We start from the raw sequence: 42,373 nt of genomic DNA, 5'->3' as shown, positions 1-42,373 counted from the left end.
GGACTCGACGTTTTGAGCAAATCCCGAACCGACCCCCTACCGCCCACAGAACAGGAGGCCACGCCGGCGGCACTAACTGCTTGAACCCGAAGTCGAAGAATCACACGACGACGTCGTACACCACGTCCCTGGACTTGACCTGCTGCTTCACGCATTGCGCTTCACGCCTCCGCGACGGGTGGCCTGCTCCTGGTCGGCGATCCACGCCTGAACGTCTGACCGGCGGTATCGAATGCGACCTCTGGGACCCAGCGAGAAGCTGGGCGGCCCCTTGTCCGCCGTTGGTCCCACGCCGTCGAAAAGGCCAAAGGTGGCGGCGTGCTTAGTGGCCTCTACACCCCCCAGGACATTGACAGCCTCATCGCCAGCAACGTCCAGCGGTACAGGACAGCGAAAGGGCTATCCCAGGCGGAACTGGCCACCGCTATGAGCCACGACGGCTATCACATCCACCAACAGACAATTCAAAAGATCGAAAAAGGCAGCCGGCCGCTGAAATACAGCGAAGCAGTCAGAATCTGCAACGTCTTGGGGATCAGCCCTCTCCACCTTGCCGACGGCGGTGAGCGGACGGCGGCGAACGCGGTCTTCATGTCAAGCTCGGATGCGTTTGAGAAGAAGCAGGCCGCGCTGCGCGATTTTGCCGACCGTCTTGTGCCGCTGCTTCTTCACCTAGCGCTCACCCTCGGATTTCAAAGAAGCGGAGACGAACGTTCGCAGCCTGATGCCTATCTTCTCGAGCAGGCGAACTTCTGGCTCAACTACAACTGGGGCAAGGGACTCAACGTCGCCATCATGGAAAAGCTGCGCGAAGATCGATGGCTGTCGACCATTCGTCCCGAGATAGATGCACCCACGTACAGAGAGATCCTGGAGCGGGCGATTGAAGATGTAAAGGCCATCAAGCCCGGTGATCCAGCCCCGTGGGAGAGCAACGATGCCTCAGAGACGTAACCGGCGAAGCGGCATCGAGGACCGTTGGACGAAAACAGTCCGAACCGAGCACGGCAACAGCCAGTCCGTTCCCAGCGCTAATCGTGGCAAGGGGAAGCGCTGGCGGGCCAGGTATGTCGATGAGGAAGGTCGCGAACACGCGAAGGGCTTCGCCCGTAAGACAGATGCCCAGAAGTGGCTCGACTCCGATGTCACCGCCAAGTTCGCCACCGGAACCTACGTCGCGCCGTCCGCTGGACGGGTCACGGTAGCGAACGTTTACCAGTCGTGGTCCGTTGCCCAAGCACATATCTCGGTCAAGACCGCGGCCTCACGCCGTAGTGCGTGGAGCAGTCGTGTGGAGCCGCAATGGGGCGACACGTTGGTTGTTGACGTACGCCCTGCGGCCATCCGCGCTTGGGTAGCGGCGATGGTCGCAGAGGGTGCGGGTACACCGATTGTCGAGAACGCCTTTGGCGTCCTCCGTCAGGTGCTGGGTGCGGCGGTAGAGGATCGGCGCATCCCGCGCAATCCGTGTGATGGCGTGCGCCTTCCCAAACGCAAGCATTCCGACCGTGGCTACCTCAGCCATGAACAGGTCGCCGCTCTCGCTTCCGCAGTAGAGCGACAGGGTGAAGTTGTCCGATTCCTCGCTTACACAGGCTTGCGGTGGGGCGAGATGGCCGCTCTCCGAGTGCAGGACTTCGACATGCTGCGCCGCCGCGTGAGCGTGTCGCGTTCCGTCACGGAATCCGGCGGGCTGGTAGTGGAGCACCCCTAAGACATGGGAGCGGCGGTCAGTGCCCTTCCCTGCCGTGTTGTGCGACGAACTGTCCGCGTTGATGGTCGGCAAGGGCCGCGACGATCTGGTTTTCACCGATCAGCGCGGCGGCGTCCTTCGGAACTCCAACTGGCGGGCGAGGGTGTTCCGGCCGGCGGTAGCGGAGTGCCAGGTGGCGGATGAGACGTTTCCGAGGATCACGCCACACGACCTGCGCAACGCCGCTGGTTGATGCGACCGCCCGAGGAGGTCGATCACTTCGACTCGTTCAACATATGGATTCACGGCATCACCGAGGACATGGTTGCGAGCGAACCCCGCTGGAAACACGCCCTGCCCAACATCATCGACTTCATCGGCGATGATGTGGTGGTCGCCCACAACGCCGGGTTCGACATCGGCGTCATCCGGTACGCCTGCGCGGTGGACAACATCGAATGGCCGGAGATGCGGTTCCTCTGCACGATGGTTCTCGCACGCCGGGCGCTATCGCTTCCCTCCTACCGGTTGCCATTTGTCCTTGACGCGCTAGGCGGTTCCCTCGACGACCACCATGACCCTCTGGCGGACGCTCTTGCCGTGGTGGATATTGTCCGTGGACTCGCACGCAGGAACGCTGTCGATAACCTGGAGGCGCTGGCCGATTCGGTCGGCGTATGCGTCGGACAGATGACCAGCGGCATCTATCTGGGCAGCGTGGCGACCTGGGGAAGCGGCTCGCGGCTCGTTCGACCTGAGTTGAATCCGAATGCTGACCCTGACGGCTACCTCTACGGCCGCGTTGTGGTGTTCACCGGCACGCTTATGTCGATGAATCGACAATTCGCCTGGTGCGAGTGCGCACGCGTCGGCGCAATCGCCGAATACCAAACCACGAAGCGAACCAACGTGCTTGTCATTGCTGACATCAACCCCGCAGTGCTGCGACCCGGCTCGACTCTAACCGCGAAGGCGCGGAAGGCGTTCGAACTGCAAGACAAAGGTCAAGACATCGAAGTGATGACCGAGGACGACTTTATTCGAAGCCTCGACGGGAACCCCTTATACGGCGGCGCGCGTCGGCCCGGAAGCCGGCCGAGTGGCTAGCAGTGGCCCGGGAACTGACAATGAATGAGGAAACGATCCGGCGTATCGGCGCAGGCTTGGCGCTCGGCTGGCTGCTAGCCGCAGCAATCATCGGGGTGTCTCCCTTGGTCACGGGATTGTTGCGACTGGTTCGGGTGTTTGCGGCGGAACAAGCGGGGCCGATCCGACCTGTTCATCGGTGGCGGCAGCTAGTTGTGCTGCGGTGGGTATGGGGCGGGTGTAGGCGGTGTCGATTTCGGCGCGTTTCGTTTCGTCACCCATCGGGAGGGTCTGGTTGGGTATCAGGATGGCGGTGATGTTTCCGCGCCGCTCAATAACATTGGCGGGATTGTTGAGTTGCGCTTTAGTGTAGTTGTGAACGTGCTTTTTCCCCAACTTGGAGTTTTCCAGCGCTATCGCGTAGCCGGGGGCGCTGGTTTTGTCGGGCCAGTCTGACCAGCCGTCGTATTCGTTGGCCACCATGGTCACATCATTGGCGATGGTGAGGGGGATACCGTTTTTGCCGTAGCGCTGGTTTTCGGCGAAGGTTGCGCCAGCCAGCAACACATGCACTCCGGGCGGCAAAGTGTGTTGGGACAGAAACATTGAAATGACTTGTGTGCCAAGGCTGAACCCCATGAGGGTGGCGCCGCTTTTAATGACACCGGCTTGGACGAGAGCCCAAATTTGGTCGACGCCATCCTGGTTGTGCAGGCCGTCTGCTTTGTACGCCACTTTTTGGCAGGGGCATTGTGTGCCGCCGAACTGTGCTTGGGTGACGTTGACGGACCAGGCCACTCCATCGCCGTCGAAAGGTTCCAGCGTGAATGTGTCGGCGTGGGCTGTTGTGACCGAAAACAGTAGTGCCGCAAGAGCTGCCGCGAAAGATTTAATCATATCTTCAGCAGTTTCCTTATGTCGGAGCGCATGTCAGACCATCCTAGACCCTCTCCATCGACCCCGTTGCGTAACTTCTCCTGACTGGCGTAGCACATGGTGATCGAATTGAATTCCGGTGTGGTGTATACACGTTGGGCCTCTGCGACCAAAGCACACCCTGACCAAACCCCAACCCGGCGCACCGCTCAGGCAACCTGACCTGGGCGGTGCTTTTTTGGCCTCTGGCTGCCCGCCTGCGGGCCTGGCGGGCCGGGGGCGGTGGCCTCGTCGCGCCGTCAGAACCTTCTGCGCCACAGCCCCGCCCACGTGGGCACCTTCGATGGCTTGGCTTCCGGCGCTGGCGGCTGCTCGCCGTGCGCGACGGCCGGGTGATCCAGCCGCCGGTCGCTGTCGAGTGCTGGCGCGGTATTGCGGGACCGCTGCTTACGCTGCAACAGCAGCTCGCGGGCCAGCGCGGCCAGCAGCGCCAGGCAAAGCAACCCGGCCACCGCCACCACGATGATGTTCGTCACCTGGCTGGCTCACCCCCGGCCCTGGATAAGTGAGGCCGGGAGCGGGCCAGGCCGCTTCGCGCGGGATACCCCATGCACTCGCAGCGGTGGGCGGCATACCAAGTGTACGGCGAACGGGCACCGACTACGGGGAAAGGATAAGTAAGCCCCGTGGCCGGTGCCGTCGACCGCGCCCGATCAAACTCACACCCGCTGTGCGACTTTCACCTGTTCCCGGTAGGGACAGTCGCCCGTGTGGTCGGCGGACTGCATCTGACCCGCCACCTCGTAGAACACCGCACGGCACAGCGGCCACGGGCACTTGGCAAGGGGTACCGGGCTTTTGGTGGTCATCCTTCGCGTTCCCGCTGACGCAGGATAGACAGGCCGCGCATCATCGCATACGACACCGGGGCACCCGGTGGCAATTGGCGCGTTGGCTGTGTAGCGGCCCGGTCCATGTCATCCTGGTAGGCGGCGCGGACCTCGGTTTCCACGGCTTTCAGGTGTGCTTTCATCAATTCGGTTGTCCCTTCGTGGGTTTGGAGAAGCTGCGCTTCGATGGTCGAAAGGTCTTCCGCCAGCGCATGTTCGCGGCTGATTGTCCAGTGGCAGCTTTCATCATCCCAAGACCCGTAGTATTGCTTCAGACCGGCATAAGCCATGCGCGCCAGCAGGGTTAGCACCTCGCGGGCCATATGGGGGTCTGCCATCGTGTCATCGAGCGCGCTGCTGATCCGGTCACCACTGCCCATAAGACGCAGGGCCAGGACGCGCACGGGGTAATCATGGCTTTCCAGCGCGGCCACCACGCACGGCCTTGTTTCGATGTTCACCATCTCGCCCGCATCCTTTCCAGCGCAGCCTGTTTCGGCGTCATATCCCACTCGCCGCGAATCCGATAGAGTTCAACGATGGCCTGGCGTCCGGTGAGTCTTGGCTTGGGCCAGCGCATTGCAAGTGTCTCTAGTTGCCGGTGTTTCGCAGACATGCTGCGCGTGCCCGGCAGGCCACCGTCCGCCCACTGGCGGACCAGGCGTATCGGCGCGTCATCCGAGATACGGGCCAGCCGTTGCAACGTCGAAAGTTCCTCCCGCTCAGCGGTTGACAGGCGGACTCCGCTGAAACGCTCCTTTTCCATCAAGTCAACGATCCGCATTCTCTGACGGCGGTTGACCTCGGTCATGGTTTCACCTCGGGTTGGTAGTCACCCGAAAACCCGGCCCCGCCCGGCGCTTTCGCGGTGTGCGCGGCGCGGAATGTGGTGGTGGCGCTGTGCCCCCAGCCACGGCCGGAACTGCTGTCGGCCCACGGTCCTGGCGCATCCATGTCCGGCCATCCACCGTCGGGTGCGGTGCAATCGGAGCCGTCGATGAACGATCCACCGTCACTTGCCATTGCAATCCTCCACAACTCTCAGGCACGCTGGTTCCAACGCGCGCAACACATCCCGCAAAGCGTCCACTGCCTCAGTGCGGTAATCAGTCGAAAACCGTTGGTTATCAATAAGCTCGGCGGCGCAGCCGGCCAGTGTGACTAGCGCCGGGTTCGCGGCCTTCGCCTCGTCGGGCAGAGACTCCAGGAGGTCATCGACCATCCTGCGGTAGAAACCCTTAACATGAAAAGCCAACGGGTGCAAATGGTATCGCTTCTCGGGACCGTCGGTGTACAGCAAGTCATGAGAGCAGTCAGCGAAAACCTGCTGCGCCCCCAGTCGCACCGATTCGGGGCGGGCCTCGTTGTCCATCACTGCGCACGCCACCCGCGCCCATTCCAGGATGTCGCTGCGCTGCGCTATCACCCGCTCACTCATCGCGGCCACCCCTGCCGACGCGCAACTGGGCACTCAGTTCAACTAGCACACTGCGGTTCAGGCCCGGCGCGGCGCTCCCACGCTCGGAGTGGAACTGCACTTCCTTGTACCGGTCGACGTTCACCGCCGCCGCGAGTGGCCTGGTCGGCGTCCATTCCTCCGGCCGAAAGACACTGAGGTCACGGCGCACACCGTCGGTGCAGAGCCACGCTGTCGGCCAAGGCAATTCAGGCCCGCGAGAACGCATCTTCGACATCAGACACCACCCCGAACAACAACAGGACGGCGGTTGATCTTGCCTGTCCGCTTGGCGGCGTCGTCGGGCAGGTTCAGTTGCCTGGCCAGCCGCCGGATCGACTCGCGGTGCGCGCGTAGCTCGGCGTACACCGGGTGCATAATCGCTTGTCCCCGTGAGCCTTTCACCGTTGCGGAAACGTGCTTCGACACCGTAGTGAGGCGTCCCAATTCGTCGGTGGCACAGCACACTTCACGCAGCAACTCGTATTCCGTTGGCGTCAAGTCGTACCGGCCGACCACATCGCGCCACAAGGCGCGGCCTCGCGGGCCAACCTCCTTCGGTGGGCGCTTCGGCATCGCTTCCATAGCGGCCATCATACGCCCCGAAACCCGTTGCAATACACCAACGTTCGCCGGGTTTGCCCAGGCCAGGACGAATGTTTGCTGGGAACCGGCCGAAAACTACCGGTTGCGATTTTTCCCGATGCCTGAGCATCGGGGTGGTCAGTTGCATAAAAAACGGCGATCTGGTGCTGGCCACGGCAGGCCGCGTCGGGTAAGTCCGGTGAGTTTAGCAGCGACCTGGATTCGCGTTTTCGCTTCAAACGACCCGGCCAGGTTGCCGCATCGACAGCCTGGCAGGTCGCATACTTGCCACCATGACCGACGTAATCGGAACGCTCGCAGTGTCCTGATGGAGCTTAGGCTAGGGTCGGCTACCGAAGGGAAGTCGTGACCGCACCTTTGCCACCGCCGGGCTGGTATCGGGACCCGGCAGGCCAGCCTGGCTGGCGCTGGTTCGACGGCAATGACTGGACGAATTTACGCTCAAATTCCGTGGATCAGCCAGCGCCCGCCAAGTCCGCAAGTCCCCTCCGGACGTTGGCGCGATGGTACGTGCGCGTCGTATTCCTAATCCCACTATTCGTAGTGGTCGGCGTCAATATCGTATTGATCTTGACGCTTATCTACGTCGCCGTGCCGGTATTCCTGGCAAATCTGTTCTACCGGCTTGCACTGCAGTGGGGATTCCAGCCGCACTTTACATGGGGGTGCGCGGGGGCTGTGATGGCTGCGCCCATCGTCGCATTTCTGCTCGGCCCCGTCGCCATGTGGCGACGGGTGAACCGAGTTAGTTTCCGGTCGGTTTGGAGCCAGGAGTACGCACAAGGGATATTCCTGACCACGGGCAGCGTGTCTGGCATCTTAGGAGTGGGACTTCTGGCCGAGGCGATGCAAATGACGGAGCGGTGGGATAGGTTGGAGCACATTTTCAGCCAAGCCCTCCCGTTCGGCATACTGCTTGCCGTGCTTCTTGGCGTCCAGGCACCGAACGCACTGCAACCTTACCTCCGAGTATTCGGCGTGGTCGCGATTATCGTGTTGGTTGCTGGGGCCTATGCGCCTCCGGGGAAGCGGACAGAGCCCTATCTAAGCGTTCTTGGAACCGCTATCGGCTTGTTGGCCGTCAGCGTGATTGTCGCGCTTACCGTCACTTGGACAACGAATCGGCCGGCAATTTTTCGTCTCACTTCCAGCCAGGACATTTGGACCCTAAACCTGATGGATCGACTTCTTGGTCTGCCGGTGGGGAAAGTATTTTCCGCTCTCGTTGGGTGGCTACGTTCACTCGTTGGGTGGCTGCGTTCACTCGTTGAGTCGGTGCGTTCGCCGTCGAAGCTGTCCGGTCGCGCCGTTTTTCTCGTGCTTGCTTTTCTGTGGATTGGCGGCGGGGTGGTATCTTATTTGCCCCATCGCCACATAACCCTAACCAGCGCCTTTACGATGTGGAATGTGGGCTTCGCGCTATCGGTGCTTTATGCGCTCGCGATCGAGACTTGGCGCGTCAAAACTACTATGAGAGCATCGTTCACTTCGACTGACCCGCCCTCGGGGGCGGGTACTGGTCGACCATCTGGCTAACTCGTTTGCGCTCTGGGACAGTTTGGACAGAACCCCGAATCCTTGCGAGGCTTCGGACCATTGGACATATCGGACAGTTTGGACAGAACCCGACCGTGAGCGGGTTTATGTCCAATATGTCCAAACTGTCCGATATGTCCAATGGTCAGTAGACTTTCACGACCGGACCACCTTGTATCGCGGCGACGGTTGTCGGCCTGGGCGGTTCTCTTTGGGTGTCTCGATCTTGATTAGGTAGCCATGATCTATCAGTCGCGCCAGCGGCGAAGCCATCTCGGCTTTCGTCGGGAACCGTGACCGGGCTTCCCGGTGTATGTCACGCTCCGAAAGTTCGTCAACGTCTAGGCGTTCGATACGGTCCAACAGATAGGCGGCTTCGGCGGAAACCTGATCGGCACCCATCTCAGCGAAAGCGTTGACAGCACACGCTTTGAAATATCGTCCGATGCGGTAGGCCGCTTGGATTGTTGCCGACGTGACCGGCTTGTCGTATCCCTCGTGGCCGTGGGTGGCCAGGTGCAGTATGCCCGCGATTCTGGTGACTGCCCCAACGAATTTCGATCCCCAGTCGGCCATCGTCGCCATCTCACCGTCACCGGCGAGTGTCGGTTCTATCTCTGCGGCTATCGCCGTGATCCTTTTTTTACCGTCGTCGGTGACTGTGAGAATCATCGGGTCGCTGGCCCATTCGATCATTCCGGTGATCAGGTTGGCGATTGTCTTGTCGTAGGCGTCGATCACGGCTTGGGCGGGGTCGGCGGGTTCTACGTTGCGACGGCCCACTTTTGACACCGGATAGGCGTAAAGGAACCGTGCCAGTAGGCCGCGCCCCCGGAACTCGCGTTGGGAGGCTATCTCCGACAGCACTATTGGTTGGGTCATCAAGCCGAGCGTCAACGCGGGCCTCGGAATATGTTCCGGCGCACGGTCTTTGCGGTCAACCCTCAACATGTCACCGGAATGCCCTTTCAGCCACAGATCCATGTTGGGCTTCTTGGAGTAGCGACCGGCGATGATGTCGAAAATTCCGCCTTCGGCTGAGATGATGGCGAGGCGTCCACCCTGGTCGGCTAGCAACGTCGCGGCCGCCTCGGGTGTGATGTCGTCGGCCAGTATCCGCGTAATAGCCGGTACGTCAACGGAATTGGCGAACGCGGTCGCGGCCAGCAGTTCCTCCTGGGCTTTGTTGCGGTCGGCGTCCGTTGCGTCGTGGTCGACCAGCATTCCCGCTAAGACGTTGCGTTGTTTGTCGACAGCTTTCATCGCTGCCTCTTTAAGTGCTTGCGCCTCGACGCGTTTGGCTTCGCTGCCTTTGGCCAGATGAATTTCGACGCCGATCAGCGGTGTCACCATGAACCGTTGCACCGCCGATTTTCGTTCACCCGATATGGCGATGGTGTTGGTATACAGGTGGAGTGGTTCCTGCCAGGCTCCGCGTATCTGGATCATGGCGTAACCTCCGGTGCAGGCCGAGAGCGCCGACAGCGCCGAAACCCCGGCCATCGCCGGATCGGTTTGTGTCGCCTCCGCTATGGCTCCCACCATGTCCGCAATCGGTGGTGGTAAAGCGTCGGTGGGGAACGCGGGTATCGGAACTCTGGCCGTCAACGGCACCGGGGGTTCCGGTGTCTCGTCCGGTGTAGGTATGTCGTCCATTGGCTGAACGCCGTCGGCGTTGATCATGCGGCGCCCCTTCGTGTTTGGGCTAGGTGCTTGGCGGCGGCCCTTAAATCGCCGCCGTGTTCCAGCACGGCGTATGCGCGGAACCTCGTGTACCCGTGCGGGTCTGACTGTTCGGTAACGTCGAACGGCGTGTTGGGGCTGTAGACGAACAGGCAGCCGTGCCTGATCGTGGCCGACCATTCCGACGTGTGGGTGGGGTGGCACCACTTCGCGCCGTCTGCGTTCGGTTCGCGGCTGGTCGACGTCCAACGGTGCGGGGTGAGAACGTCGGACCAGGTGTGTTCGGCGCAGAAAGCATCCGCTATCGACTCACCGTGGTAGTCGCCGCGCAATTGTGTGTGTTGTGTGTGTTGTGTGTTTTGTGTTTCGGGCCTGAGGAGTCGGACCAGCCAGGGCGGCGGGGCAGCGACCGGCGCGTCAACCCGCACGTAAGGCTTGCCGGTGTCGGGATGAATGGACGGCGGCAACACCACATAGCCCGCCGACGTTTTAATGTCGATTCCCGGCCCCAGGTTGGCCGCTGACAGCTTGCCGGGCGGGCGGCGGTAGAACCGGTGCCACCCGCCGTCGCCGCGCCCGGTGAGCGTCGTGAGCGTGTCGGGCAGTGCCCCGTATCTGTGCCGAAGTGCGGCAAGCGATTCCAGTCCGTTCTTGCGCGGGTCAAGGTCGAGCACGAACATCGACTCCGGTACCCGCCCGCCGATGTTGCATCCGGCATACCGGCCCGACCACCATGCGATGACCGCTTCGATATCGGTGCTGGCGTCCAAAACTCCGTGACCGTTTAGCCCGCATTCGCCTTTGCATGTCTCCCGCTCGCGGCTGCCTTTCGGGTGCGGGTTGCCGATGGCCGGTGCTTTGCCGCGCAGCGGAAACACCGCCCATCCGTGCATGGCGTATTCGATGGCGTGGGTGCCGGGGTCGGTGGCTTCGATGATGCTGGCCTGAAACTCGCGCAGCGCCAGTGCTTCGGCGGTCAGCTCGATTCGCCGCGTGCTAGGATCGCTCACTAGATCACCCTCCGGTTTCGGGTGGTTGGTGTTGGTTGGTTTGGTGTGATGATGTGCCCCCGGTTTGTTGCGCCGAGGGCCATCGTCGTTTTAGCTACTCACACTTAGGCCACCAACCTCCGCGATGACCCGCTCAAGACCGTTTTTAGCGTCCAACAAATCGTCTAGGAAAGCTTTCTTAATTGCGCTGCGCGCCTCGGGGAACCGATCATCCGCCAGGCTGTCCAGCAGCAATTCGATGTTGGCGCGGATCTGCGGCACGGCATCGCGGAAGTCATCAGTGAGGGGCGGTTGCTTTGATTGCGGTTGCGGTTCAACGGTTTCCGGGTCAACGGTTTCCGAGTTGTCGGATGATTCCGGTTCCGGTTCAACGGTTTCCGGCTCCGACTTGTTGTGCTTGCGCGGCTGCGTCGTGCCGTTGAGGCTGACCACATTCTCAGGTAGTGGACAACCCTGTCCACCCTGTTCCAGTTCGCACTGATCGTTTTGCACAGTGCCTTTGGACACGCCCAGCACATCAGCAACAAGCCGCTGTGACAGTTGTTTACCGGACATCAGCGCCACCAATGATTTACGTTCCGCCCTGTTAACGGGCTGGATCTGTGCGGCGTCTTTGAACCATGCGGGCCATGAAACACCCAGTGCCTTATGGATTTCTCCGCGTGCCGCCTGCTCGATCAGGTCGAGCAGGACTTCGCTACGGTCCACCAAGGTTCCGGCGGTGGTGGTGACTTTCGCCCTGGCGGCGCGAACTTTTTTGTCGAGTGCTTTCGCTTCCTTCTCCGAAAGTGGCGCAACCAGTTCACCGTCCACGGTTTCTACGGTGTCCAGTTCGGTTGTGTTGGTGTCGTTGGTGGTCACAAGTGTTATTCCCTATCAGTTTTCGTTGTTTTTGTTTGGGGGTTTGGTTGGGGTCATGCTGTTTTCTCCCGCTGGGCAAGCCATTTCATCACGGCAGATCGTTTCCATACGCGGCGTCTGCCGAGTTTGAATGATGGCGGGCCGTCGCCGGTGAATGCCCAATAACGCCACGTCGACGCTTTGGTGCCGGTTATGTCTTCCAATTCTTTCGCGTTCATATATTCGCTGGCCATCGGCTCCATTCCTACTTTCGCCGTATATTCCAAGGTGGCTAATACCATCCTGACCAGCGGAGCTGGTGGTGTCAAGCAAAACAGCGTATTATGCCAGATGTGAATAAAGAGAAGTTAGCCGCAGCCGAATTACGGAACACGCTTAAGCGGCTGCGAACCGATCGCGGCTGGTCAATGGCCGAGATGGCGGAACTGTTGACCGCCAAAGGTTTAACGGCATACCAGACCACGATAACCAAAATCGAGGCCGGCAACCGGGCCGTCCAGATCGACGAATTGGTTGCTTACGCAGACATTTTCGAGTGCAGCGTGGACACTCTGCTGGGGCACACCACCACTGCGGCGGGTGACAAGTCGGTTGCGGTGTCGGCGCTGGTCAACTTGGCCTTGGCCGCGCTATGGGGGACACAAGACACCGCAGCAAGGCTGAGCCGTGCGATCGCCAATGTCGACGGTTACACACTGACCAGGCACGAGAAAAATTTGCGCACCGGCTGCGTCAACGCACTTGACGCGATGGACGACGTGATAACGGCAGTCGACAACACCACCACCCAGAACGCAATCAGCTTCATTCTGGAGCAGAACCGACCGGAGAGCCTGAAATGACAACACGAGGCAGGCGCGCGGGCGTCGAGGATCGCTGGACTAAATCGGTTCGCGACGATGACGGCAACACCAAGACGGTGCCCAGCTCGGAGCATGGCCGTGGGCTGCGCTGGCGGGCACGCTACGTGGACGACGATGGCCGTCAGCACTCAAAAGCATTCGAGCGCAAGGCCGATGCTCAGGCATGGCTGAACGAGATTAATTCCGAGTTCATCACCGGCACCTATGTCACACCGGCAGCCGGCCGGGTGACGGTGGCGTCGGTGTACGCATCATGGTCGCCATCGCAAGGGCACATCTCGGCCAAGACGGCAGCCACCCGGCGAAGCGCATGGGGCAGCCGAGTGCAGCCGCGCTGGGCCGATGTTGCGGTGGTCGATGTGAAGACATCAGCCGTCAAGGCATGGGTGGCCAAGATGGTCGCCGAAGGTGTCGGCATCGCTGGTATCGAGAACGTGTTCGGCCTGCTGCGCCAGGTGCTCGGTGCCGCCGTCGAGGACCGGCGCATTCCCCGGAACCCTTGTGACGGTGTAAAATTGCCGAACCGCCAGCATGCCGACCGGGGTTATCTGTCGCATGCTCAGGTGGCCGCGCTGGCGAAAACTGTTGATCGGCACAGCGAGGTCGTCCGGCTCTTGAGCTACACCGGCTTGCGGTGGGGTGAGATGGCCGCGCTGCGGGTGTGCGATTTCGACATGCTGCGCCGCCGGGTCAACGTGTCCCGCTCGGTCACCGAGTCCGGTGGTCTGGTGTGGAGCAGCCCGAAGACTCACGAGCGCCGGTCGGTGCCGTTCCCGGCGGCGCTGGCCGACGAGCTGGCCGCGTCGATGGTCGGCAAGGCCCGCGACGAGCTGGTGTTCACCGACATGCGCGGCGGGGTACTGCGTAACTCCAATTGGCGGGCACGGGTGTTCGAGCCAGCGGTGCGTCGGTGCCAGCAGGACGACGACACGTTTCCGACGATCACGCCGCACGACCTGCGCCACACGGCGGCATCGCTGGCGGTGTCGGCGGGTGCCAACGTGAAAGCGTTGCAACGGATGTTGGGCCACGCCAAGGCCAGCATGACGTTGGACACCTACGCGGACCTGTTTGATGACGATCTGGACGGCGTTGCTGCGAGCTTGGACGCGGCCATCGCGAAAGCGTCCGCAGCGGCCATCGCGGCGGGCTCGGGCCGATTTCTTGCTCCCCCGCTGCTCCCCGGCGGGTCTCATGGACCCTCGTCAGCTAAGTCTGATTAGGCCGCTGACTGGCGTTTCATGTGTGGAGCTAAGGGGATTCGAACCCCTGACCTACTCGATGCGAACGAGTCGCGCTACCAACTGCGCCATAGCCCCTGATCGCTAGCAGGCTACCAGTCAGGACGTCCGTCGCCGAACCGTTACTGCCCGGCGGCTCGCGGCAGGTCCCGGTGCCAGCCGTAATCGCGCGCGTAGGGCTCGTAGTCGAGATGCTCGAAGATCGGATCCTCGTCGTCGATCTCCAGGACGACGGCCCCCGGGCGCCGCAGTCGCGACGGGACCACGTCGAACTCGCGGTCGTAGGTGTTCTCCACGCCCAGCCGCGACCGCGCCATCCGCTGCATGCGGCGACGATGCACGCGCTCCTCAATCCGGGTCTGGCGGCGCAGATATCCCAGGTAGAGCACGGTCACCGCTGCGGTGGTGCTGCAGAACCACCATGCCGTTGGGGTCAGCAGGAACGCTGTCGCCGCCGATCCGACCAACGTCAGCGCCATGACCAACAGCACCCGCTTGCGCGCCGCGTACTTGCGGGCGATGACGGCAGCGGCGGTTTCCGGATCGTATCGATGCCGCCGCGAGAACGCGTGAGTGCCGGTCGCGGGCGGTTCCTCGGCGACCGGTATCCCCGAGGTGTCGTCGACGTATTCGTATTGATCGCCCTCGTCATCGCCCTCGTCCGGGTCCTCGGAGTCCTCGGTCTGGAACTCGGCGTCGGCGTCCTCGTCAACGGCGGTCTCGACCTCGGCCACCGGCTCGGGTTCCTCGTCGGCCGCGGACAGCGCGGCGGCGTCTGTCTCGACCACCTCGTCGTCCAGACTCTCCGGCTCGGTCTCCTCGACCACCGCGGCAGCGACCGTGACGACTGTGACGCCCGTGCCGCGCGATAGCGGCATTTCCTCGGTGTCGCCCGAGTCGAGGTCGTCCAGGTCCTCGTGTTCGTCCTGCTCAGGCTGCCAGTCAGGGTCACTACGATGCCCTGCGGCGGGTCCCCCGCGCTTGATCAGCCTTGCGGCCGCATCGCTGTTGAGCACGCGGGTCGCCAAGGCGACATCGCTGGTGCGCCGCACGGCGTCGCGCTTACTGATCAACATCGGGACCAACACGAACAGCCAGAGCACCACGAGCGATATCCACAACAACGATTGCGGGATGCTTGGCATGGTGACCTGCTCCTTTCCCTGCCAGGCTAGGCCGGCAGCCGGCGCATCCGGTCGAGGCGCGCCCAGGACAATTACACACCTGTAATTTGCCTATGACAAGCACCACCAGTCACAAATGTCACATTTGCAACACCATCAAGCCCAGGTGGCGTGCCCGTCGCGCACCAGAGCCGACGTCACCGACCCGTAGACCTCTTCGGCCGTCAGACCCACCAACAGGTGATCCCGCCAGTCCCCGTCGACTTGGAGGTAACGCCGCAGCAGCCCCTCCTCGCGGAACCCGACCTTTGCCAGCACAGCCCGGCTCGCCGCATTCTCCGGTCGCACGGTGGCTTCCACGCGATGCAACATCACCGGACCGAAGCAGTGATCCAGGCCCAGCGCCAACGCTCCGGTGGCAACGCCGCCACCGGTGACCGAGCTGGACACCCAGTAGCCGATCCATGCCGACCGCAATGCCCCGTGAGTGACGTTGCCGATCGTCAGCTGTCCACAAAACTGGCCGCCCAGTTCGATCACATACGGCAGCATGCGACCCTTGCGAGCTTCCGACCGCAGACTCGAACATAGCGCTGGCCAAGACGAAATCGTATGCCGCGCAGTCCAATCAGTCTCGGTGCTGGGCTCCCAAGGCTCCAGGTGGGCACGGTCGGCCACCCGGGCGCGGCTCCACTGCGCGGCGTCGCGCATGCGCACCGGCCGCAGCCGGATCACACCGGCGGAAACCCGCAGCGGTCCCACGACCATCGGCCAACCGGGATGCTGGGAGCTGGTGCGCCACGGGTTCACGAGCGGAGTCCAACGTATCGCTCAGCCACGCTGAGCCAGGAACGCGACGTCGACGATCTCGCCAATGCGGATCTGCTCGGCCTCACGGGAAATCACAACCAGACAGTTTGCCTCGGCCAGCGTTGCCAGCAAGTGCGACGAGGCGCCGGGCGCACCGCCCAGCGGCTGCACGAGGTATTCACCGGTGTCCTGATCGCGCATGAGCTGTCCGCGCAGAAAGCCCTTGCGGCCGGAAACCGATGTAATCGGTGACAGCGTGCGCGCCTGCACAATCCGGCGCATCGGCTGCCGCTTACCCAGCGACAACCGGATCAGCGGTCGGACCATCACCTCGAAGACCACCAACGCACTGACCGGATTCGCCGGCAACAGAAACGTCGGGACACCCTCGCGGCCCAGTTGCCCGAAACCCTGCACGGATCCGGGATGCATTGCGACCCTGGTGACTTCCATCTCGCCGAGCCCGGAGAGCACCGAGCGCACGGCCTCGGCTGCTGCGCCGCCGACCGCGCCGGCGATCACCACGATCTCGGCACGGTTGATCTGACCCTCGACGACTTCACCGAGCTCTTTCGGGTCGTTGCTGACGATGCCGACCCGGTTCACCTCTGCGCCCGCGTCCCGGCCGGCGGCCGCCAGGGCATAGGAGTTGACGTCGTAGACCTGTCCGTTGCCCGGGGTGCGCGAGATATCAACCAGCTCACCACCGACGGCGAGCACCGACAGCCGCGGGCGCGGATGAACCAAAACCCGGTCGCGGCCCACCGCGGCAAGCAGCCCGACTTGCGCCGCACCGATGATCGTCCCCGCCCGCACCGCGACATCGCCGGGCTGGACATCGTCGCCGGTGCGGCGCACGTAGGCACCCGATCGCACGCCGCGCAGCACCCGCACCCGCGACTGCCCGCCGTCGGTCCATCGCAACGGCAAGACCGCATCGGCCAGTGTCGGCAGCGGGGCACCGGTGTGCACGCGCACGGCCTGCCCCGGCTGCAGCCTGCTGGGTGTACGCGTGCCGGCTTCGATGTCGCCCATCACCGGCAGCGTCACTCCGCCGGGCCCATCGGGCGATTCCTCCGCCTCGCCCGGGACTGCGCGCAGATGCTCGTCGCCGGTTTGGGCGCTGGACCCCTCGGCCGCACCGACGCCGAGCACGTCGACACTGCGGACCGCATAGCCGTCGATGGCGGCCTGGTCGAAACCGGGCAGCGGACGCTCGGTCACGACTTCTTCGGCGCACATCAGCCCCTGCGCCTCGGCAATGGCAACGCGAACGGGTCTCGGCGCCACCGCAGCGGCCGACACTCGCGCTTGTTGCTCCTCCACCGAACGCACAGCGCGCCTTTCTGCCGTCAACCCGTATCGGCACAACCGGACGGCGAAGACCGATCGGACTGCCGCTAGTCTTCGGCCAGACCCAATCGAGTCACCAGCCACCGCCGCAATTCCGGGCCGTAATCGTCACGGTCCAGTGCAAAGTCAACCGCAGCCTTCAGGTAGCCGCCGGGATTTCCCAAGTCGTGTCGGGAACCATGGTGCACGACAACGTGTACCGGGTGACCTTCGCGGATCAGCAACGCGATTGCATCGGTGAGCTGCATTTCACCGCCGGCGCCCCGATCGATGCGCTGTAACGCGTCAAAGATGGCGCGGTCGAGGACATATCGGCCGGCCGCCGCGTACATCGACGGAGCGTCTTCCCGCCGCGGCTTTTCCACCATGCCGTTGACCTTCAGCACGTCCTTGTTGGCACCGGGCACCGGCTCGACGTCGAAAACCCCGTAGGCGCTTATCTCTTCGGGAGAAACCTCGATCGCACACAACACGGTGCCGCCGTACTCGGCGCGCACCTTCGACATCGTCTCCAGCACGCCGGTCGGCAGCACCAAGTCGTCGGGCAGCAACACCGATACCGCGTCTTCGTCGGCCGACAGCACCGGCTCCACGCAGCTGATGGCATGTCCCAGCCCAAGTGGCTCGGCCTGCACGACGGACTCCACTTTGATCAGTCCCGGCGCGCGCCGCACCTTCGCCAGTATGGCCTTCTTGCCCCGCGCCTCCAGCGTGCCTTCGAGCACCAGGTCTTCGACGAAGTGCGCGACGACGCCGTCCTTGCCCTCGGAGGTGATGATCACCAGTCGCTCGGCTCCGGCCTCGGCCGCTTCGGCGGCCACCAACTCGATGCCGGGCGTGTCGACCACCGGCAACAGTTCCTTGGGCACGGTTTTGGTCGCGGGGAGAAAACGCGTGCCCAAACCGGCGGCGGGAACGATCGCGGTTCGCGGAACCGGAACCTGTGAGGTCGACATCGTGCAAACCATAATCGCAGCAGATTCTCCCGGCCCGTGTGGCGGGGTAAAAGCCGGGGCTGTAATCGTTGTCCGTATGGCAACCGCGGGCAAGGCCGCATTGCGGGAACGGCTGCTGGCAGCCCGCCGCTCGGTCGCGGACGACGTCAGGGCCGGCGAGGCGCGGTCGTTGACCGAACACCTCGATGCCGCGGTGAGCAGCGGCAGCACGGTGTGCGCGTACGTGCCGGTAGGCGCCGAGCCGGGTTCGCTCGAGATGCTGGATGTGTTGCTGCGACGGGCCGGCCGGGTGTTGCTGCCGGTTGCGCGTACCGCGGCCGACGACTCGCCGGTGGCCCTGCAATGGAGTGAATACCGACCGGGACGACTGGTGGTCGCGCGGTTCGGGCTGCTCGAACCGGCCGAGCCGTGGCTGCCGGCGACGACCGTGGCCGAGGCGAGCGTCGTGCTGGTTCCCGCGCTCGCCGTCGACCGCACCGGCGTGCGGCTGGGGCGGGGCCGCGGTTTCTACGACCGCACCCTGGTGCACCGCGATCCGCGGGCACGCCTGGTTGCCGTGATCCGCGATCAGGAGTTGGTCGACGAGTTACCGCAGGAGCCGCACGACGTGCCGATGACGCATGCGCTGACCCCCGGACGCGGCCTGATCGAGGTGGGCGCGGCCGCCGGTTAGCGACCCGCGCTCAGCAGCCTCGCAGCACCTGCCGCATGGCGTCTTTCTCTCGGCCCGACACCCACAGCTGGTAATCCGTCTTCACCTCGACCTGGCGGGCGACAAACGCGCACCGAAATGCCACGTTGGGCGGCAGCCAGGAGGCGGCGTCGCGAAACGCCTTGTCGAAGTTGACCCGACCGTCAACGGCCAGCAGGTTGCGCGGGTCATTGGCGAAGTCGAGGCGGCGTTGGTCGTCCCACGACCGCGCGCCCTTGTACCAGGCGTCCGACAGCGCCACCACATGGTCGATCTGCACGGCAGAAGAGGTGCCCGGGCCGCGCTCGAACACGATGGTCGCTCCGGTGTAGGGGTCGTGCAGGATGCCGCGCTGGGCAAAGCAGGTTCCCGGCCGCACCTGCAGGTCGGCCAGGTCGCGGCGCAGGATGTCGTCCCGGGTGTTGCAGCCGTTGTGGCCGAACTCCACGTTGACGTCGTCGCTCCAGGGCTCGCCGAATCGAACGCGGTTGAAGTCCTCGAAACGATCCCACCCCTTGACGGGCAGTGCCTCGAGCTCGCGCCGGGCCACGTCGTAGGCGGGTGTCGCCGGTTGGGTGGAGCCGGCGGATGACGCGGCGGTTTCCTGGCTTCGCACGTCGCGGACGTAGATCCACCCGACGGCGGCGGCGATCGCGAGGATGATCAGCAGCGCCAGGGTGTCCCTCCACCGGCTGTAGCTTCTCAGATGGGGTGTCATATCACTCGGCTCTGGCCTGCGGCGGTACGAGCTGTCTCACGTGGTGTTTGTCGCATCTCGAATGGATTTCGCGCTCTCGGCGTTGTGACCCGCATGGAGTCGAAATGAAGTTGAAACTTCTTCGCCTTTGCGCTGCGACGCTAGGCGCTGCTGCGGCGATTGTGTCTTCTGCTGCGGTTGCCAGCGCTGATCCGCCAGACCCGCACAAGCCGGACCTCACGAAGAGCTACTGCCCGGGTGGGCAATGGGGTTTTGGCAGTTTGGGAGTGTGCGACGGCGAGAAGTACCCCGACGGGTCCTACTGGCACCAGTGGATGAAGACATACATCGGCGGACCGAAATGGTATTACGATTGCGTCGGCGACAGCGGCAACAATACTTTCCCGGCACCGCCACCGCCTGGTGGCTGCGACGGGGCAATTCCGCCCGCGCCGCCTGCCCCGCCCGCAACCTGACCCCAACTGTCGATGGCAGCGAGCTGAGCACGACGCCAATTGACCGGTCACCGCGCCGGGCGGGAATGACACGGGCCACATAGCGGTTCTAGCACTTGAGACTGTAGAGTGCTAACCGTTTAGACCATCACGGAGGTTTGTGTGCCGACTTATAGCTACGCGTGCACCGAGTGCGACAACCGCTTCGATGTTGTCCAGGCCTTCACCGACGATGCGCTGACCACATGCGAGCAGTGCTCCGGTCGGCTGCGCAAACTGTTCGGCTCCGTCGGCGTGGTGTTCAAGGGCAGCGGTTTCTACCGCACCGACAGCCGTGAGTCCGCGAAGAGTTCGACCAACGGATCGGCCAAGTCGAGCTCGTCTTCGAGCACCGACGGGTCGAGCGGCAGCGACAAATCCGGCTCATCGGAAAAGTCGAGTAGCTCTGGCGACAAGTCTGCCTCGGCAAGCTCGAATGCCTCGAAGTCGGCGGCGGCAGCCGCAAGCTAGCCGGTTATCCACAAGCTGCTCGCCGGCGGCCGCGCCGAATACCCGGCCGCACTTACCGTTGCGGCGTGGGGGATTCCCTGAAATCGCTGAATCCATCGCTGCCGACTCGTATCTCGCAGTGGTTGCGCCCCGACTGGTCGCGGACCCTGCTCGCCCGGCGAATCGCCGCGGCCGGACTCGTCGTCCTTGCCGGCGTTGCGGCACTGCGGCCCAACCCCGACGGTGAGCGAACCCAGGTGGTGGTGGCGGCCCACGATCTCAGCCCCGGCGCAGCGCTGACCGCTGACGATCTCCGACTCGAAAAACGTTTAGTGCCAACGATTCCCGACGGGGCACAATCCGATATCGACACGGTTGTCGGGTCAACGTTGGCCGGGCCGGCTCGGCGCGGTGAAGTGCTGACCGACGTCCGGCTGCTGGGCCGCCGACTGGCCGAGTCGGCCGCGGGGCCAGACGCCCGGATCGTGCCCGTACATCCGGTGGACAGCGCGCTGATGGACCTGGTCCGGCCCGGCGATGTCGTCGACGTCGTCGCGGCGTCGGAGGCCAGCAGCCAATCGACCGCGAAGGTCGCCAGCGTCATAGCCACGGGGGCGATCGTGGTCCTGGTCTCGGCGAAGCAGAAGGGTCAAAGCGCGACAAGCGACCGGGTGGTGCTGGTGGCGCTGCCGGTCGCCGCAGCCAACGCCGTGGCCGGCGCCGCGTTGACGCAGACCATGACCCTCACCCTGCGTTAAGCGCGGGCGAAGCGTGTTTCAGGCGGCCGCCTGGACGCTGGCACAGTATTTGCATTTGTGCGCGGCCTCGGGGATGTCGGAGCAGCATTCCGCGCATGCCTTCGTCGTCGGCTCGTCGCCGAACACGGTGACCCCACGGCGCTTCTGGATGTGCTTGTAGGGCAACACGATCACGAGGTAGATGGTGGTCATGAAGACAATAAAGTAGACGATTGCCCCGATGAACGCTCCCATGTCGACGAAAGTCTCCTTGTTGCCTGCATCGCCGAGCTGCCAGCCCAAACCGAAGGTGGTATGGGGCTGGGCCGCCGCCACCAACGGATTGATGACACTGTCGGTAAAGGCCTTGACCAAGTTGGAAAAGGCCAAGGCCACAACCAACCCGACAGCGACGGTGATCACGTCGCCCCGCATCACGAAATCCCTGAATCCTTTAAGCACGAAAGCCACCTCCATCGCCACGAATTACTAGGGCGACGCGAGATCGCCCGGAAAAACCGTATGTCCATATGACGGAGATTGCGCGCTTTGCAGCGAATTGGTCATGCAAGGGTATTCATGCCGTGACATCGGCGAGTTGCGGTTTAACCGTGGTGCGGGGGTACGTTCTCCCTCAGCCACTGCTCGCGATCGTCCCCGTCCCCGTAGTCCGGTTCCTCCTCGGTCCGCTCCACGGACCGCATCGTCACCGGACGGTCGTGATCACGCTCGTCGGGCGACTCAAATGGATGGTCGTCGCCGCCTCGCCCGGTCATGCCGGTATCAAATCTCCAGGCTCGAGAGTTGGCCGATTATCCCGGCCGCCAGCGGATTCAACGTGGCCATGCCGTCGCGTACCGCGTACCGCGAACCGGCCAGGTTGACCACCAAGGTGCTGCCGGAGATCCCGGCCAAACCACGAGACAAGCCGGCGTCCATGATGCCCGCGGCCAACCCGGACGCGCGGATGGCTTCGGAGATGCCCAGCAGTTCGCGATCGAGAATGTCCAAGGTGGCTTCCGGGGTAACGTCGCGCGGCGTCACGCCGGTGCCGCCGACCGATACCACCAGATCCACTCCCCCGATCACCGCGGTGTTCAGCGCGTTGCGGATCTCGACTTCGTCGGCGGCGACGGCCACCACGCCGTCGACAACGAACCCCGCCTCGGTGAGCAGCTCGGTGACCAAAGGCCCGCTGTGGTCCTCATCGCCGTGCGCGGTCCGATCGTCGACGACGACGACGAGTGCCCTGCCGACCAACTCGGGGTTCTGTTCCATGGTTGCAACCGTATATCTGTGGTCCGACCACGGCGCAGCCACTCTCATCACTGCTGCGCCTTGCCCAAAGTGACCTGCACGGTCTTGTTGTCGCCCGATGGGTCCTTGAACGTAAGCGTCACTTTATCGCCCGGCGCCTTGGATCGCACGGCGGCGACCAACGCGTCGGCGCTGTTGACCGTTCGGTCGTCGACCTTGGTCACCACGACTCCGCTGGGCAAGCCGGCGGCTGCCGCCGCTCCATTCGGTACCACCTCGACGACCTTGGCGCCGGGTGTGCCCTTGTCGTTGGTGACCTGAACGCCCAGTGACGCATGCGATGCCGTTCCGGTCTTGATCAACTCGTCGGCGATGCGCTTGGCCTGATCGACCGGAATCGCGAAGCCGAGTCCGATCGAACCGCTCTGTGCGTCGGGCGACTCGCCGCCCAGCGTGGCAATCGCAGAGTTGACGCCGACCAACTGTCCGCTCATGTTGACCAGCGCGCCGCCGGAGTTACCGGGGTTGATCGCGGCGTCGGTCTGAATCGCATCCAGAACGGTGTTCTGGTTACCGGTCTCGCCGGTCGTCGACACCGGCCGATTGAGCGCGCTGACGATGCCGGTGGTAACCGTGCCTTCCAGGCCCAGCGGAGACCCGACCGCCATCACCGGCTGGCCGACCCGCAAGTTCGCTGACGACCCAATGCTGATCGGCGTCAATCCCTTGATGCCTTGCACCCGAACGACTGCGATGTCGGTGGTGGGATCTGCGCCCACCACGGTGAATTCGGCATGGCGCCCGTCGGAGAAGGTCACCGTGGTCTTCGGTGTCGCAGGGCCGTGTTCGTTGTTTGGCTCCCCGGGATCCGGCTCCCCGGGGCCGCCCGGCTCCGGGCGGGGGCTGCGCTCGCGCGGTGCAGGGGGATGACCGGGATTGGCCGCAGTGGCGACGACGTGGTTGTTGGTCAGGATCAGCCCGTCCGAAGACAAGATGATGCCGGAGCCCTCCTCGGACTGACGCCCGAGATCGGTCTCGAGCATGACCACACTGGGCACCACCTTCGCGGCGACCTGTTCGACAGTGCCTACCGGCGCGTTCGCGGCGGGCATGCTCGGAGTCGCACCACCGAGGACCGACCCGTCGCTGGCGATCGGAAGCTGTCCGCTGTGCTCGATCACCGATGCCGCCGCACCGCCGATGCCGGCCGATACGACCGCAATCGCCAATGCGCCGACGGCCAATCCTCCTGCGCGCGAACGCTTTCGCGGCACGCCCAGTTGGGGTGGCGGCGGGCTGCCGGCCGGGCCGGCCTGGCCGCCACCGAATGAACCGTACGGCTGCCGGTACTGCGGCTGCTGCCCGTAGCGCCAGTCATAGTGCTGAGGATATGTTTGCTGCTGCCCATGGCCGGAATAGCCTGGGGCCCCATGCTGATCGGAGCCCGGGTGGTACCCGGGCTGCTGCGGCGGTGGCGAATACCGCGGGTGATTCGTCATGTCGCTAGGTCGCTCTTTCCTTGAACGGTCGGTTCAGACTCAACAGTCACTGGATCACTACCCTGCCTGCGTTGTCTGAGAATCGACTGAAATAACGTTCGCCGGACGTAATGAGTTCCCCGGATTTGACGATGCGTTAACATCCGCCGCAATTTCCTCAGGGGTCGGGAACTCCGAAGTCGGAATCGGCCGTCCGGGCAGCAACACATAGATCGAGGTGCCCGGCGGCTCGCCACCCGGAACGGTGTCTTCGACGCGCAGCGCGCCGCCGTGATTGAGCACGACCTGTTTCACGATCGCCAGCCCAAGACCCGAGCCGGGCATCGCTCGCGCGCTGGTCGAGCGGAAGAACCGCTCGAACACCAACGCACGCTCGGCCGTCGGAATCCCCGGCCCGTGGTCGGACACCACCAACTCGGCGTGCGTAGGGTTCAGCTGCCGGAGGCTGATACCGACGGTCTCCCCTGACGGACTCCACTTGGCGGCATTGTCCATCAGATTCAGCACCGCGCGCGACAGGCCAGCGGAGTCGCCGTAGACCTGCCAGGGCGTCACGTTTACATCGAACTCAATGTCGTTGCGGCGCCGACGGACTCGTTCCAGGCTACGGTCGATGACCTCGACGATGTCGACCGGCTCCTGCACCACTTCGCCGGCGTCGTCTCGGGTGAGATCCACCAAATCGCCTACCAGCGTGGACAATTCTTCAATTTGCGCGATCACATCGGTACGCAGGTCGGCCATTTCCTGTTCGGGTATTGGCGGCGCGCCCGGCTCCGTTGACGCCATCAGCAGTTCGACGTTGGTGCGCAACGATGTCAGCGGGGTGCGCAGTTCGTGACCGGCATCGGCGACCAGCCGGGTCTGGCGTTCCCGAGATTCGGCCAACGCTCGCAGCATCAGGTTGAACGCCTCGGTCAGCCGGGCCAGCTCGTCGCTCCCGAACACCGGGATGGGCCGCAGATCGTCGGTGCGCGCCACCCGCTCAGCGGCCTCGGTCAGCCGGGCCACCGGGCGTAGCCCGGCCTGGGTGACCATTCCACCGGCAACCGCGGCCACCGCGACGCCGACCCCACCGACGATCAACAGCACCCAACGCAGCTTCGTCATCACCGCGTCGGTCGGCGCCAGGCTCTTGGAGATCAGCAGCGAGCTACCGTTCGGCAGGTGAACCGCCAGCACCCGCTGGCCGGACGCCGTGCGCCGCGACATGAACAGGTCACCGCGGATGACCGCCTTCTCCGGCGCTCCGACCGGCAGCGTCTGACCCTCCTGGTTAGCGGTGAAGATCGAGCGGCCGGGATTCACCAGCATCGCGTTGACATCCGAATATGCGGTGCCCTCAATGGCTTTCGCGGGATCGGCCGCCAACGACCCGCTGGCGATCAATAGCTGAGCCCTGCTTTGCAGCTGGTTGTCGATGTCCTTGTAGAGCGCCGCGGAGATCACCGCGTACACGGCGACGGCCATCAGCACGACCACCATCGCCACCATCGACATCGCCAGCAGCATGACCCGCCAGCGCAGCGACAACGAGGTGCTGGCTCGCAGCTGCGCTCGACCTCGCCGGTGGAACGGTGTCTTCAGGGGCATCAGGGCGGTGTTTCGCGAAGCACGTAACCCACTCCTCGCACGGTGTGGATCAATCGTGGCTCGCCATTTGCTTCAGTCTTGCGACGCAGGTACCCGACGTACACTTCCAGCGCGTTGCCCGAGGTGGGAAAGTCGAAGCCCCACACCTCCTCGAGAATCCGGCTGCGGGTCAATACCCGTCGCGGATTGGCGATCAACATCTCCAGCAGAGCGAACTCGGTGCGGGTGAGGCTGATCTGGCGTTGCCCACGCGTGACTTCGCGGGTCACCGAATCGAGGGTGAGGTCCGCGAACGTCATGGCCACGGCTTCGCCCGAGTCATCGATCTTGGTTCGGCGCAGCAGGGCCCGCAGCCGGGCCAGCAACTCTTCGAGCGCGAACGGCTTGGGCAGATAGTCGTCGGCGCCGGCGTCGAGGCCGGCAACGCGCTCGGAGACCGTGTCGCGGGCGGTCAGCACCAGGATTGGCAGGTCGTCCCCGGTGCTGCGTAGCTGACGGCATACCTCCAGTCCGTCCAGCCGCGGCATCATCACGTCGAGGACGAGCCCGTCGGGCCGGTCGGCCGCGATCATCTCGAGCGCCTCGACGCCGTCCTCCGCCAATGCCACCGAGTAGCCATTGAAGGAAAGCGATCGGCGCAGTGACTCACGCACCGCTCGATCGTCGTCAACGATAAGAATTCGCACGGCCACCAGTTTCATCCAATCGCCTGAGAGCGCGCTGAGAGGCGCAGGGGCTAATTGCCCAGCTCTTCAGCGGGCTGCGGCGCGGCCCGCGTCGTTGCTGGGCGGCAAGGCTCATGGCGAAAAAGTTAGCGGCGATCCAAGTCAATCAGTCCGAGGCGCGCCGCCTTGAGCAACCGGCGCGGCACCTTGTGCTTCTGGCCGGCCACCGTCACGCCGACGAGTTCGGGCTTGTCAGCCTTCCACCGCGCGCGCCGACTCCGGGTGTTCGCGCGCGACATCCTGCGCTTTGGCACAGCCATAATCGGGCCTTACTACTGGTAGGGGGGTCGCCGGTCGAGCAGCCTCGACAGCGAAGTTAGCGCCAATAATAGTCGGTGAGCTGCTGCCGACAAAAATCGGCACCCATCGCGTCGGCGCCCAGGGGAGAGCATCCTTGACGTGACACCCACGGTACCCGCTAACCTACCGGTTGGTTGGCAACGTCGGGATGTCGGCTGGAGGGAGGACGACTGGCATGCCGTCCGCGGTCCGGATTGGGAACTGCTCGGGGTTCTACGGCGACCGGCACTCCGCGATGCGCGAGATGCTCACCGGCGGCGATCTGGATTACCTCACCGGTGACTACCTGGCCGAACTAACCATGCTGATTCTCGGCCGCGACCGGATGAAGCACCCCGACCGCGGCTACGCCAAGACCTTCCTGACCCAACTCGAGGAGTGTCTGGGGCTGGCACACGACCGCGGGGTACGTATCGTCGCCAACGCCGGTGGCCTGAACCCCGCCGGCCTCGCTGACGCGGTACGCGCCTTGGCTCAGCGCTTGGGCGTGCCGGTCCGGGTCGCTCACGTCGCCGGTGACGACCTCGCGCCCCGCGCCGAGGAACTGGGGCTGGGCACACCCCTGACGGCCAACGCCTATCTGGGCGCCTGGGGCATCGTCGACTGCCTCAACAGTGGCGCCGAAATCGTCGTGACCGGCCGGGTGACCGACGCGTCGGTGACCGTCGGGCCGGCGGCCGCGCACTTCGGCTGGGGCCGCACCGACTATCACCAGCTCGCCGGCGCCGTGGTCGCCGGGCACGTCACCGAATGCGGCATTCAGGCCACCGGCGGAAATTTCTCGTTTTTCACAGAAATCCCCGATCTGACCTATGCCGGTTTCCCGCTCGCCGAGATCCACGCCGACGGCTCCGCGGTGATCACCAAGCACCCGGGCACCGGCGGGCTGGTCAGCGTCGACACCGTGACAGCGCAACTGCTCTATGAGGTCACCGGCGCCCGCTACGCCAACCCGGACGTCACCGCCAGGATGGACACCATCGAACTGTCCCCCGACGGCGCCGACCGGGTCCGGATCAGCGGGGTGGCCGGCGAACCACCGCCGCCCACGCTGAAGGTCTCACTCAACAGCATCGGCGGCTTCCGCAACGCGATGACGTTCGTGCTGACCGGCCTGGACATCGACGAGAAGGCCGCGTTGGTGCGTCGCCAACTGGATGCTTTGCTCATTGACAAGCCCGCCGTCAAACCCGCGGAGTTGGAGTGGACGCTGGCCCGCACCGACCACGCGGACGCCGACACCGAAGAGGCGGCCAGCGCTTTGCTTCGCTGCGTGGTCCGCGACCCGGACCCGGCGAATGTCGGACGCCAGTTTTCTTCGGCCGCAGTGGAATTGGCACTGGCCAGCTATCCGGGCTTTACCGTCACCGCGCCGCCCGGCGACGGCCAGGTGTACGGGGTGTACACGCCGGGCTTTGTCGACGCCGCCAAGGTGCCGCACACCGCTGTACACGCCGATGGCAGCAGCGTCGAGATTCCTTGTGCCACGGATACTCTCGAGTTGGTGCCGGCCGATCCGCCGCCGCTGCCCGAGCCGCTGCCGGCCGGGCCGACCCGGCGCGTGCCGCTGGGCCGGATCGCCGGGGCCCGCAGCGGCGACAAGGGCGGCTCGGCCAATGTCGGCGTCTGGGTGCGCACCGAGGAGCAGTGGCGCTGGCTGGCCAACACACTGACCGTCGAGCTGCTCAAGGAGTTGCTGCCCGAGACGGCCGATCTTCCGGTCACCCGCCATCTGCTGCCCAACCTGCGCGCGGTCAACTTCGTCGTCGACGACATCCTCGGCCAGGGCGTCGCATACCAGGCGCGATTCGACCCACAGGCCAAGGGGCTGGGTGAATGGCTGCGTAGCCGCCACGTCGACATTCCGGAAAGGCTGTTGTGAACATCTGGGACACCCCCGAGCGCGATCAGCTCCGCAAGACCACGCGCTCATTCGCCGAGCGCGAGATCCTTCCGCACGTCGACGAGTGGGAGCGCATCGGTGAGTTGCCGCGCGAGCTGCACCGCCGTGCCGGGCAAGCCGGACTGCTCGGCGCGAACTTTCCCGAGGCGGTCGGCGGTGGCGGGGGTGACGGTGCCGACGCGGTGATCATCTGCGAAGAGCTACATCAGGCCGGCGTGCCCGGCGGCGTGTTCGCGTCGCTGCTCACCTGCGGCATCGCGGTGCCGCACATGATCGCGTCCGGCGATGCCCGGCTGATCGACAAGTTCGTCCGCCCGACGTTGACCGGTGAGCTGATCGGCGCACTGGCCATCACCGAGCCCGGCGGCGGCTCCGACGTCGGCCACTTGCGGACCGCCGCGGTCCGTGACGGCGACCACTACATCGTCAACGGCGCCAAGACCTACATCACCTCGGGGGTACGGGCCGACTACGTCGTCACCGCGGTGCGCACGGGTGGCCCTGGTGCGGCCGGGGTTTCGTTGTTGGCGGTCGAGAAAGGCACGCCCGGCTTCGAGGTCACCCGCAAGCTGGACAAGATGGGTTGGCGGTCCTCGGACACCGCCGAGCTGTCCTACACCGATGCGCGGGTACCCGCGGCCAACCTCGTCGGCGTCGAGAACACCGGCTTTGCCCAGATCGCCCAAGCTTTCGTCTCCGAGCGGATCGCGCTTGCCACGCAAGCGTATTCGAGCGCACAGCGGTGCCTGGACATCACCGCACAGTGGTGCCGCGACCGGGAGACATTCGGCCGTCCGCTGATATCCCGGCAGTCGGTGCAGAACACGCTCGCCGAGATGGCCCGTCGCATCGATGTCGCCCGCGTCTACTCGCACAACGTGGTCGAGCGGCAACTGGCCGGCGAGACCAACCTCATCGCGCAGGTGTGTTTCGCGAAGAACACCGCCGTCGAGGCGGGCGAGTGGGTGGCCAACCAGGCCGTCCAGCTGTTCGGCGGGATGGGTTACATGGCCGAATCCGAAATCGAACGCCAATACCGGGACATGCGAATCCTCGGTATCGGCGGCGGCACCACCGAAATCCTCACCGCACTCGCCGCCAAACTCCTTGGGTATCAATCGTGATTGCACCGCCTCCTCCTCATCGCTCCGCTCTGCATCGTCGGCGGTGGTCATGACCGTGCTCCGATCCACGCTCGACCCGAAGGCCGCCGCATACACCGACGCCGCGTCGGCCGCAACCTCACGGCTCGAGGAAATCGACGCCGAATTCGCCAAAGCGCTCGGCGGCGGCGGTCCCAAGTACGTCGAGCGGCACCACGCGCGCGGCAAGCTGACGGCGCGGGAACGCATCGAGCTGCTCGTGGATCCAGACTCGCCGTTTCTGGAACTGAGCCCGCTGGCGGCCTATGGCAGCGCCTTCCAGATCGGCGCCAGTACGGTCACCGGAATCGGCGTCGTCGAAGGTGTCGAATGCATGATCGTTGCCAACGACCCCACCGTCAAAGGCGGCACCAGCAATCCGTGGACCCTGAAGAAGATCTTGCGGGCCAACCAGATCGCCTTCGAGAACCGGCTTCCCGTGCTATCGCTGGTGGAATCCGGCGGCGCAGATCTACCCACGCAGAAGGAAATCTTCATCCCGGGTGGACGGATGTTCCGCGACCTGACCCGGCTGTCGGCTGCTGGGATTCCCACTATCGCTTTGGTGTTCGGTAACTCCACCGCTGGAGGCGCCTATGTGCCCGGGATGTCCGACCACGTCGTGATGATCAAAGAGCGCTCGAAGGTCTTCCTGGCCGGCCCGCCGCTGGTGAAGATGGCCACCGGCGAGGAGTCCGACGACGAGTCGCTGGGTGGTGCCGAAATGCACACCCGCATATCGGGTTTGGGTGACTACTTCGCCGTGGACGAACTCGACGCGATCCGCATCGGGCGTCGCATCGTTGCACGGCTCAACTGGGTCAAACAGGGGCCGGCACCGGGACCGGTGAGCGCGCCGCTGTTCGACGCCGAAGAACTGATCGGCATCGTTCCCTCCGATTTGCGTATCCCGTTCGACCCGCGGGATGTGATCGCCCGCATCGTCGACGGCTCCGAATTCGATGAATTCAAAGCGATGTATGGCTCGTCGCTCGTCACCGGCTGGGCCCGGTTGCACGGCTACCCGCTGGGGATCCTGGCCAACGCCCGCGGCGTGCTCTTCAGCGAGGAATCGCAAAAGGCCACCCAATTCATCCAGCTGGCCAACCGGTCCAACACGCCACTGTTGTTCTTGCACAACACCACCGGATACATGGTGGGCAAGGACTATGAGGAGGGCGGCATGATCAAACACGGATCGATGATGATCAACGCCGTCTCCAACTCCACGGTGCCACACATCTCGCTGCTGATAGGCGCGTCGTACGGCGCCGGCCACTACGGCATGTGCGGGCGGGCCTACGACCCGCGATTCCTGTTCGCCTGGCCCAGCGCCAAGGCCGCCGTGATGGGCGGCGCCCAGCTGGCCGGGGTGTTGTCGATCGTGAGCCGGGCCGCCGCCGAGGCGCGCGGTCAACAGGTCGACGAGGAAGCCGATGCCGCGATGCGGGCCGCCGTCGAAGGCCAGATCGAGGCCGAGTCGCTACCGATGGTGCTGTCCGGGATGCTCTACGACGACGGGGTGATCGACCCGCGCGACACCCGCACCGTACTGGGAATGTGTTTGTCCGCCATCGCCAATGGCCCGATCAAGGGGACGTCGAACTTCGGCGTCTTCCGAATGTGACGTTCATGGGAATCACGCGAGTTCTGGTTGCCAACCGCGGCGAGATCGCCCGGCGGGTGTTCGCCACGTGCCGCCGGCTGGGACTGGGCACCGTCGCCGTCTACACCGATCCCGACGCCGGGTCGCCGCACGTCGCCGAGGCCGACGCCCGGGTCCGGCTGCCGCGGACCAACGACTATCTCAACGCCGAGGCGATTATCGCTGCGGCCCGAGCGGCCGGTGCCGACGCGGTGCACCCCGGCTATGGATTCCTCTCGGAGAACGCGGAATTCGCGGCCGCGGTGCAAAGCGCGGGCCTGGTCTGGGTCGGTCCGCCGGTGGACGCGGTGCGGGCAATGGGCTCCAAGATCGAATCGAAGAAGATGATGGCCGCCGCCGGCGTGCCGGTGCTCGACGAACTCGACCCCGACACGGTCACCGAAGGCCAGCTGCCGGTGCTGGTCAAGGCGTCCGCGGGCGGTGGCGGTCGCGGAATGCGGGTGGTACGCGAATTATCATCTCTGCCTGGTGAAGTCGCCGCGGCGCGGCGTGAAGCGCAGTCCGCATTCGGCGATCCGACGGTCTTCTGCGAGCGCTACCTGCCCACCGGCCACCACGTGGAGGTGCAGGTGATGGCCGATACCCACGGCACCGTGTGGGCGGTCGGCGAACGGGAATGCTCGATTCAGCGCCGCCACCAAAAGATCATCGAAGAAGCGCCGTCGCCGTTGGTCGAGCGCACACCGGGCATGCGGGCCAAGCTGTTCGACGCGGCCCGGCTCGCCGCCGGCGCCATCGGCTACACCGGCGCCGGGACGGTGGAATTCCTCGCCGACGACAATGGCGAGTTCTACTTCCTCGAAATGAACACCCGGCTGCAGGTCGAGCACCCGGTCACCGAGGAGACCACCGGCCTCGATCTCGTCGAGCTGCAGCTCGCGGTGGCTGACGGCGGCCGGCTGGGCGCCGGACCCCCTGCGGCTCAGGGGCATTCGATCGAAGCCCGCCTCTACGCCGAAGATCCCGCGCGCGGCTGGCAGCCGCAGGCCGGCGTGGTCGACACGTTCGACGTGCCGGCCGTTCGATCCGAGTTCTCGTCGCTGGGACGGCGGACCGGCATTCGGCTGGATTCGGGCATCGACCCCAAATCTGCCAGCGGGTTCGCGGTGTCGATTCATTACGACCCGATGCTCGCCAAGGTGATCTCGTACGCACCGACCCGCCGGCAATCGGCGTTAGTGCTTGCCGACGCGCTGGCCAGAGCGCACCTGCACGGCTTGCGCACCAACCGCGAGCTGCTGGTCAACGTGCTGCGCCATCCGGCCTTCCTCGACGGCGCCACCGACACCGCGTTCTTCGACACCCACGGCTTGGCGGAGCTGTCCGCTCCGCTGGCCGACGCCGCCACCATCCGACTGTCGGCGATCGCCGCGGCGCTCGCCGACGCCGCGCACAACCGCACCACCGCCACCGTCCTAGGCTCGATCCCCAGCGGTTGGCGCAACCTTGCGTCGGGATATCAGGTCAAGATCTACCGCGATGACGCCGACAGCGAGCACACAATCCAATACCGAATCACCAGAACGGGATTGATCCTGGCCGACGACGAGCCGGCGCAGCTGGTCGCGGCGACCCCAGACGAAGTCGCGTTAGCCGACGGAAGCGGGGTGGCTCGCAGTTTCGCGGTCGCGCGCTACGGCCAAGACATCTATGTCGATTCGGCGCGCGGCCCCGTGCACCTGGTCGCGCTGCCGCGCTTCCCCGAGCCGGGCTCGGCCATCGAGAAGGGCTCGCTGGTAGCACCCATGCCCGGCAACGTCATCCGGCTCGGCGCCGCGATCGGCGATGCCGTCACGGCCGGCCAGCCGCTGATCTGGCTGGAAGCAATGAAGATGGAGCACACCATCACCGCCCCGACCGACGGTGTGCTCGCCGAGCTCAACGTGAACACCGGCCACCAAGTCGAAGTGGGCGCCGTCCTGGCAAGGGTGGAGTCGCCCGAAAGCGCTCGAGAAGGAGATTCGCAATGATCGACACCAGCTTTATCGAAAACGAGGAGCGCCAGGCGCTGCGCAAGTCCGTGTCCGCGTGGGCGTCCAACTACGGCAGCGAGTACTACCTGAAGAAGGCCCGTGCGCATGAGCATACCGACGAACTATGGCAGGAGGCAGGCAAACTCGGCTTCCTCGGCGTGAATCTCCCGGAGGAGTACGGCGGTGGCGGAGCCGGGATGTACGAGCTGTCGCTGGTGATGGAGGAGATGGCGGCCGCGGGCAGCGCGCTGTTGCTGATGGTGGTGTCGCCCGCCATCAACGGCACGATCATCAGCAAGTTCGGCACCGACGAGCAGAAGAAGCGCTGGATTCCCGGCATCGCCGACGGCTCGCTGACGATGGCATTCGCGATCACCGAGCCGGACGCCGGATCGAACTCGCACAAGATCACCACCACCGCGCGTCGCGACGGCGCCGACTGGATCCTCAAGGGCCAGAAGGTTTACATCTCCGGCATCGACCAGGCCCAGGCCGTGCTAGTCGTCGCCCGCAGCGAAGAGGCCAAGACCGGCAAGCTGCGACCGGCGCTGTTCGTGGTGCCCACCGATGCGCGCGGCTTCAGCTACACCCCAATCGAAATGGAGCTGATCAGCCCTGAGCGGCAGTTCCAGGTCTTTCTCGACGATGTGCGGTTGCCCGCGGATGCGCTTGTCGGGGCCGAAGATGCCGCGATCGCACAGCTTTTCGCCGGCTTGAACCCCGAGCGCATCATGGGCGCGGCCAGCTCCGTCGGCATGGGACGGTTCGCTCTCGACCGAGCCGCGGACTACGTCAAGACCCGTCAGGTGTGGGGAACGCCGATCGGTGCGCACCAGGGTCTGTCACATCCGTTGGCGCAGTGCCATATTGAGGTCGAACTCGCCAAGCTGATGATGCAGAAAGCCGCGACACTTTACGACAGCGGCGACGACATGCGCGCGGCCGAGGCCGCCAACATGGCCAAATACGCTGCCGCCGAGGCAGCTACGCGCTCGGTGGACCAGGCCGTGCAGTCCATGGGTGGCAACGGTCTGACCAAGGAATACGGCGTTGCCGCCATGCTGGCGTCGGCCCGGCTGGGTCGTATCGCGCCGGTGAGCCGAGAGATGGTGCTCAACTTCGTAGCGCAGACGTCGCTGGGCCTGCCCCGGTCGTACTGATGGACAGGTTGGTCGAATACACCGTTGACGGACACGTCGCGCGGCTGACGCTGAACTCGCCGCACAACCGCAACGCGCTGTCCGCCACTCTGGTCAACCAGTTGCACCAAGGCCTGCGCGACGCGGCCGCCGATCCCGCGGTGCGGGCCGTGGTGCTCGGCCACACCGGGAACACTTTCTGCGCGGGCGCCGACCTGTCGGAAGGGTCGGCGTCGACGGGTGCCGATCCGGCCGAGATGGCCGCCGAACGGGCCAGGGAGATGGCCGCGCTGCTACAGGCGATCGTCGAGTCGCCGCTGCCGGTGATCGTCGCCGTCGACGGCCATGTCCGCGCCGGCGGCATGGGCCTGGTCGGTGCATGCGACATCGCGGTGGCCGGTCCGCGCAGCACCTTCGCGTTGACCGAGGCCCGGATCGGAGTCGCGCCGGCGATCATCTCGCTGACCTTGCTGCCGAAGATGTCCGCCCGCGCCGCCGCCCGCTACTACCTGACCGGCGAGACGTTCGACGCCGCCACCGCCGCGGCGATCGGGCTGATCACGATCGCGGCCGACGACGCCGATGCCGCGGTGGCGTCGCTCGTCGCCGATATCGGACGGGCCTCACCGCAGGGGTTGGCCGCATCCAAGGCACTGACCACTGCCGCCATCCTGGACGGCTTTGACCGCGACGCCGAGCGGCTCAGCACCGAGTCGGCGCGACTGTTCGTCTCCGACGAGGCTCGCGAGGGCATGCTCGCTTTCCTGCAGAAACGCCCTGCGTGGTGGGCCACGCAAGACAGTAGCGACACAGTTTAGCCAAGTTCCTTGCAGCAAATTCTGATCGACGTACGCTCGTAGGTGATGATCAAGAAGCCACAACGGGGCGTGGCAGATGAGCGGAACGCGCCGACGCGTGCCGCAGATACCGACCGCATCCAGGTCGCACAGTTGCTCACTGACGCCGCCGCTCAGGGTCGCCTGCAGATGAGCGACTACGAAGACCGACTCGCCAAGGCATACGCGGCGAAGACCTACGACGAGTTGGATAGCCTGCGGTCCGACCTGCTGGGGTCGTCGGTAGGCGCCCCGGGCGGCGGCGCGGGCAAACCGGCCCCGTCGATGCTGCTGCTGGCCATCATGAGCGCGTTCGAGCGGCGCGGCCGGTGGAACGTGCCGAAGAAGTTGACGACATTCGCGCTGTGGGGCGGCGGCGTCATCGACCTCCGCTACGCCGACTTCACCTCCACCGAGGTCGAGATCCACGCAACTTCGATCATGGGCGGACAGACCATCCTGCTGCCCCCCGAAGTCAACGTCGAGATCAAGGGCCACGGCGTGATGGGCGGGTTCGACCACAGCGTTGCCGGCGCCGGCACCCCCGGCGCGCCGACCGTCAAAATTCGCGGTTTCGCACTGTGGGGCGGCGTCGGCATCAAGCGAAAGAACCGCAAGACCCAGTGATAGGTCCGCAAAACCCCCTGGTCAAGGGCGCTATTAGTGAATCGTGGGCACCGGGTCTTACGCGATACTTGACCGATGGCGGACAAGGTGTGGCTGAAGCCTGAGGAGTTGATGCAGGCGGCCAACGACATGGCAAACCACGGCGAGTCATTGCTCGCTGCGCACCAGTCCTCCCACGGCGAAGCCAGTGGCGCGCACTCGGGATGGGTGGGCTCGTCGGCGGGCGCCCTGTCCGGACTGCTGGACAGCTGGGAGACGGCCACCGCTGACCATGTCGGCCGCATCGGCAACCATTCGTGCGGCATGCACTTCACTGCCGCGGACTTCGCACTCAACGAGCAGCAGAACAAACAGAGGCTGGACGAAGTGGGTAGAGCCGCGAGCGGCGGAAGCCCACACATGCAATGACGTTGTCGCTGGCCGATATCGACCGGTGGAATCCAGGAGCGATTACCACGGTCTTTCAGGCCGCAATCAGCCGTGCGCACGGCACCCGGACTGCGTCCGCCTCGATCGGTCAAACCATGGGGTTCCTCGACTGGGGCGGCGATAGCGCCGACGCGGCCAACGCCGCGACCCATCGCACAATGCTCACCCTCGACGACCATGCGGCCGCTTGCGAGGCCGTCGGGCGCGCTGCCGAAAAGGCCGCCGGAGAGGTGGAGGGGCTGAAGACGCGGCTCGCGCAGATTCGCGAAACCGCCAACCACTATCACCTGAGTATCAATAACCAGACTGGGACGGTCAGCCTGCCGGAGAATCTGTCGTCCTACTCCACGGCCGACCAAAACGAGATCGAGGCCGCGTGGCTTCGCGTCGCCCAGGCAGTGATGCAGCTGTTGTCCGACGCCCTGACGGCCGACGAGGATCTGGCCGCGGCCATCCGCGGCGCCGACGGCGCCCTGTCACCGGACCAAGTCAACGCCGAAACGTCGCACGAGCCACCGAAAATGCCGCAGGTGCCGCCGAAGGGGACCGCACCCGCCGACGTCACCAAGTGGTGGCACTCGTTGACGCCCGCGCAGCAGGACAGCGTCAAACAGTGGTTCCCCGATTCGATTCGCAACCTCGACGGTATTCCCACCAACATTCGAAGCGAACTGAATCTACCTGTGCTGCAAAGCGAAATCGCTCGGTTCCAAAACGGCTGGCTCGACGGAAGCGGTGTCTGGCACACCGATCCCGCAAAGCTGGCCGATCTCACGGCGCTCAGCAACACGCTGGCCGCCCACCCCGGCACCAGCCTGATCGAGCTGGACACCACCAGCAATCCCAACAAGGTGCTGGCCATCGTAGGAGTCGGCGACGTCGACAACGCCGAACGCGTCGGGGTCACGGTGGGTGGGCTCAACACTCGGGTCAGCTCCGGCGTCGACTCCATGGTCCGGGAAGCCCAAGCACAGCGCAGCGAGGCAGCCAGCCTACGCCAGAAGGCAGGCATCGCGAACTACGACGCAGTCGCATCGATCGCCTACCTCGGCTATGACGCGCCGGACAGCCTGGTGGGCGTCACTCACGACTACCTGGCGCACGACGCCGCCGGCCCCCTCAACAACTTCTACAAAGGGCTGGCCGCCACCACCAACGTTCCCGACCAGCACATCACCGCCTTTGGGCATTCCTACGGGTCCCTGGTCACCAGCCTGGCCCTACAGCAGGGCGCGCCAGTTAGCGATGTCGTCCTCTACGGTTCGCCAGGCACCGAGCTGACCAACGTGTCGCAATTAGGTGTTCAACCGGGCCACGCTTACTACATGATCGGCGTCAATGATCACGTCTCTGACATCATCCCCGAATTCGGCGCCTTTGGCCCTGCTCCGCAGGACGTGCCGGGTTTCACCCAGCTGTCGGTCAACAGCGGAACCGGCCCGGGTGACAACCAGTGGCATGAGCGTGCTTGGGGCCATTCGGAATACGCGCGCGATGGGAATAACGGTCAGCTTCGCATGAGCGGCTACAACATGGCCTCGGTGCTGGCCGGGCTGCCCAACGACCTCGTCGCGCCACCCGTGCTGCCACCGCCGACAATCCCGAGCGGACCCGGGCCGTTTGGTTTACCGATTCCGAATCCGGAGTATCACCCGTGAGGCGAATAGCGGGTTTGCTCGCCGTGGCGGCGGTAGCACTGTCCTGCATGTTGAGTGGGTGCGGCGCGCCCGATCGGAAGACGGCAGCCGATCAGTTGAAACAGGCGATCAAGGAAATGCCCGGCGTCCAAGACGCGACTGTGAACTACACCAACGGTTTTGAGCAGGGCGCCACGGTCAACATCTACGTCTACCTGCCTGAAGCGCCCCCGAAGCAGATCGAGGACGTCGTCGCGCGCATCAACACGGTGCGCGGCGACGCCTTCAAGGCGTTCGAGCAGACCGCGGACTTCGCGGTGACAACCAGCCGGACCGTGCTGGTCAAGCGTGGCGCCGATCTCGACCCGGCCGGGATCGCCGCCGACGCAGAAGGCCTGCGACGGCTGACGGCTGCAGTCGACGCCGCCGAGGTGAGCATTTTCCGTAACAAGTCCACCGCGGATCTCAAACTAAATGGGGTCACGACATCGGCCGATGACGTATTCGCCGCGGTACGAACGGGATTCGGCGACAATGCACACGTGACCCTGGATTTGCAGCCAGCTTCGAATATCGATCAGCACCCGTGGAGAGTGGCGTTTCCGTTCACTGCCGCAGACCAGCAGCGGGTCGATCAGCAGATCGCGGCCATGCCGGTATCAGTCTTTACGGTCACCGTCGGTCCGCAGGGCACGATCACTGAGCTAAACGTCGGCCTTCACAACCGCGACACCGCCTACCAAGACCTCGTCTCGGTCATCGGGATCACCGGAGCCGGACCCGCGCACGCGCTCAATCTGAGTTGGCGGTGGGAGGGGGCACGCGCCGACACATCCCCGAATTTCAGCGGCGCTGTTGACGTCGGGGCCTGTAACTACATCCCGAACTCCTTGACCGAACAACATCCGGAAACGTATTTGACGCCCGATGCTCTCGCGTTACAGCAGCGGTTGCGCAAGCAGTTCGACACCTGCCCGAAGTAACCCGCTACCGACGACGGCGGGCTCGCAGATAGTCGCCCACCACGGCCGCGCCCAGCCCGTCGAGATCGGGAACCACAACCCGACCCTCGACCCGGCGCGCGACCTGATCGATGAAACGGGCCAGTCCGGGATCGCTGCCCAACCGGAATATCGTCACCTGAGCGCCCAGCCGCGCCATGTCATCGAAGCCGCGCACGGTGTGAGCGATGGTCCGCGGATGCGGCGGATAGTCGAAAAACACCGAAGACCCGTCGCCGTCAACATCTTCCAGATGCGCGGTCGGCTCGCCGTCCGTGACCACCAGCAGCACAGGCTGGGCGCTGGGGTGCCGACGCAAATGCCGGCCGGCCAAGGCCAGCGCGTGATGCAGGTTGGTGCCCTGCTCGTACACTCCTTCCAGGCCCATCAGCTCCGCTGTGCTGATCGTTCGCGCGTAACGGCCAAACGCGATGATCTGCAATGCATCCGAACGAAACCGAGTGCGCACCAAGTGGTCGAGCGCCAGCGCGGTTCGCTTCATCGGCAGCCAGCGGTTTTCCATCACCATCGAGAACGAGGTGTCGACCAACAGCGCCACCGCGGCCTGGGTCCGGGTCTCGGTCTCGGAAACCTCAACATCGTCGACGGTGATGCGAATGGCCGGGCTCGGGCCCGCAATTCCTTCGAGGGGAGCGGTGCCGGACTGCCGGAGTACCGCGTTGGTCAGCGTCCGCGTGACGTTCCACGGCTCGGTGTCGCCGAACTGCCAGGGCCGGGTCGCGCCGGTCAGCTCGCCCGCGGCGCCGGCCCGCCGGTGATCGCGTTCGCCGCGACGGCCGGAAAGTTGTTGTGCCACATCACGCAACGCCGTTTCGCCGAGCCTGCGCATCGCCTTGGGCGACAACCGCCACTGGCCGTCCGAGCTGCGGTCCAGGAAGCCCTGATTGACCAGCGCACGCTCGAGCTCGGCGAGGGTCTGCGCGTCGATGGCCGCCTCATCGCCGAGCTGGCGTGCCAGCGCGTCGAGGTCGACATCGTCCATGGTCGCACCGGGATAACTCTGCGACAGCTGCTCGGCCAGCTGCTCCAGCTCGCCGATATCGGCCAGCGCCTGGGCGCCCTCGCCCATGCCCAGCGGGTTGTCGCCGGAGAACTGCGAGGACCCCGTCCAATCCTCGCCCGGACGCAACGCCTGCAAGTTGGCATCCAACCGGCCCAATGCCTGTTGCAGCGCGGGTGATCCGAAAGCCTGCTGTGCCAACGCCTCCAGCTCGGCACGCTGGTCGGGACTCAAGCTGTTGAGGAACCGCTGCGCGGCAGCGGCTCTTTTGGCCAACGAGTCGATGAGCTCATCAACATTGCGCGGGTTCTCTGGGAAGAACTCGCCGTGCTTGTCCATGAAGTCTTGGAAATCTTGGGGGGAGTCTTGTCCTCTTGCGTGCTTGTCCAACAAGTCGTTCAGGTCGTCGAGCATCTCGCCAACGCGCTGGCGGTCCTCATCGGTGGCGCCCTCCAGCGCCTGCTTCATCCCGGAGAAGCGCTGATCGAGCATCTCCCGCCCGAGCAGATCCTTGATCTGCTCGTACTTTTCGCGGGCCTCGCTGCTGCGCCAGTCATAGTCGGAAAGCTCCTGCACGGCTTTGGCCGGCGACGGCGAGAGCGCGTCGAGTTGCAGTTCGCCGAACCGCGCGTCGTCATCCAACGCGCGGGCCAGTGCCTTGCGCTCGGCCAGCACCGCCTCGTCGAGAAGCTTCTTGATCTCCTGCAGAGTTCCGTCTAGGTTGTTATGGCGCAACAGCTCTCGTCGTCTGCGATTGGCCTCGGCGGCCAGCCGGTCGGCCCCGGGCATGTTCTTGGTGCCCCGGCGCAGCAATTCGGACAGCGCCCGGCGCGGCGAGGTGCCCGCCATGACGTCCTGCCCGATCTGCTCGAGGGCCTCGCGCAGGTCCACCGGCGGAGCCAGCGGGTCGGGCCCGCCGGTGTACGCCGAATACTTCGTTGAATGAAACGAGGAGTGCCTCTCAGCCATAGACGGTCTCGCCTTCCCCGGACACCTTGTCGACACGTTTGGCCAAATACAATGCCTCCAAAGCCAATTCCAGAGCCGCGGCGCGTTCACCTTCGGATTCCGCGCCCAGCCGCTTGGCCACCGCCTCGACCACAGGCAGATCCGGCAGCGCTGCCAGCACATCCTTTGCCGAGACGCGCTCCCCCGTCGTCACCGCGGAACCGCCCTCGACGGCGACTACCAACGGACCGACATCGAGACCACCGAGAGCTCTGGATGCCGTGTCGGCGGTGGCGCGGCGCAACAGGTGTTCGAGAACGGCCTGCTCGCGTCCTTCTTCCCCGGACTCGAATTCCAATTTGCCACGCAGCACGTCGATTACGGTGCCCAGGTCGACCACCCGGGCCACCGGATCCGTCTCACCCAGTATCGCGCCGCGATGCCGCGCCGCGGCCGCAACCGTCTCGGCGGCCGCGATCGCAAAGCGCGCCGACACCCCGGATCGCTGATCGACCGAGTTGGATTCCCGTAGGTAGCGAGCGAATCGGGCGATCACCTGGATCAGATGCTCGGGAACCTGGGCGCTCAGGTGCGCCTCCTGGAGGATCACTCCCACCTCGGCGTCGAGCTCCAGCGGGTAGTGGGTTCGGATCTCGGCGCCGAACCGGTCTTTGAGCGGGGTGATGATGCGACCGCGATTGGTGTAGTCCTCGGGGTTGGCGCTGGCGACCACCAACACATCCAGCGGCAGGCGCAGCGTGTAACCGCGGACCTGGATGTCGCGCTCCTCCATCACGTTGAGCATCGACACCTGGATGCGCTCGGCCAGGTCGGGCAACTCGTTGACCGCGACGATGCCGCGGTGCGCCCGCGGGATCAGGCCGTACGCGATGGTCTCGGGGTCACCCAGGCTGCGGCCCTCGGCGACCTTGATCGGGTCGATGTCGCCGACCAGGTCGGCGACGCTGGTGTCCGGGGTGGCCAGCTTCTCGGTATAGCGCTCGCTACGGTGCTTCCACGCCACCGGCAGATCGTCACCGAGCGTGGCGGCCCGCCGGATCGACTCGGGGGTGATCGGCGAGTAGGGATGCTCACCGAGTTCGGCGCCCCCGATCACCGGCGTCCACTCGTCGAGCAGGCCGACCAATGCCCGCAGCAATCGGGTCTTGCCCTGACCGCGCTCGCCGAGGAGCACGAAGTCGTGGCCCGCGATCAGCGCCCGCTCCAGCTGCGGCAACACGGTGTCGTCGAAACCCAGGATTCCCGGCCAGATCTCGTCACCTTCGGCCAGTCCGGTCAGCAGGTTTTCCCGGATTTCTTGTTTGACTCCCCGTTCACGATGCCCGGCGGCACGCAGTTCGCCGACGGTGCGGGGCAGGTTGTTCGGTGCGGTCACCTCTCCAAACTACGACGGCCACGCAAATCCGGCATCGCTCCCCGTCGCCTTCGGAGCGGGAAAGGCCGGGCAATCGCGTGGATTTCCCGGCCTTCCATAGGTGCGAGGACCGTCAGCTCATCGTGACGGTGGCCTTCTCGTCACCTTCCTTCCAGGTGATGGTGCCGT

47 protein-coding genes, 1 tRNA gene and 1 pseudogene are annotated in these 42,373 nt (G+C 64.8%); 21 read left to right on the top strand and 28 right to left on the bottom strand.

Translation table 11 applies throughout. The features are described 5' to 3' along the window. Positions 1 to 318 precede the first annotated feature (318 nt). The 4 genes from VKI00_RS25705 to VKI00_RS25690 are packed head-to-tail and all read left to right on the top strand — an operon-like array spanning position 319 to position 2,800. Positions 319 to 954, top strand: coding sequence for a helix-turn-helix transcriptional regulator (locus VKI00_RS25705; protein ID WP_324443314.1), 636 nt, complete (start codon positions 319 to 321; stop codon positions 952 to 954). Further along, on the top strand, positions 938 to 1,714 hold the full coding sequence (locus VKI00_RS25700) for a hypothetical protein (RefSeq protein ID WP_324443313.1): 777 nt from the start codon (positions 938 to 940) through the stop codon (positions 1,712 to 1,714). Before VKI00_RS25705 ends, VKI00_RS25700 begins: the two co-directional genes overlap by 17 nt. Positions 1,715 to 1,733: 19 nt before the next feature. Further along, positions 1,734 to 1,946 carry a hypothetical protein gene (locus VKI00_RS25695; protein ID WP_324443312.1) on the top strand — a complete coding sequence of 71 codons (213 nt, stop codon included), beginning with the start codon at positions 1,734 to 1,736 and terminating at the stop codon, positions 1,944 to 1,946. Then, on the top strand, positions 1,946 to 2,800 hold the full coding sequence (locus VKI00_RS25690; protein ID WP_324443311.1) for an exonuclease domain-containing protein: 855 nt from the start codon (positions 1,946 to 1,948) through the stop codon (positions 2,798 to 2,800). The genes VKI00_RS25695 and VKI00_RS25690 overlap by 1 nt, the downstream gene beginning before the upstream one ends. Before the next feature lie 108 nt (positions 2,801 to 2,908). Here the strand turns inward: VKI00_RS25690 and VKI00_RS25685 are convergent, their stop codons facing one another. From VKI00_RS25685 to VKI00_RS25645, 9 genes are all read right to left on the bottom strand, one after another. Beyond that, positions 2,909 to 3,676: a PE-PPE domain-containing protein gene (locus tag VKI00_RS25685; RefSeq protein ID WP_324443310.1), complete on the bottom strand. Its 768-nt coding sequence runs from the start codon at positions 3,674 to 3,676 to the stop codon at positions 2,909 to 2,911. Between the two features lie 278 nt (positions 3,677 to 3,954). Continuing rightward, positions 3,955 to 4,191 carry a hypothetical protein gene (locus VKI00_RS25680; protein WP_324443309.1) on the bottom strand — a complete coding sequence of 79 codons (237 nt, stop codon included), beginning with the start codon at positions 4,189 to 4,191 and terminating at the stop codon, positions 3,955 to 3,957. 183 nt (positions 4,192 to 4,374) lie between these two features. Further along, on the bottom strand, positions 4,375 to 4,524 hold the full coding sequence (locus VKI00_RS25675; protein WP_324443308.1) for a hypothetical protein: 150 nt from the start codon (positions 4,522 to 4,524) through the stop codon (positions 4,375 to 4,377). Further along, complete coding sequence (locus VKI00_RS25670; RefSeq protein WP_324443307.1) at positions 4,521 to 5,009, bottom strand: hypothetical protein; 489 nt, start codon at positions 5,007 to 5,009, stop codon at positions 4,521 to 4,523. The genes VKI00_RS25675 and VKI00_RS25670 overlap by 4 nt, the downstream gene beginning before the upstream one ends. Continuing rightward, entirely contained in the window at positions 5,003 to 5,356 is a 354-nt protein-coding gene (locus VKI00_RS25665; protein WP_324443306.1) for a hypothetical protein, read from the bottom strand. The genes VKI00_RS25670 and VKI00_RS25665 overlap by 7 nt, the downstream gene beginning before the upstream one ends. Next, positions 5,353 to 5,568, bottom strand: a complete 216-nt coding sequence (locus VKI00_RS25660) for a hypothetical protein (protein ID WP_324443305.1) — start codon at positions 5,566 to 5,568, stop codon at positions 5,353 to 5,355. The genes VKI00_RS25665 and VKI00_RS25660 overlap by 4 nt, the downstream gene beginning before the upstream one ends. After that, entirely contained in the window at positions 5,558 to 5,983 is a 426-nt protein-coding gene (locus VKI00_RS25655; RefSeq protein ID WP_324443304.1) for a hypothetical protein, read from the bottom strand. Before VKI00_RS25655 ends, VKI00_RS25660 begins: the two co-directional genes overlap by 11 nt. Further along, on the bottom strand, positions 5,976 to 6,230 hold the full coding sequence (locus tag VKI00_RS25650; protein ID WP_324443303.1) for a hypothetical protein: 255 nt from the start codon (positions 6,228 to 6,230) through the stop codon (positions 5,976 to 5,978). The genes VKI00_RS25655 and VKI00_RS25650 overlap by 8 nt, the downstream gene beginning before the upstream one ends. An 8-nt stretch (positions 6,231 to 6,238) precedes the next feature. Beyond that, positions 6,239 to 6,586 carry a hypothetical protein gene (locus tag VKI00_RS25645; protein WP_324443302.1) on the bottom strand — a complete coding sequence of 116 codons (348 nt, stop codon included), beginning with the start codon at positions 6,584 to 6,586 and terminating at the stop codon, positions 6,239 to 6,241. Positions 6,587 to 6,952: 366 nt separating this feature from the next. Here VKI00_RS25645 and VKI00_RS33890 point away from each other — a divergent pair. Beyond that, positions 6,953 to 7,057: pseudogene (locus VKI00_RS33890) on the top strand (DUF2510 domain-containing protein); the annotation flags it as partial. A gap of 120 nt (positions 7,058 to 7,177) precedes the next feature. Beyond that, positions 7,178 to 8,143: a hypothetical protein gene (locus VKI00_RS25640; RefSeq protein ID WP_324443301.1), complete on the top strand. Its 966-nt coding sequence runs from the start codon at positions 7,178 to 7,180 to the stop codon at positions 8,141 to 8,143. Between the two features lie 156 nt (positions 8,144 to 8,299). Here the strand turns inward: VKI00_RS25640 and VKI00_RS25635 are convergent, their stop codons facing one another. The 4 genes from VKI00_RS25635 to VKI00_RS25620 all read right to left on the bottom strand — a co-directional run bounded on the left by VKI00_RS25635 (position 8,300) and on the right by VKI00_RS25620 (position 12,005). After that, positions 8,300 to 9,826, bottom strand: a complete 1,527-nt coding sequence (locus VKI00_RS25635) for a YfjI family protein (protein ID WP_324443300.1) — start codon at positions 9,824 to 9,826, stop codon at positions 8,300 to 8,302. Beyond that, positions 9,823 to 10,836 carry a bifunctional DNA primase/polymerase gene (locus VKI00_RS25630; RefSeq protein ID WP_324443299.1) on the bottom strand — a complete coding sequence of 338 codons (1,014 nt, stop codon included), beginning with the start codon at positions 10,834 to 10,836 and terminating at the stop codon, positions 9,823 to 9,825. The genes VKI00_RS25635 and VKI00_RS25630 overlap by 4 nt, the downstream gene beginning before the upstream one ends. A gap of 90 nt (positions 10,837 to 10,926) precedes the next feature. Next, a complete protein-coding gene (locus VKI00_RS25625; RefSeq protein WP_324443298.1) occupies positions 10,927 to 11,697 on the bottom strand; it encodes a hypothetical protein in 771 nt (256 codons plus the stop codon). A 53-nt stretch (positions 11,698 to 11,750) separates the two neighbouring features. Next, positions 11,751 to 12,005, bottom strand: a complete 255-nt coding sequence (locus VKI00_RS25620) for a helix-turn-helix domain-containing protein (protein ID WP_324443297.1) — start codon at positions 12,003 to 12,005, stop codon at positions 11,751 to 11,753. Positions 12,006 to 12,029: 24 nt separating this feature from the next. Here VKI00_RS25620 and VKI00_RS25615 point away from each other — a divergent pair, with 24 nt between their 5' ends. Then, positions 12,030 to 12,539 carry a helix-turn-helix transcriptional regulator gene (locus VKI00_RS25615; RefSeq protein ID WP_324443296.1) on the top strand — a complete coding sequence of 170 codons (510 nt, stop codon included), beginning with the start codon at positions 12,030 to 12,032 and terminating at the stop codon, positions 12,537 to 12,539. Further along, positions 12,536 to 13,783, top strand: coding sequence for a site-specific integrase (locus VKI00_RS25610; protein ID WP_324443295.1), 1,248 nt, complete (start codon positions 12,536 to 12,538; stop codon positions 13,781 to 13,783). The genes VKI00_RS25615 and VKI00_RS25610 overlap by 4 nt, the downstream gene beginning before the upstream one ends. 23 nt (positions 13,784 to 13,806) lie before the next feature. Here the strand turns inward: VKI00_RS25610 and VKI00_RS25605 are convergent. The 5 genes from VKI00_RS25605 to VKI00_RS25585 form a co-directional block, all read right to left on the bottom strand. Continuing rightward, positions 13,807 to 13,879, bottom strand: a tRNA-Ala gene (locus tag VKI00_RS25605). A 44-nt stretch (positions 13,880 to 13,923) separates the two neighbouring features. Further along, on the bottom strand, positions 13,924 to 14,946 hold the full coding sequence (glpR, locus tag VKI00_RS25600) for a gephyrin-like molybdotransferase receptor GlpR (protein WP_324443294.1): 1,023 nt from the start codon (positions 14,944 to 14,946) through the stop codon (positions 13,924 to 13,926). Positions 14,947 to 15,081: 135 nt separating this feature from the next. Then, positions 15,082 to 15,693 (bottom strand): GNAT family N-acetyltransferase, encoded by a 612-nt coding sequence (locus tag VKI00_RS25595; protein ID WP_414687289.1) that lies wholly within the window; start codon positions 15,691 to 15,693, stop codon positions 15,082 to 15,084. A gap of 63 nt (positions 15,694 to 15,756) precedes the next feature. Beyond that, complete coding sequence (gene glp / locus VKI00_RS25590) at positions 15,757 to 17,070, bottom strand: gephyrin-like molybdotransferase Glp (RefSeq protein WP_324443292.1); 1,314 nt, start codon at positions 17,068 to 17,070, stop codon at positions 15,757 to 15,759. Positions 17,071 to 17,135: 65 nt separating this feature from the next. Further along, entirely contained in the window at positions 17,136 to 18,044 is a 909-nt protein-coding gene (locus tag VKI00_RS25585; RefSeq protein WP_324443291.1) for a UTP--glucose-1-phosphate uridylyltransferase, read from the bottom strand. Between the two features lie 76 nt (positions 18,045 to 18,120). Here VKI00_RS25585 and VKI00_RS25580 point away from each other — a divergent pair, with 76 nt between their 5' ends. After that, positions 18,121 to 18,717, top strand: coding sequence for a 5-formyltetrahydrofolate cyclo-ligase (locus VKI00_RS25580; RefSeq protein ID WP_324443290.1), 597 nt, complete (start codon positions 18,121 to 18,123; stop codon positions 18,715 to 18,717). Between the two features lie 10 nt (positions 18,718 to 18,727). Here the strand turns inward: VKI00_RS25580 and VKI00_RS25575 are convergent, their stop codons facing one another. Beyond that, on the bottom strand, positions 18,728 to 19,453 hold the full coding sequence (locus VKI00_RS25575; RefSeq protein ID WP_324443289.1) for an HNH endonuclease family protein: 726 nt from the start codon (positions 19,451 to 19,453) through the stop codon (positions 18,728 to 18,730). A gap of 596 nt (positions 19,454 to 20,049) precedes the next feature. Between VKI00_RS25575 and VKI00_RS25565 the strand changes: the two genes are divergently transcribed. Continuing rightward, the gene (locus VKI00_RS25565; protein ID WP_324443287.1) at positions 20,050 to 20,397 is read left to right on the top strand and encodes an FmdB family zinc ribbon protein; all 348 of its coding nucleotides are present in this window, start codon (positions 20,050 to 20,052) and stop codon (positions 20,395 to 20,397) included. Positions 20,398 to 20,462: 65 nt separating this feature from the next. Continuing rightward, the gene (locus VKI00_RS25560; RefSeq protein WP_324443286.1) at positions 20,463 to 21,134 is read left to right on the top strand and encodes an SAF domain-containing protein; all 672 of its coding nucleotides are present in this window, start codon (positions 20,463 to 20,465) and stop codon (positions 21,132 to 21,134) included. A gap of 18 nt (positions 21,135 to 21,152) precedes the next feature. On the opposite strand, the gene VKI00_RS25555 is transcribed toward VKI00_RS25560, so the two are convergent. The 7 genes from VKI00_RS25555 to rpmF form a co-directional block, all read right to left on the bottom strand. Further along, positions 21,153 to 21,575 carry an MscL family protein gene (locus tag VKI00_RS25555; RefSeq protein WP_324443317.1) on the bottom strand — a complete coding sequence of 141 codons (423 nt, stop codon included), beginning with the start codon at positions 21,573 to 21,575 and terminating at the stop codon, positions 21,153 to 21,155. Between the two features lie 143 nt (positions 21,576 to 21,718). Further along, positions 21,719 to 21,889, bottom strand: coding sequence for a hypothetical protein (locus VKI00_RS25550; protein ID WP_324443285.1), 171 nt, complete (start codon positions 21,887 to 21,889; stop codon positions 21,719 to 21,721). A 7-nt stretch (positions 21,890 to 21,896) separates the two neighbouring features. Further along, positions 21,897 to 22,439, bottom strand: a complete 543-nt coding sequence (locus VKI00_RS25545; RefSeq protein ID WP_324443284.1) for a MogA/MoaB family molybdenum cofactor biosynthesis protein — start codon at positions 22,437 to 22,439, stop codon at positions 21,897 to 21,899. Continuing rightward, on the bottom strand, positions 22,439 to 23,869 hold the full coding sequence (locus tag VKI00_RS25540) for a S1C family serine protease (protein ID WP_324443283.1): 1,431 nt from the start codon (positions 23,867 to 23,869) through the stop codon (positions 22,439 to 22,441). The genes VKI00_RS25545 and VKI00_RS25540 overlap by 1 nt, the downstream gene beginning before the upstream one ends. 57 nt (positions 23,870 to 23,926) lie before the next feature. Then, positions 23,927 to 25,462 carry a HAMP domain-containing sensor histidine kinase gene (locus tag VKI00_RS25535; protein ID WP_324443282.1) on the bottom strand — a complete coding sequence of 512 codons (1,536 nt, stop codon included), beginning with the start codon at positions 25,460 to 25,462 and terminating at the stop codon, positions 23,927 to 23,929. Further along, positions 25,462 to 26,148, bottom strand: a complete 687-nt coding sequence (locus VKI00_RS25530) for a response regulator transcription factor (protein WP_324443316.1) — start codon at positions 26,146 to 26,148, stop codon at positions 25,462 to 25,464. The genes VKI00_RS25535 and VKI00_RS25530 overlap by 1 nt, the downstream gene beginning before the upstream one ends. 125 nt (positions 26,149 to 26,273) lie before the next feature. Then, the gene (gene rpmF / locus VKI00_RS25525) at positions 26,274 to 26,447 is read right to left on the bottom strand and encodes a 50S ribosomal protein L32 (protein WP_324443281.1); all 174 of its coding nucleotides are present in this window, start codon (positions 26,445 to 26,447) and stop codon (positions 26,274 to 26,276) included. Positions 26,448 to 26,662: 215 nt separating this feature from the next. Here rpmF and VKI00_RS25520 point away from each other — a divergent pair, with 215 nt between their 5' ends. From VKI00_RS25520 to VKI00_RS25475, 10 genes are all read left to right on the top strand, one after another. Beyond that, positions 26,663 to 28,369, top strand: coding sequence for an acyclic terpene utilization AtuA family protein (locus VKI00_RS25520; RefSeq protein ID WP_324443280.1), 1,707 nt, complete (start codon positions 26,663 to 26,665; stop codon positions 28,367 to 28,369). Beyond that, positions 28,366 to 29,514: an acyl-CoA dehydrogenase family protein gene (locus VKI00_RS25515; RefSeq protein WP_324443279.1), complete on the top strand. Its 1,149-nt coding sequence runs from the start codon at positions 28,366 to 28,368 to the stop codon at positions 29,512 to 29,514. Before VKI00_RS25520 ends, VKI00_RS25515 begins: the two co-directional genes overlap by 4 nt. Positions 29,515 to 29,569: 55 nt before the next feature. Beyond that, positions 29,570 to 31,159: an acyl-CoA carboxylase subunit beta gene (locus tag VKI00_RS25510; protein WP_324443315.1), complete on the top strand. Its 1,590-nt coding sequence runs from the start codon at positions 29,570 to 29,572 to the stop codon at positions 31,157 to 31,159. Positions 31,160 to 31,164: 5 nt separating this feature from the next. Next, positions 31,165 to 33,168, top strand: a complete 2,004-nt coding sequence (locus VKI00_RS25505) for a biotin carboxylase N-terminal domain-containing protein (protein ID WP_324443278.1) — start codon at positions 31,165 to 31,167, stop codon at positions 33,166 to 33,168. Then, on the top strand, positions 33,165 to 34,331 hold the full coding sequence (locus VKI00_RS25500) for an acyl-CoA dehydrogenase family protein (protein WP_324443277.1): 1,167 nt from the start codon (positions 33,165 to 33,167) through the stop codon (positions 34,329 to 34,331). The genes VKI00_RS25505 and VKI00_RS25500 overlap by 4 nt, the downstream gene beginning before the upstream one ends. Further along, a complete protein-coding gene (locus tag VKI00_RS25495; RefSeq protein ID WP_324443276.1) occupies positions 34,331 to 35,128 on the top strand; it encodes an enoyl-CoA hydratase family protein in 798 nt (265 codons plus the stop codon). The genes VKI00_RS25500 and VKI00_RS25495 overlap by 1 nt, the downstream gene beginning before the upstream one ends. Positions 35,129 to 35,173: 45 nt before the next feature. Further along, positions 35,174 to 35,773, top strand: coding sequence for a DUF1707 domain-containing protein (locus VKI00_RS25490; RefSeq protein WP_324443275.1), 600 nt, complete (start codon positions 35,174 to 35,176; stop codon positions 35,771 to 35,773). A 75-nt stretch (positions 35,774 to 35,848) separates the two neighbouring features. Further along, positions 35,849 to 36,181 carry a hypothetical protein gene (locus VKI00_RS25485; RefSeq protein WP_324443274.1) on the top strand — a complete coding sequence of 111 codons (333 nt, stop codon included), beginning with the start codon at positions 35,849 to 35,851 and terminating at the stop codon, positions 36,179 to 36,181. Further along, entirely contained in the window at positions 36,178 to 37,860 is a 1,683-nt protein-coding gene (locus VKI00_RS25480) for an alpha/beta hydrolase (protein WP_324443273.1), read from the top strand. The genes VKI00_RS25485 and VKI00_RS25480 overlap by 4 nt, the downstream gene beginning before the upstream one ends. Beyond that, positions 37,857 to 38,822, top strand: a complete 966-nt coding sequence (locus tag VKI00_RS25475; RefSeq protein ID WP_324443272.1) for a heavy metal-associated domain-containing protein — start codon at positions 37,857 to 37,859, stop codon at positions 38,820 to 38,822. Before VKI00_RS25480 ends, VKI00_RS25475 begins: the two co-directional genes overlap by 4 nt. A 4-nt stretch (positions 38,823 to 38,826) precedes the next feature. Here VKI00_RS25475 and VKI00_RS25470 read toward each other — a convergent pair whose 3' ends face one another. Together VKI00_RS25470 and VKI00_RS25465 are read right to left on the bottom strand one after the other, a co-directional pair. Further along, complete coding sequence (locus tag VKI00_RS25470) at positions 38,827 to 40,830, bottom strand: VWA domain-containing protein (protein ID WP_324443271.1); 2,004 nt, start codon at positions 40,828 to 40,830, stop codon at positions 38,827 to 38,829. Then, the gene (locus VKI00_RS25465; RefSeq protein ID WP_324443270.1) at positions 40,823 to 42,205 is read right to left on the bottom strand and encodes an ATP-binding protein; all 1,383 of its coding nucleotides are present in this window, start codon (positions 42,203 to 42,205) and stop codon (positions 40,823 to 40,825) included. Before VKI00_RS25465 ends, VKI00_RS25470 begins: the two co-directional genes overlap by 8 nt. Between the last annotated feature and the right edge of the window lie 168 nt (positions 42,206 to 42,373).

The sequence above is a fragment of the Mycobacterium sp. genome (assembly GCF_035314665.1).
Taxonomy (GTDB): Bacteria; Actinomycetota; Actinomycetes; order Mycobacteriales; family Mycobacteriaceae; genus Mycobacterium.
This window is presented reverse-complemented; position numbering and strand designations above follow the sequence as displayed.

Coding starts and splice junctions, on each gene's coding strand:
- VKI00_RS25650 (WP_324443303.1), bottom strand. CDS start 6,230: ATGCGTTCTCGCGGGCCTGAATTGCCTTGGCCGACAGCGTGGCTCTGC.
- VKI00_RS25520 (WP_324443280.1), top strand. CDS start 26,663: ATGCCGTCCGCGGTCCGGATTGGGAACTGCTCGGGGTTCTACGGCGAC.
- VKI00_RS25645 (WP_324443302.1), bottom strand. CDS start 6,586: ATGGAAGCGATGCCGAAGCGCCCACCGAAGGAGGTTGGCCCGCGAGGC.
- VKI00_RS25635 (WP_324443300.1), bottom strand. CDS start 9,826: ATGATCAACGCCGACGGCGTTCAGCCAATGGACGACATACCTACACCG.
- VKI00_RS25535 (WP_324443282.1), bottom strand. CDS start 25,462: ATGCCCCTGAAGACACCGTTCCACCGGCGAGGTCGAGCGCAGCTGCGA.
- VKI00_RS25540 (WP_324443283.1), bottom strand. CDS start 23,869: ATGACGAATCACCCGCGGTATTCGCCACCGCCGCAGCAGCCCGGGTAC.
- VKI00_RS25660 (WP_324443305.1), bottom strand. CDS start 5,568: ATGGCAAGTGACGGTGGATCGTTCATCGACGGCTCCGATTGCACCGCA.
- VKI00_RS25670 (WP_324443307.1), bottom strand. CDS start 5,009: ATGGTGAACATCGAAACAAGGCCGTGCGTGGTGGCCGCGCTGGAAAGC.
- VKI00_RS25655 (WP_324443304.1), bottom strand. CDS start 5,983: ATGAGTGAGCGGGTGATAGCGCAGCGCAGCGACATCCTGGAATGGGCG.
- VKI00_RS25610 (WP_324443295.1), top strand. CDS start 12,536: ATGACAACACGAGGCAGGCGCGCGGGCGTCGAGGATCGCTGGACTAAA.
- VKI00_RS25700 (WP_324443313.1), top strand. CDS start 938: ATGCCTCAGAGACGTAACCGGCGAAGCGGCATCGAGGACCGTTGGACG.
- VKI00_RS25580 (WP_324443290.1), top strand. CDS start 18,121: ATGGCAACCGCGGGCAAGGCCGCATTGCGGGAACGGCTGCTGGCAGCC.
- VKI00_RS25495 (WP_324443276.1), top strand. CDS start 34,331: ATGGACAGGTTGGTCGAATACACCGTTGACGGACACGTCGCGCGGCTG.
- VKI00_RS25470 (WP_324443271.1), bottom strand. CDS start 40,830: ATGGCTGAGAGGCACTCCTCGTTTCATTCAACGAAGTATTCGGCGTAC.
- rpmF (WP_324443281.1), bottom strand. CDS start 26,447: ATGGCTGTGCCAAAGCGCAGGATGTCGCGCGCGAACACCCGGAGTCGG.
- VKI00_RS25490 (WP_324443275.1), top strand. CDS start 35,174: ATGATCAAGAAGCCACAACGGGGCGTGGCAGATGAGCGGAACGCGCCG.
- VKI00_RS25550 (WP_324443285.1), bottom strand. CDS start 21,889: ATGACCGGGCGAGGCGGCGACGACCATCCATTTGAGTCGCCCGACGAG.
- VKI00_RS25665 (WP_324443306.1), bottom strand. CDS start 5,356: ATGACCGAGGTCAACCGCCGTCAGAGAATGCGGATCGTTGACTTGATG.
- VKI00_RS25480 (WP_324443273.1), top strand. CDS start 36,178: ATGACGTTGTCGCTGGCCGATATCGACCGGTGGAATCCAGGAGCGATT.
- VKI00_RS25585 (WP_324443291.1), bottom strand. CDS start 18,044: ATGTCGACCTCACAGGTTCCGGTTCCGCGAACCGCGATCGTTCCCGCC.
- VKI00_RS25505 (WP_324443278.1), top strand. CDS start 31,165: ATGGGAATCACGCGAGTTCTGGTTGCCAACCGCGGCGAGATCGCCCGG.
- VKI00_RS25545 (WP_324443284.1), bottom strand. CDS start 22,439: ATGAGAGTGGCTGCGCCGTGGTCGGACCACAGATATACGGTTGCAACC.
- VKI00_RS25690 (WP_324443311.1), top strand. CDS start 1,946: ATGCGACCGCCCGAGGAGGTCGATCACTTCGACTCGTTCAACATATGG.
- VKI00_RS25675 (WP_324443308.1), bottom strand. CDS start 4,524: ATGACCACCAAAAGCCCGGTACCCCTTGCCAAGTGCCCGTGGCCGCTG.
- VKI00_RS25485 (WP_324443274.1), top strand. CDS start 35,849: ATGGCGGACAAGGTGTGGCTGAAGCCTGAGGAGTTGATGCAGGCGGCC.
- glpR (WP_324443294.1), bottom strand. CDS start 14,946: ATGCCAAGCATCCCGCAATCGTTGTTGTGGATATCGCTCGTGGTGCTC.
- VKI00_RS25500 (WP_324443277.1), top strand. CDS start 33,165: ATGATCGACACCAGCTTTATCGAAAACGAGGAGCGCCAGGCGCTGCGC.
- VKI00_RS25575 (WP_324443289.1), bottom strand. CDS start 19,453: ATGACACCCCATCTGAGAAGCTACAGCCGGTGGAGGGACACCCTGGCG.
- VKI00_RS25685 (WP_324443310.1), bottom strand. CDS start 3,676: ATGATTAAATCTTTCGCGGCAGCTCTTGCGGCACTACTGTTTTCGGTC.
- VKI00_RS25595 (WP_414687289.1), bottom strand. CDS start 15,693: ATGGTCGTGGGACCGCTGCGGGTTTCCGCCGGTGTGATCCGGCTGCGG.